A 56,406-nucleotide genomic window follows, 5' to 3' on the forward strand; every position below is an offset into this window, starting at 1 on the left:
ATCAAGCGGGTTGATCTCATTCTTTCGGAGCGGCGGTTTGCGGACCACGAGCTGGAAAAATTTGAGGAATCGTTACGAAGAAGGATTGCCAGGGAACCGTTGTCATATATTGTCCGGGAAAAAGAATTCTGGTCCCTGCCTTTCCGAGTGACCCCTTCGGTTCTGATTCCCAGACCGGAAACAGAACTGCTTGTTGAAGAGGTTCTTGCTCTGGTAGAAAATCACAACACCTATCAGGGCAGGATGCTCGATCTGGGGACCGGCAGCGGGGTCATCCCGGTTGTCCTTGCCCTTGAGCTGCCTTTGGCAAAAGTGTTTGCCAGCGACCTCTCTTTCAATGCGCTTGAAGTGGCCTGGGAGAATATGGTCAGGCATAATGTTGCCGACCGGGTTTTTCTGATGAATGGAAACTGGCTTTCTCATCTGCGCAGCGACTGTCCGTTTGCAATCATAATCTCCAATCCGCCATATGTGGCAGTTGATTCGCGGGCACAGCTGCAGCCTGAGCTGGACTTCGAGCCGGAGATGGCCCTGTATGGTGGCAGGGATGGTCTGGACGCATACCGGACAATGATCCCCGAAAGCAGGAGATGTTTGCAAAAAGGAGGCATGCTTGTTATGGAGATCGGATATGATCAGGAGGAGATGGTGCGAGATATCTTTTCCGAATCTCCCGGCATGGAACTGGTAAAGATCAGGAAGGATTACAGCGGTCAATCGAGGATCGCGGTCGGTAGAGCAATCTGAGAAATATTCCGACTGTCAACTCCGGGTGGATATGCAAAGTGCAGCGTATTGCCTGTCGCTCGCGAAGTCTGCCGCTGTTTGCTCTCTGCTGTGAGGAGCTTCAATTCTTAAATTTATAGTGAAGGAAAATCCTGATGGACAAGATTGTTATTGAAGGCGGCCCTGCGCTACATGGGGTGATTGAGATAAGCGGAGCAAAGAACGCGGCCCTGCCGCTGATGGCTGCAACCCTGCTGGCTCCCGGAGAACATGTCCTGCATAATGTTCCGGACCTGCGGGACACCAGGACCATGCTCTCCCTCCTGGAATCCTTTGGCGCCGTTTGGCATAGACGGGCAGAAGATAATGCCCTGCTGATCAGTACTGATACCATCACCAATATCGAGGCATCCTATGAGCTGGTGAAAACCATGCGGGCTTCGGTGCTGGTTCTCGGCCCGCTGCTGGCAAGACAGGGCCAGGCCAGGGTCTCTCTCCCGGGGGGGTGTGCCATAGGTGCGCGGCCGATAGATTTTCACATGCAGGGGCTTGCCCGGCTGGGAGTGGATCTGAGCCTCGAGCACGGTTATGTCGAGGGAAAGGTTGCCGGACGTCTTCAGGGGAGTACTATCCTCTTTGATATCCCTTCGGTGACGGGGACCGAGAACCTCCTCATGGCGGCAACTCTCGCCGAAGGGGTTACGATTATAAAAAATGCCGCCCGGGAGCCGGAGATAGGCAACCTGATCGACATGCTGGTCGGTATGGGGGCTTCGATCCAGGGCAGGGATTCTGATCGACTGGTGATTGAAGGGGTAAAAGAGCTGCGCCCCGCAGAAATCGCCATCATTCCCGATCGGATTGAAACCGGAACCTATCTGATCGCCGCCGGCGCTGCCGGAGGGGAACTGGAGCTCAGAAACTGTCGTCCTGCCCATCTGCCGGCCCTGCTTGAGAAATTAAGAGTCGTCGGTCTTGATATTGAGGAACAATCAGAAAGTATCAAGGTCGGCCGATCAGGAACATTGAAGAGCGTTGATATTAAAACCCAACCTTACCCCGGATTCCCGACCGACCTCCAGGCCCAGATGATGGCATTGATGAGTGTCAGTGAGGGGTTAAGCGTTATTGCTGAGACAATTTTCGAAAATCGTTTCATGCACGTCGCCGAGTTGCGACGAATGGGCGCCGATATCATGGTCGATGGCCACAGTGCCATAGTCAAAGGCGGCCGCAAACTTTTCGGTGCACCGGTTATGGCCACCGATCTCAGGGCCAGCGCTTCACTGGTGATTGCCGCTCTGGCCGCCGAGGGTGAGACCCACCTGTCCAGAGTGTATCACCTTGACCGTGGATATGATGATCTGGTTGGAAAACTCCTGGCCGTCGGCGCGCGAATCAAAAGGGTCCGGGAGTAGGAGTCAGGGTCCGGAAACGGGCAGGGTGATCGTGATGCAGGTTCCGGAACCGACCTCGCTTTGAATTTCCAGATTCCCTCCGAGTTCTTCAATGTTTTTCAACGCCAGTGACAGCCCGAGCCCAGTTCCATCCTTTCTCGTTGTAAAGTATGGGTCGGTCACATGGGCCATATCTTTCTCGGCAATGCCGCATCCGGTGTCTTGAACCTGTATTTTGTATTCGTCGGCACCACTTCCCCTGGCGAGTGAGACCGTAAGGGTGCCCCCGTCGGGCATTGCCTGGAGGCTGTTCAATACCAGGTTCAGGAGAATCTGCTTCAGGCGATCGGGGTCGGATGTGACAACCGGATGCGCAAGGGTGTTGCTGATGATAATTTCCACTCCTGACTCTCCGGCATCCGCATCCACCAGCTGCAGGGAATCTCTGACAAGATTTCCGATGTTTACTTCACAGAGATCGAGTTCGGCCGGCCTGGCGTAGTTCAGCAGGGCGGAGATTGATCTGTTGAGCCGTTCACTTTCACTGATCATTAACTGTGCGGTATGGTATTCCTCACTGTTTTCGGGGAATCGGGAACCGATCAGGGTTGCAAAACCTTTGATCGAACTTAAGGGATTTCGTACTTCGTGAGCCACGCCGGCAGCCATCTTGCCAAGGGCGATGAATCTTTCGTTGCGACTGATCTCGCTTTCGAGTTTTTTCAGCCGGGTGATGTCGTGCACCAGAAGAACCCTGCCGGTGAAGAGCCCGCTGTTATTGATGATCGGCACCGAGCTGACCAGCAGATTGAATTTCTGACCGTTCTGCCCGATATACAGGATGTCACGGTCAAGGACCTCTGCCTGTTCAGCCAGCCTGAAAAAAGGAACGATCTGTTCCGGAAGCGATTGAGTCGCGGTGCGTCCTATCAGTTCGCCGGGCTTCATTCCGGTGATCAGGGTCATGGTTTCGTTGAAGCTGATGACCCTGTTTTCACTGTCGGTGGCCACGATGCCGTCCGGAAGTTTGGAAACAAGCAGGGCCATGAAGGCCTGCATGTGCTCGAGGGTCTTCTGGGAAACTCTGTACCCCTGGGCGGTGAGAAGGGAAAGCCACCCGCCAAGACCCACCAGAAGCAGGACCATGGAAATAAACACGATGTTGACCCGGTGCCGGCTGATCAGCTTGTCCAGTTCTTCCATATCGAGGGCGATCTTGATGAGCAGGTTCTGCTCATCGATAAACTCCGGTCCGTTTTCCGTCGGTTGTCTGCACCACTCATTGATGGCTGTTGGATCCTGATTCCTGCGGGGCTGAGGCCTCCACAATTCGGGGTCTTTATTGCCGAATGAATTTCGGCGCATCATCCGGCCATGTCGAGGCCTGAAAGGGTTGAAATTGTGGAAGACTTCCAGGGCGCGTTTTCCGGACGGTTTTGCATCGACAACCCGAAAATTTCCTCCCGGGGTAGTTCTGCCGAACAGTTCAATGTCTTCATTGGCAATCTTGCCGACGAGATCGGGATTGCTATGGGCCAGGATTTTCCCGTCACCGTTAATGACTGAGATGCTGACTATTTCATCATCGTTTGCTGTCTGCTCTATCAGCTGCTGAATATGCGCCGATACGGGCGTGCCGCTCATTGTCGAGGCTCTTGCTCCGGCCCCGACAAAGCGGATCAGGTCCATGCCTTTCTGAAACTTTGCCTGGGTGAGCAGGGTTTTGCCCCGGTGCAGATTGGTGGCGGCAAAAATACTGATGATCAACAGGAGCAGTCCTACCGCCGTAGCCAGCAGCCACGGAGAGATAAAGGCGAGTCTGGTGGTATTGAGGAGTTTTCCGATTTTTTTCATGATTTCAAACTACAGTTTGCCCGACAAATCTTCAAATGAATTTCCGGGTATAAAGTTTTGAAACGGTTCCATAGTTTAGAAGTAGTGAAAGCAATTATTATGCCTGATCATTGAGGGTCCAGGTATCAGCGGGAAGGGGAGAAAATTTGGAACCTGAAATGACACCTGTATAAAAACTCTGGATACATTTTATCCAGGTCGGACTGAAGTGGGAAAAAAGTATCCAGTCGGCAGGGAGTCGAGAGAGGGGCGGCGGGGAAACGTTTCCAGAGAACAACCACGGTTTCGTGACCATGCACCGGGTGATGCCGAAACCGGTCAGGCAAGCATAAACATAGGAGAAAAATGGTTTAATGAATAAGTTTGCTGTTGGGCCAGCCTTTTTCCCGGGAGAGATTATTGCTGATTTCGCGGAGCATATAGTCTCTGACTGCCTCAATCTTGTCATAAGAGACATCGAGGAGCAGGGCGATATCATCGATTCCGTATCCTTCACCGAAATGTCGTTCTGCGATGAGGATTTTCAGGAAATCATCGACAATCTCGCTATGCAGATCGGTGTCGATCTCCCGGACAGACTTGCATGCCTGGGCGTATGTTTTGCCCTTGTCGACTTCTGTCCGCAACCGTCTGATGGTCTGCTCGTAGAATAGTTCTTCTTCGGGCGCTGGAATATAGTTGTCCAGATCATCCTTTTTATTTTGTGATGCCATTTTGCCCCCGGTGAGATAATGATAGCGATTACTTAAATTCACCTGTGCCCATAATTATCAGATGAAAAAAACTTTGCCAATAAATAATTTGTCCCCAAGCCAAAAATAAGAGGTGAAGCTGTGCGGCAGGGCGTGTTTAATCACTTCAGGGGTTCCATCAATGCGGTTCGAAGTTTCACGCTGTTCGTTATCTCTGCTAAGGGGCAGTTCATTTTTGGATATTTTTTTGGGTGAGAAAAAGCATGGATTTTCCTTTGATTAAATCTTTTGCGCGGCTTACTCCGGCACCGCGTGCTTTTCTTTTCTTTTCGCTCGTCAACCTTGCTTCATGGCAATGTGTTGTCGGCCAGGTGCTGATTCTCTTTGCCCGATCCCTGGAGATGCCGGCAGACCTTGTCGGCCTGCTGATTTCTTTTATTCCGGTTTCCATGCTCCTGGTGGTGATGAGTATTCCCGCGGTTGAATTGTTCGGTCCGAAAAAACTGCTGATTACGTGCTGGCTGCTGCGTAACCTTCTCATTTCAACGGTGTTTTTTATTCCTGCGGTCACTTTGCATTACGGACAGCAAGCGGCGTGGGTGGTGCTGTTGCTGGCAGTTCTTACCTTTTCCCTGGTCAGGGCTTTCGGCGTAGGTGCCTGGTATCCATGGCTTCACGAGATTGTTCCCCGGGAGAATTTTGCCGATTATTTCAACTCCGAAACGATCCTGGTGCAGGGTGCCAACATTCTGCTGGCGGTCCTGATCTCATGGATTCTGGCGCATTTCGGCGGAATCTCCTCTTTTTTCATGGTGTATGGGATCGGAGTTGCGACCGGCTTTGTCAGCGTCGGCATGCTTTTATTGATGCCCGGCGGTCGGCAGAGTCCGAAACTGGCCGGGGATGAACGGCGATATGATTCCTTCTACAAGGCGTTCGGTGACAAACCATACCGTCATTTTATCATCGTGATCTCCCTTGCCCTCTCTTCACTCATGTGGGTGGGAAGTTCTTCCGTCATGTACCTCCGGGATATCATGCTTTTTACCGACGGTACGATTATGCTGATCACGGCGCTTGGCGGCATTGCCGTCGCCCTGAGTGTCAGTTCCTGGTCCAGTCGGGCCGAAAGGAAAGGCGGTAACCGGGTCATGGCCGGAATGTTGCTCCTGCACGCGGTCGCAACCATCCTCTGGTTCTTTCTCATTCCCGGCAGCCGATTTGGTTTTATCCTTGCCGTGCTCGCCATGGTCGGCAGCATGGTTTTCAGTATCAGCCTGTCGACGGTGGCGGCCCGGACCATGCTCGGTCTGGTGAAAAATGAAGGCCGCACCGGTTACACCTCCCTGTGGATTTTAGGTGTTTCCCTGGCCAACGGCATTCCGCCGATTCTCGCGGGACAGCTGATTGATCATGCGGGCATCCTTGGCTTTCGCATCTGTTTTGCGATTTCCATTTTTCTGGGTGTTGCGGTCTCGCTCCTGCTGAATTATCTACCGGAAGAGGGACCTCTGCCGGATCTTCCCTATCCGGAGGCCCTGGCAAGACCCCTGCAACCGGTTCGCTGGATGGGCCGTCTGGCCTGGATTTCACTCGGCTTCGGCAATCGAAGTGAAGCGGAACACGGCAAAACGGCACAGAACGAAAATGTCAGAGAGTAACCTTTAACAGACTCCCATTGAGGGTTTGCGCATTATCCGACCGGAGAATTGCAGTATTTCAGGATTTTGATGATTGTTTCCCGATCATATTCCCCGAGGCGCCAGAGCTTTGCCAGAGCGAGAGCGTTTTCGGCTATCTGCGGCAGCTCTGATTCCGGGATATTGAGTTGAGCAAGGGTGACCGGGGAATCCACTTTGACGAACCAGTCGTGGAGAAGTTTGATGCCTTCATCGGCGGCTTTCCGGTCGTCTCGTTCGGTGATCCCGAAAACCCGCCGCCCGAACTGGGCGAATTTTGTCGGGAATCGCTCACTCCGCCACTTCATCCAGGCAGGCATGACCACTGAGAGGCCTGCTCCGTGGGGCACATTGTAGAGTGCACTTAAGGAATGTTCGATCATATGCATCGGGAAACCGACCATTCCGAGTCCGGCTGCCGTGATGCCGTTCAGGGCGAGGGTTGCACACCACAAGAGATTGCCCCGACCGTTGAAATCGTGCGGGTCGGCCAGTACCCGCTCGCAGCTGTCCATGATATTGATGACCAGCCCTTCCATCAGACGGTCCTGGACCGGGGCGGGTTCTTGGGTGGTAAAGTAGAATTCAAGGATATGGGCGATGGCGTCGACGGCGCCGTAGACCGTGTAGTCGGGAGGGACCGAAAAGGTTGCCGCCGGGTCGAGGATCGAAACTTCCGGTTTCAGGAGCTGACTGCCCACCCCGAATTTATGCTTTGTCTCCTCATTGGTCAGGACCATGCCGCCGTTCATTTCCGAGCCTGCGGCAGCAATGGTGAGGACGCAGAGCAGCGGAAGCTTTTCCTTTACGGATTTCTTGCCTTTGAAAAACTGCCAGACATCGTGCTCTGCTTTCATTCCGGCGCCAATCGCCTTGGCGCTGTCGATCACGCTGCCGCCGCCGACCGCGATCACCATGTCCACATCATTCTGCCTTGCCAGTGCGATACCATCCCGGACATGGCTCAGCACCGGGTTTGAGACAACTCCCGGGTGCTCGATGATTTCAATTCCTGCGGCTCGCAGGGAATCGGTTACCGTATCATAGATGCCGTTTTTCCTGATGCTGCCGCCGCCATAGACGAGCAGCGCTTTCCTGCCGTAAGATCGGCATTCATTCCCGATTTCCGAGATCTTGTTCCTGCCGAAGATGATCTTTGTTGTCAGTTGCAGTACAAAGTCTTTCATGTCTGAATCCGTAGGTCTGTATGTACCCTGGTTATGGTTTGGCCGGGATCGGCGCTTCACCGATGGCGTTTGCGAGATTGATGAAATCGGTAACCGTAAGGGTCTCCGGTCTGGCGGAAGGAGCAATCCTCGAAGCCTCGAACACCCGGGGAAGGTTTTCTTTTTCCGTCCCGACAATTCCCGAGGCCCGCAGGCTGTTGTGGAGAGTTTTGCGCCTCTGCTGGAAGGAGGCCTTGACCACTTTTTTCAACAGCGGGTATGAAAATGGCGGCAGGGATTTGATTCGCTCTGATTCGGGATGAAAAACAATCTTGACCACCACGGAATCAACCTTGGGGCGGGGATGGAACTGGCCGGGCCCGATCTGCATCAGGACGGCAGTTTCCGCGCAGGTGGCGGCCAGAACCGAGAGGACGCCATAATCTTTCCCGCCGGGGCCTGCGGCAAGCCTCTGCCCGACTTCTTTCTGGAGCATCAGGGTCGCCGATTCAACCACCTCCCGGTTTTCAATGAGTTTGAAGAGGAGCGGGTTTGAAACATTGTAGGGGAGGTTGGCGAGAATTTTCAGCCGGCAGCCGATATCACTGCTGATTTTATCGAAATCCGCCTTGAGGAGGTCCTGGTGGACCAGTTCCACATTTTCCGGAAGGGTTTTTTCATGTTCGTACCATTCCACAATGCCCCGGTCGAGTTCGATTCCGATCACCCGTCTAGCCGCACTGGCCAGGGGAAAGGTGAGCGACCCGAGACCTACCCCAAGCTCAAGGATGATGTCGTCTGGAGTCACCCCCGCTTTTCTGACAATGGCCTCGGAGGTCTGGGGGTTGACCAGAAAGTTCTGCCCCCGTTTCTTGCTCGGAGCAAGCTTGTGCTGCTTGAGTATTTTCTTGATGTCAGGAGAGCTGGTCACGAGAGTTCTGCCGGGCTCTTCGTTCGGCCCTTTTGGTTTCGATTTTTCTGAAGAATTGCAACGACAGGAAATACGAGACGATCGTAAAAGGGAGCGCCAGGATGCATCCGCCAAGAACAAGGACGCACACTGCAGCAACGCCAAGCTTGCCGAGGGCGGCCATTTCCGCTGTGAAACCCGCAAAAGAAGTGATTGCACCCATGACGACACTCATTTTTTCCCAGGTAATGACCCCAGGCAGCAGGGTGTTGCCGATATACCAGGAAAAATAATACTGGAAAAAAAAGGTAAATGGATTGCTGACCATGAAACTTGAGAGAAGGGAAGAGACTTTGCTTGCCCGCAACGGAAAAGAGAGAATGATGATCAGCGCGGTATGCAGGGGGATGGTCGGAGTTATGCCGATGAAGGTCCCCAGAGCGACACCCCTGGCGAGAGAAGCCGGGTCCCCCTTGAGGCGTTTGAGTTTCAGGTAATAGTATTGCAGTGTCCGGTTGATCTGGAGATTCATCGTTCAGGTCTGGAAAATGGTTGATCTGGAGTACACGTCGCTGTCGGGAGCTACCGAGGCGCGATCGGCAAAATTGAAATACCCGGCCAGGGCGATCATCGCCGCATTATCGGTACAGTATTCGATCGGTGTGAGATAAAGTCTGATATTTTCAGTAGCGCATCTGTCGGCAAGTGATTTGCGAAGTCGGTGGTTTGCGGCAACGCCTCCCGCCAGAACAAGATTTTCGCAACCGGTCTGTCGGCACGCCCGGATTGATTTTTCCGTGATCACCTCAACAATTGCCTCCTGGAACGAAGCGCAGATGTCATTGGTGTTGACGGGAAGATTTTTTTGGTTCCGGCTATTCAGATAGTTGGCCACCGATGTTTTGAGACCGCTGAAACTGAAATCAAGATTGTCCGGTCCGAGCAATGCCCTGGGAAACTCGATTGCGGAAGGGTCGCCTTCTTTGGCGATCCTGCTCACTACCGGACCTCCCGGATAGCCGAGATCAAGCAGTTTGGCGACTTTGTCGAAGGCTTCACCGGCGGCATCATCACGGGTCCGGCCGAGAAGTTTGAAGTCATGGTGATCATTGACCAGAAAAAGGCTTGAATGACCGCCGGAAGCGACCATCGCCACATAAGGAAACTCCGGGGGCTCAGGACCCAGGAAAACCGACAGCAGGTGGCCGTTCAGGTGATCGACCCCGACCATCGGTTTTTTCAAGGCCAGAGAGATTGCCTTGCAGAAGGTGTGACCGACCAGCAGACAGCCGACGAGCCCCGGGCCTTCGGTAACCGCAAGCCCGTCAATCTCCGGCAGGGTGACGCCTGCTTCAGAGAGAGCCTGCTGGACAACGAGATAAATATTCCTTATATGCTGGCGGGAAGCAAGCTCCGGCACCACTCCGCCATACCGGGCATGAATATCGATCTGCGAGTTGATCACGCTGGAAAGGAGCCGGCGGTTATCATCCAGCACCGCTGCTGCCGTTTCATCACATGAGCTTTCTATTCCCAGAATCAGCATCGAATCACATTGCTTGCCAGAATGAGGTTTAATTTCCGTAATCGTCAGGACCGGAGCAGTCGAAAATCAGGTTGCAGATCTGGGGTAAGAACCAAGCCACTCGAAATAGGAGCTGCTCTGCTTAAGTTCCGCACAGCCGTCCTTGATAAACTCATCTTCGATGTGGCCTTCCATGTCGAGAAAGAAGAGATATTTTCCGGGTTCGCTTTTTACCGGTCGGGATTCAATCCTGGTGAGGTTGATCTTTTTTTTGGCCAGTATTTTGAGCGAATCATACAGGGCGCCCGGCCGGTCGAGCAGGCCGACGAGAAGAGACGTCTTGTCGCGGCCGCTGCGGGCAGGTGAGCTGCGGCCGATCAGCAGGAACCGGGTGGTGTTGCCGCGGTAATCCTCGATGCCCTTCACCACCGTCTGCAACCGGTAGGTTTTGACTGCCAGGGAACTGGCAATCGCCGCAATGGAAGCATCTTCCGCAGCGGCTTTTGAGGCGACACCGGTGCTGAAAAGAGCCTGGGTCGGGATGTTCGGCAGGTTTTTTTTGAGCCACTGGCGGCATTGGGCAAGGGGCTGGGAGTGGGAGACCACCTTTTTGATGTCCCGGATATCTCCGGACTGGTTTACCAGATTGTGTTTGATTCCGAGGTTCAGTTCCCCGCAGATCTTGACGTTGCATTTCATGAAGGAATCAAGGGTGGAAGTAACCGAACCTTCGATCGAGTTTTCCACGGGGACGATGCCGTACAGGATTCTTTCTCTTTCGATCTCAAGAAAGATATCCTCAATCGTCTCCACGGGCCGGTAATCCGCACTCTGGCCGAAATATTCGACCCCTGCCAGATGAGAGAAGGTTGCTTCCGGTCCGAGGTAGGCCACATCGACCTTTTTCTGTGACAAGCGGCAGGTGGTGATGATTTCGCGGAACACCGCGTTTAATGATTGTTCCGGGAATACCCCCTGATTTTCAGCGTGGAGTCGCTCGAAAATCTGCCTTTCCCGTAACGGGTCCCATTTGGCGAGATTGTTCTTGCTTTTCAGTCTCCCGATTTCCTGCGCGCAGGCAAGACGTTCTTTGATCAGGTTCAGCAGATTGAGGTCGATTTCGTCGATTCTGTTCCGGACCTTGAGCAGAGTGTCGCTTTTTTCGGTTTTGTTTTTCTTTTTATGACTCTCGGGCATGTTCTGTTTCTCTGAAATGTTTTTTATAATGAAAGGGCGCATAATAAAAGGAAACAACAGTTTCAACAAGTTAAATGCCGATCGTTCCGAAAAAACCACATGGACTGTACCGGGCTTAGGTTTAAACCCCTCCTGATGATCCAAGTTTCAATCTTGCAATAATAGTGCTTTTGTTCTATGAAGAGACTCTCGCATCCGGCCATTTCACAGAGTGGAACTTCGGTCGATCGAGGCTCCTGGCCGGGGTGATTGTGGTTGCCGGGTTACCAGGCGAAAAATGAAGGTTTTTTCAATCAGGCAGAAATTCTATGAAAGTTAAAAACTGGATGCATCCCGACCCCGTGGTTGTTCAGAGAGACACCCTCCTTCAGGAAGCGGTAGCCCTTATGCAGGAGCATTCGATACGTCATCTCCCGGTTATGGAAGGGGACGAGCTGGTCGGTTTTATCACCATGAGCGATTTGCGGCAGTACTTCTTTCCATCGATGGTTGAGGATATTCCGGTTCATGAGGTCATGGTTTTAAACCCGCTGACCGTGAATGTGAATTCCAGCATTGAAAAGGCAGCCCGGCTGATCCACGATTTCAAGATCGGCGGCCTGCCGGTCATGGACAAGAAGAAGCTGGTGGGGGTGATCACCTCTTCGGATATCGTTTCCGGTTTTATTGAGGTGATGGGTTTGCTGAAATCTTCGACCAGGCTCGATGTGATCGTTGACAAGGACAGCGGGGTGGAGGATGTTACCCGGATCATCAAGAGCCATCATCTTGAGATCATGAGTGTGGCCACAGAAAGCCAGCCTTCCCGTCGTAAAGTCTATTTTTTCCGGCTCGGCAAGGGTGACATCGACCCTGTGGTCCGAGACCTTGAAAAGGCCGGGCACAAGGTGCTGTCGGTCATGGATTGAACACGCAAACGGAACATGATATGAGCACATTCAAGATCAATAAAACGATTGAAGAGATCAACAGCCGGATTCGTGGTGGCGAGGCGGTGGTGGTCACTGCCGAAGAGATGATCGCAATCGTCAGGGATAACGGATCCGTCGAGGCCGCAAGGCGGGTGGATGTGGTTACCACCGGCACCTTCTCCCCGATGTGTTCATCGGGAGCGTTTATCAATTTCGGTCACACCAACCCGACAACCAAGGCTTCAAAGGTCTGGCTCAACAACGTTCCCGCCTATGCGGGGCTTGCGGCGGTCGATATCTACATCGGCGCTACCGAGCCCCTGGAAGACGACCCCCTCAACAAGGTTTTCCCGGGTGAATTCCGCTATGGAGGCGGCCATGTCATTGAAGATCTGGTCGCCGGAAAAGAAGTACTGCTGAAGGCCACCGGCTACGGGACCGACTGCTATCCGAACCGGAAGGTTGAGAAGAGCGTGACCCTGAAAGATCTTCCGTATGCACTGCTTTGCAATCCAAGAAACTGCTACCAGAATTATAACTGTGCGATCAATCTCTCGGACAACACCATTTACACCTATATGGGAACGTTAAAACCCAAGGGGCGTAATGCCACCTATTGCAGCGCCGGTCAGTTGAGCCCGCTGATGAACGACCCGTATTACCGGACCATCGGTCTTGGGACCAGGATCTTTCTGGGCGGTGGCGAGGGTTTCGTCACCTGGCACGGAACGCAGCACAACCCGGGGGCACTGAGAAGCGAAAACGGAGTGCCCCGGCGCCCGTCCGGGACCATCATGGTTCAGGGAGACTTGAAAGCCATGTCTTCCCGCTGGTTGAAAGGAATCAGCATGCAGGGCTACGGGTCAACTCTTGCGGTGGGGATCGGGGTGCCGATTCCAGTGCTGAACGAGGAGATTGCCGGCTTCACCGGCATAGCAGATGAGGATATCTTTACCCAGGTCGTCGACTATTCCCACGATTACTCCCACGGGATTGCCAGAAACTATGGGGAAGTCAGCTATGCCGAGCTGAAGAGCGGAAAGATCGAGGTGAACGGCAAGGAAGTCCTGACGGCCCCATTATCGAGTGTGGTCAGGGCTCGCGAGATTGCCGAAACCCTTAAGAAATGGGTCGCGGAAGAGGGGTTTGTCCTCGGAATTCCGTTTAGAACCCTGCCCGATAAATGATGATCGGGGAAGTTCTTCTGTGCCCGAGGTTGATTGTCTTTTCAATCTCTATTCGGCTTTAATTCCCCGCAGCTTGCTGCGTTTATGCACGATAAATTCAATTGAATACCCCACTTTCGAGGAACGAGAAAGTTTTGCGTTCAGCAAAAGGGTTTGCCCTGGGGATTTTTATTTTATTCGTCTCTCTGGTCTAAGCTCCCGGATGTCATTTCCCGGTAAATATGAGCAGTTGCTCGCCATTGTCAACAGGTCTCCCGGTGCGGTCGCTTTTTCAGGAGGAGTTGACAGTTCCCTTGTGCTGAGGGCGGCGGTGGATGTGTTCGGGTCTGCGACCGTGGCTTTTTTTGCCGATTCCGTTCTGCAGCCTCCCGGCGAGATTGAAAATGTAAAAATGATTGCCGACCTGATCGGCTGCGAGCTGCGAATCATTCCCGCCGATCCACTCTCCTGGCCCGAGTTTGTAGCCAACCCGACCGAGCGCTGTTATCTCTGCAAGAAAAAGATTTATTCGCTCTTTCTTGATTCTTTGGCAGATACAGGCCGGGTCCTGATGGACGGCAGCAACCTTGATGATCTTGGTGATGATCGACCGGGCAGAAAGGCAGTGATGGAACTGGATGTTAAAACCCCCCTGATTGAAGCAGGAATCGGGAAAGATATGGTAAGACAGATCTGCAGGGACCTTGGCCTGCCGAACTGGAACAAGATCTCGGCATCGTGTCTGGCCACGAGATTTCCCGCAGGAATGACCATTACCGGGGAAAAGCTTGACCGGGTCGCCCTCTATGAGTCAGAAATGCACAAACTCGGGTTTCACGGATGCCGGGTGAGGCTGGTGGCTGGTTCCGGGAGAGAGGTCAGGGTGGAAGTGATGCATGATGATCTTGAGAAACTAGGCGCCCCGATTTTGAGAAAGAATATCTTGCAAAAATTATTGCGCATTGGTGCAGGTAAGGTGTGTTTTGATCCGAACGGCAGGTAAAGATCAGCTTTCAGTTAGCTAAAACACCGGAAATACAACGGGAAGTAATATCTGCCCAAATGACTTGCTGATAAAGAGTTTTGCCCTTTTCCGGAGCTGAAATTCTTTTTTTTTGAGATTGATATTTTTTTCCTTGAAATTTGACTTGGATTAGGCTGTACTGTCCTGTGAATACTGATTATCGGCTTTCTTTTTTTTATTTGACAATCAATATTCATTTGATTAAATCGGTTACAGACTGCTGTGACCCGACATAAGCATACACACCAAAAATTTACAGGAGGAAAGCGAGCATGAACAAAGGTGAACTGGTAGAAAATATGGCCAATGCTGCTAGCATCAGCAAAGCTGCTGCTGAAAGAGCACTTACCGGTCTTTTAGACGCCGTTTCCGGTGCACTGGCTAAAGGGGACAAAGTTACTCTGGTAGGTTTCGGTACTTTTTCTGTGACCAAAAGGTCTGCCCGTCAGGGTCGCAACCCTCAGACCGGCGCAGCCATTAAAATTCCTGCACGTAAAGTTGCTCGCTTTAAGCCCGGTAGCAAACTGGCCGACGCTGTTAAATAAATTGACAGGTCAGGTATATCCCGAGTTACCTATCAGGGGTTGGATTGGTTTCCGACCCCTGATTTTTTTATCCCGGCGGGTATGTCCGGGATGTCTCGCATCATAGTAGTAGTCTCCGGGTCGGGACGTGGCTCAGTCTGGTAGAGCACAGCGTTCGGGACGCTGGGGTCGGAGGTTCGAATCCTCTCGTCCCGACCATCATTTTGTTCATTCCAAAGTTTTTCACTTTTCCTGTATTGTTGCTTGCTGTTAGAAATTGTTCTGTGATAAGATCTCCGTTAGGTGCTGATTTTTAAGGGGAAGTTGCTTTTTGTCCTCAACATCAATACGTGCAACAGAGCAGCGGAAATGGAGCAGGAAAAAAAGGAATCATGTGGTGTGCTTGGCTGGATCGGCTGCCATGAAGACACCTTTCTCGGCTGCCTGCTGAGAAAATGCCTGGACACCAGCATTACCGGGAAACTGATGGGTCTTCTGACCGTCTCTCTTGCCGGTCTGGTGCTCTTGGTCAGTATCAATTCCTTTACCCTGCACAGCATCAAATCGCTGAATCGAAATATCGGCGCCGTCAGCATCCCTCAATATAAAATAAGCCAGTACATCCTTCGCAGCCTGAACGGGTTCAAAATATCTCTGCTTCATATCCTGAATGAAGAAAATCTCCGGAAAGATGATCTGAATGTCCTTTCAAATCAGGATCGGCTTGCTGAACTGGAGCGGATGATTCTGGCCCTGAAAAACGGTGGGAGTATCCTCGATGTTGCCAAAATCTCCAAAAAGACCATGGATGTATTCAATGTCCTTCCATCAGATGATACTGAGATCATCACGATGGTTGATGATATTCTGGTTGAATTCAGTGATCTTGACCAGTCTTTCAGCGAACTGGTTGAGATCAGGTTGAGTGGCGGCTCCGAGGAGGCACGGGATGAAGCTCTGGATTCCGTCCTTGAAATTCTGGATGATATTCACGAAATCGTCACCACTCTTGCGGTCAGGATAAATGACAGAAACAATGACGACTTGCAGGACATTTCGCGAATCATCACCAGGTCCCAGTACAAGACGATCATTATTGCTCTGGTTCTGGCTGTGATTCTGATCATCGGTTCCATTCTCTATATCAACCTGATTGTTTCTCCCCTGGCCAATATTTCACAGAAAATTGAGTTTATTGCCAGAGGGGAGAGTGATCAGGCTGAGAGGATCGGCGTGAGAACAAATGATGAGATCGGTAAACTTGCCTTTCATCTGAATAGACTGGTGGATAATATTTTCAGTCTGAATACGTTCAAGGCCGTGATCGAGGAAGAAGAGACGACCACCGAGGTGAATCAGCGGCTGGCCGCGTTGCTGCAGGAAAGGTATGGATTTGACAAACTGTTTATCTATGAAATGTCCGGCAACAAAAACAACATGTCCGTAGCGTTCTCTTCCGATTATAAAGATGTCTGCAGTACGGAAATTCTTGATGACTGCAATTTCTGTCGTGCCAAACGCACCGGCCACTCGGTTTCTTCTCTGCAGTATCCTGCGATCTGCAAGGTGTTTCCCCATGGCGAACGCATGGAGCATCATTGCGTGCCGATGCTCGCCAGCGGCAGAGTGGTGGGGATTGTTCAGTTCCTGTATGACAAGAACGTTCCCCAGTCAGAGCTGCGGGACTTTGAGGACAGGGTTAAAAGAGCCATCCGCTATATAAAAGAGGCGACGCCGGTTCTCGAAGCCAAACGCTTTGCCTCTGCTCTTCAGGAAAGCACCCTGAAGGACCCGATGACCGATCTTTACAATCGGCGTTTTCTCGAATCATATACCGACACTCTGGTGGCCAGCACCTTGAGAAGAGGGACCAAGGTCGGCGTTCTGATGTGTGATATGGATTTCTTCAAGGAAGTCAATGATACCCATGGCCATGAGACCGGTGACATTGTTCTGATTAAAACCGCAGAGGTTCTGCTTGGCTGTGTCAGGGCTTCGGATATGGTCATCCGCTATGGTGGTGAAGAATTTCTGGTCCTGTTGATTGATGTGAAGGGTCGTCAGGATATTGAGGATCTGGCCGAGAGAATCCGGACCACCATGGAGCGGACGGTGATCAACATTCCCGATGGTGCCCTAAAAAAGACGATCAGTATCGGCTACAGCGAATTTCCGGCCGACTCCGAAGGGTTCTGGGAGTCGATCAAATTTGCCGATATCGCTCTTTACAAGGCGAAAGAGCAGGGGCGTAATCAGGTGGTTGGTTTTGAGGAGAGCATGTGGACCCAGGACGGGTATTGAGCACACACTAGTCGCTTATCGGTTTTTCCCGGGGATCTGTTTCACTTACCCTGCTTCTGATCTTCCCTTTCTTGAGAATTGTTTCTATCTCGTCGCCAGCCTTCAGCTGGTTGCTGTTTTTGACGACTTTCCCGTCATCCATTTTTCTGGTGATCGAATAGCCTCGGCCCAGCACGGCAAGGGGGCTGACGGCATCGAGCGTGGCTCCGGATCTCCTGAATTCCTGGTATTTTCTGTCGAGGACAATCTTCACGGCAAATTTCAACCGTTTGTTTATTTCGCTCAACTTCATGGTGTTCAATGTCAGGATTCGGATCGGGTTCTGCTCCATCAGAAGTTCTGCAAGATCTCTCACGCTGTTGCCTGAATCGACCAGTTTGGTCTGCAGGGTGAAGTAAAGATTGTTGCCGGCGTTGGCCAGTTTCAGGGCGTGATTTTCCAGCATCAGAGAAGGGTCTCCGAGGAGTTTCTTGTGTGAATCCACCTGAAATTGCATCTGTTCAAGATATCTGGCAAAAATCCTGACCAGGGAATCAAGGGCCAGGGAGACTCTTTTTTCCAGTTGCTCCTTAGGTGGCACAACTGCTTCGGCGGCGGCAGTCGGTGTCGCAGCTCGGTAATCAGCGGTGAAGTCCGCGATGGTGAAGTCCGTCTCGTGTCCAACGGCGGAAATGATCGGGATGGATGAATTGAAAATCGCCCGGGCGACTATTTCCTCATTGAAGGCCCAGAGGTCTTCGATCGATCCGCCACCCCGGCAGAGAACGATCACTTTCGTTCTGTTGAGCCGGTTGATCTCTTGGATTGCCGAACTTATTTCGCCGGCGGCACTTTCTCCCTGGACCCTGACTGGAAAGATATCCACCGTCAGGCCGGGATGACGACTGTTCAGGGATTTCAAAAAATCATGAATTGCCGCACCCTCGGTTGAGGTGACGAGGGAGATATGCTCCGGCAGGAAGGGAAGGGGTCTTTTGTGGAAATCGTCAAACAATCCTTCAGCGGCAAGCCGCTGTTTCATTTCATCAAAAGCAATTTGCAGACGGCCTGCACCCAGAGGTTCTATCAGGTCCACGATGATCTGGTACTCGCCCCTGGGTTCATAGACCGAGATTCTTCCCCGGCACAGGACTTCCTGGCCGTTATCCGGGGTTGCCCGGAGGTACTTCTGCTGCGGTTTGAACATCACGGCCCTGATCTGGGCGAGTTGGTCTTTCAGGGTGAAATAGAAGTGGCCTGATCCGGGATTTCTGAGGTTCGATATCTCTCCGGAAACAGAAACAAAGGGCATTTCAGTTTCCAGCAGCCCTCTGATTGAACTGGTCAGTTCCGAAACCGACTGCACTCTTGATCTGAAATCCCGACTGTCCATGCAGACGTTATAAACCGGAAAAGAGATGCTATAAAGAGCAATTTCATCACTTTACCAATGATTTTTTTTGACTTTGAGGTATATTGGCATCTTCTCTTAATCAGGTGTCATTCGTTAACTATCTAATGTTTTGAGGAATACTGATGGCAGGTGGAAATGTTTTGGAAAAGGATAAACCGGAACTGATCGATATTGAAAGGAAGGACGGTCTTCTTGAAGAGCTTGATCTGCCTCCAAAACTGATCAAGGCCATTCGGGAAAATGCTACGGCCCTCCAGCTCGCAGCGGTCACCATTGTGATCTTGATATTTGCCTGGACCTATTACGACTATTATACCGCCAATAAAAAAAACGAGGCTTCCGCCAGCCTGCATCTGGCGGTTCAGGAAGTTGAGCCGGACAAACAGCTTGATCTGTATAGGCAGGTGGCAACTGATTTTCCGGGGACCGAAGCTGCCCTCTGGAGTGAAATGGAGCAGGGGCACCGAGCTTTTGAAAAGGGAGATTATCCTGCCGCATTGTCGAAATATAAAGCAGTTGAGAGTGATCTGGCAGGTGACAGCCCCCTCCGGCCACTCCTTTTTAGCAGTTTAGGCCTTGCCTATGAGAATAATAACGAACTTGAGCAGGCGATGATCTATTACCGCAAGCTTGACTCCTTCAAGGGGTTTCGGTTGAATGGGCTCCTGGCCAGCGGCAGGGTGCTTGAATTGCAGGGGAAAACAGATGAGGCGCTGCAGAAATATTCCGAGGCCTCTCTGGAAAAAGAGCTCCCCCCGGCCAGCAAAAGCATCTTGACCGAGAAGATGAATAACCTGAAGGCTCCAGTTTCCAAGGAGTAAATTGGGTTCAGAGACCCCCGCGTCATTCCGGGCTTTTTTCGGCAAACCGCCAGACAATGCAGATTATTTCCGATCCCGCCAAAATGAGTGAATGGGCCCTCCAGCAGATCCGGAAAGGGCAGGCCATAGCACTTGTTCCCACCATGGGTTTTTTTCATGAAGGACATCTTGCTCTGATGCGAACTGCTGCAGAGCATGGCGACAAAGTAGTGGTCAGCCTGTTTGTCAACCCGTTACAGTTTGCTCCCGGAGAGGACCTTGATGCCTACCCCAGGGATTTTGAACGTGATCGGGCAATGGCTGAAGAGGAAAGGGTTGATGTGCTGTTTGCCCCTGTCGCGACCGACATGTATGGGAGTGAATCCCGGACCAGGGTTTCTGTCGGCGGTTTGACGGAAGGTCTTTGCGGCAGAAGCCGTCCAGGTCATTTTGACGGGGTTTGTACCGTTGTCGCCAAACTGTTCAATCTCGTGATGCCGCAGGTTGCCGTCTTTGGCAGTAAGGATTTTCAGCAGCTGGCGGTTATCCGCAGGATGGTCAGGGATCTGGACTGGCAGATCAAGATCATTGACCTGCCGACGGTCCGTGAAAAAGACGGACTGGCCATGAGTTCGAGAAACAGTTATCTGACCCGTGAAGAAAGAGTCCGGGCGCTTTGTCTTTTCAAAGGGATTCAAATGGCCAGAGATCTCGCTGCGGCAGGAGTGCTTGACAGTCGCAAGATTCTGCGGGAAATTGAGAACCACATTGCATCCTCAGGCGTAGATGGAATTGAGTACCTGGAAATAGTCAACAGTGAAAATCTTCATCCGGTTTCATCGATTGATGAATCCTCGCTGTTGGCGATGGCGGTGAAGATCGGCAAAACCAGACTGATCGACAATGCCTTCCTTTTGCAGAATTGAAGAAGTTTTTTACGGATTGCCAAAAATAATCAGGTGAATGAATGCTGCACTATATGTTGAAGTCGAAACTCCATCGGGCACGGGTTACCGATGCCAATATCAATTACGAGGGTAGTCTGACCATCGACCGGGAGTTGATGGATGCGGTAGGCCTGATTCCGTTCGAGAAGGTGAAGATCTACAATATCAACAACGGCGAGCGCTTTGATACCTACGTTATCGAAGGACCTCCCGGATCCGGAACCATTGCCCTGAACGGAGCCGCAGCCAGGAAGGGGATGACCGATGACCTTGTTATTATTGTGAGCTATGCCCTGTATACGGCAGAGGATCTCAAGGCCTATAAACCTCTGATCGCAGTGCTTGACACTGATAACAGAATAAAAAAACGTTATGACTCCGAGCATCTGCCGCCGGTAAAATAAAGGTATTTCCCGGTCTCAGGCTATCTGCTCAGTTGAGTTCTGTTTCTTGTGGTCCCACGAGAGAGTAACGGCGGATGGTCGGTTGTGTCCCGTATTTCCTGATGTTCCCCACAGAGATAAAAAGTGACGCATGATTCTTCTTGTGGCTCCGACAAAAAATGAAATGTTTCCCGTTGAATCCGGCTTGAAAGGGATAGACAGTATTTCCTGTCTGGTTTGCGGGGTAGGGATCCTTGAGTCTGCCGTGACCCTCTGCCGTTATCTGTCCCGCACGGAGAATAAAATATCCGCTGTTGTTCTGACAGGCATTGCCGGGGCATACCGGGGCGGGGGGGCAAAGCTCCTTGACGTGTGTCTTGCCGGTAAAGAAGTGCTCGGTGATCTCGGAATATGTTATCCCGACCGGATCGATTCTCTCGATGCATCTTTTGCCCCGGAAACGGTTTTTCGTGTTGATCCGCGCCTGTTGGCCAAAGCTCGCGCTGTTCTAACTGATGCGGGAATTCTGTTTCATGAAGGGGGCTTTGTTACCGTCTCTTCAGTCAGCGCGACAGTAAAGCGTGGAGATTATCTGCAGGAAAAATTTTCTGCCATTTGTGAGAACATGGAAGGGGCGGCAATTGCGCGGATCTGCAATGAATTCAAGCTGCCGTATCTTGAAGTCCGCGGCATAAGTAATATGGTCGTTGATCGTGAGATGCAACGCTGGGACGTCGCCGGCGCAATTTCTCGATGCTCGGAAATAACCTGCCGAATTGTGGAGCGACTTGCCGGTGAATTCTGATAATCGTCTTCTTTCTCTCGGGTTTTCACCGTGTCCCAATGATACGTTGATTTTCAACGCCCTCGTCAAAGGCCTGGTGTGCCATTCCCGGCGGAATTTTTCCGAACCGGAACTGGCGGATGTCGAAACGCTCAATGAGTGGGCCATTGAAGGGAAACTTGATGTTACCAAAATTTCATTTCACGCCCTTGTCCATGTGCTTGATAAATATACCCTGCTCCGTTCCGGCAGCGCTCTGGGGCGTGGCTGTGGGCCGCTTCTGGTCGGCCGGAATAAATTCGCGCGGAAGGAAATTGCCGGAAAAAGAATTGCCATCCCAGGCAAATATACGACAGCGGCAATGTTGCTTAAGCTCTATGAACCTGCCTGCCGTAATCTGGTGGTGATGAGATTTGATCAGATCATGCCGGCAGTGGCCGCCGGGACGGTCGATGCCGGGTTGATCATTCATGAAAGCCGGTTTACCTTTCGCAACTTTGGTCTTGAGGAAGTCCTTGATCTCGGTGAGTGGTGGGAAGAGAAAACAGGTTTGCCGATACCTTTAGGAGCGATAGTTGCCCGCAGGACGATTGGCAGGGAGCGTATTTCATATATCGAATCCTGTATCAGGGAGAGTGTCAGGAGGGGGCTTGCCGAACCGGAAAGTGCGAAAGGCTATATTCGGATGCATGCCCAGGAAATGGATGACGAAGTTGTTTCTGAACACATCTCCCTTTATGTGAATGAGTTCACGGTGGAACTTGGTGATGAGGGCCTAGCGGCCGTTGAAACATTTATGGAGTTTGCCCGGGAGGCTGGTCTTTCTCCTCTTCCTGGAGGGTTGGAGTCTGTTTTTTTGTAGGGAATGGGGTTGCCCTGATCAGGTGCTCTCAACCGGCTGCGGGAAGAAAGAGTTTTTTTTCGCAGATACACATCTTTCGAGTTGCGGTTTTTCTCTCAATAAATAAATATTACGGATTCTGTCTTACATTGTCGTTATTTATGGTATTGATTTCTTTTCGGGTTACGGATATTCGGGCCCGGAAGGTGATGCCGTTTGATTGAAAAAATAAACCAAGGAAAAGTATCATGAAGATTACAGGCGCTGAAGCCGTAATGAAATGCCTGAAAGAGCAGGATGTTAAAGTCATCTTCGGGTTTCCCGGAGGGGCGGTCATCGATCTGTATGACGAAATATTAAAGAATAATGATCTTACCCATGTTCTGGTTCGCCATGAACAGGCTGCTGTCCACGCAGCTGATGCCTATGCCAGGGTTATCGGTGACGTGGGGGTGGCCCTGGTCACTTCAGGGCCGGGTGCAACCAATACCGTAACCGGTATTGCTTCGGCATATTGCGATTCAATTCCACTGGTCGTTTTTACCGGGCAGGTGCCCACCGCCCTGATCGGCAACGATGCCTTCCAGGAAGTTGATATTGTAGGCATTACCAGACCCTGCACGAAACACAATTATCTTGTCAAGGACCCCAAGGATCTGATCCCGACCATCAGGGAGGCATTTCATATCGCCCGGACCGGTCGCCCCGGCCCGGTCCTGATTGACCTGCCTAAGGATGTGGTTGCTGCCAAGGTCACATACAGCGAGCCGAAACCGGTAAAGATGAGGACCTACAAACCTACTTACGAACCTCATCCGGGCCAGATCGAAAAAGCGTGCAAGTCCATTCTGACCGCCAGTAAGCCTGTATTTTATATCGGGGGCGGGGTCATCGCTTCAAACGCCCATGATGAGGTGACCGAACTTGCCCGGAAGCTCTCGGCGCCGGTAACCATGACTCTTATGGGGCTTGGCGGGTTCCCGGGGACAGACCCTTTGTCGATGGGAATGCTCGGTATGCATGGAACATATTATTCCAACATGGCGGTTGCCAATTGTGATGTGCTGATTGCCATCGGCGCTCGGTTCGATGACCGGGTCACCGGCAGGATCGATGCCTTTGCCCCCAACGCAGAAATCATCCATATCGATATTGACCCGACTTCCATCAGCAAGAATGTGAGAGTCGATATTCCGATTGTCGCCGACTGCAAGCATGCTGTCTCCGCGATGAATTCCTGGCTCGACCGGAACAAGGACTTCAAGAAGAGTGAGGTCGCCAAAAAGCATGCTCCCTGGCTTGAGCAGATCGGTGAGTGGAAGAAGAAACACCCCCTCGGCTATGTTGAAGAGAAAGATGTGATCAAGCCGCAGTTTGTTGTCCAGAAACTTCATGAGCTGACCCATGGTGAGGCCATAATCACCACCGAAGTCGGCCAGAACCAGATGTGGGCGGCCCAGTTCTACCATTTCAACAAACCCCGTTCCTTCATGACCTCGGGAGGTCTCGGAGTTATGGGATATGGCTTTCCTGCCGCGATCGGCGCCCAGATGGCGGCACCCGGGAAAACCGTTATTGATATTGCCGGAGATGGCAGTATCCAGATGAATATTCAGGAACTGGCTACCGCAAGACAGTACAAATGCCCGGTCAAGATAGCAATTTTGAACAACAATTATCTTGGTATGGTAAGGCAGTGGCAGGAACTGTTTTATGACAAGCGGTATTCCGCCACCACCCTGGATACCGCTCCTGATTTTGTTAAACTGGCGGAAGCATACGGTGCTGTCGGTTTACGGGCGAGCAAGCCCAGCGAGGTTGAGCCGGTGATCAAGGAAGCTTTAAAAACCGACAATACAGTTATCATGGATTTTGTGATTTCCAGAGAGGAAGGTGTCTATCCCATGGTTCCAGCCGGGAAGGCAACGACGGAAATGCTTCTGGTCTGATCGCAGGCGAATAAAGCTGAAGTTGAGCAGCTTGTCTGCTCGTACGAAACTTATACCCCTCAAGGGGGTACTGAAGTGAGTCCCCGAAGGGTGAAATCAATCAAGGAACACTGTCCGTCGGTTTCAATGGTAAGCGATGGACAATGACTAAGTAAGGAAGATCGATGAAACACACAATATCAGTTTTGTTACAGAATAAACCGGGTGTCCTGTCACGGGTAACGGGCCTTTTCAGTGGACGGGGATTTAATATTGAGAGCCTTGCCGTCAATCAGACTATTGATCCTGATGTTTCCTGTTTGACATTAGTAACGGTCGGTGCGGATGCGATCATTGAACAGATCACCAAACAGTTGCATAAACTGATCGATGTCATCAAAGTCACGGATATGGCTGAAACCGACTATGTGGAACGGGAGATGGTTCTGATCAGGGTGAAAGCGGAGGCCGCAACAAGGGCTGAGGTGTTAAGAGTGATCGATATCTTTCGAGGAAAAGTTGTCGATGTCAGCCCCAAAAGCTACGCGGTCGAAGTGACCGGCACTGAAGACAAGATTCAGGCTGTTATAGATATCCTTAAACCCATCGGAATCCAGGAAATTGTGCGCACCGGGACCATTGCCATGACCAGGGCCAAGAAAACGGTTTAGCTGATCAAATCATTACACTTCCGGAAAACAGTAAATGAAAGAACCCTCTATCCCGGTGGCGCGTGAAGGCTACCCCTTTATTGCCTTTACGGCGTTGCTTGCCATTGTTTTTGCCATACTCGGGTATACTCTGGTTTCTTTCTCATTTCTGACCCTTACCGCCTTTGTCCTTTATTTTTTCAGAGACCCGGAAAGGGTTACATCGGATGAAGAGGATTCGATCATTTCCCCTGCAGATGGCAAAATCATCCTGATAGAAAAAGTTTTTGACGATAACTTCGTTAAAGAGCATGTGTATAAAATCAGCATCTTCATGAATGTCTTCAATGTTCATGTAAACCGGACTCCCTTTTCCGGGAAGGTGAAGAGGATTGTCTATTCGCCGGGTACATTTTACTCTGCCAGCAGTGAAAGAAGCTCTCTCGAAAATGAGTCCTGCGCGGTTATCCTGGAGACTGAAAGCGGAAAAAATCTAGCCTTTGTCCAGATCGCCGGCCTGATTGCTCGTAGGATTGTCTGCTGGGCCGAGAAAGGGGATGAGCTTGTAAAGGGAGAAAGATTCGGGATGATCCGGTTTGGTTCAAGGGTTGACCTGTATCTGCCGCAACAAACCCAGCTTGAGGTTGTCAAGGGTCAGAAGGTTGTTGCCGGTGAAACCGTATTAGGCTATCTTCCCTGACTATTTGTTGCAACTTTTTACTCTTCGGCCATCCGTCCGGTCATCTTCACCGGATAGTGTTCAATTTGGAAAAATTCCCGACGCGGTATTCTGCTTCTTCGTAACTAACATCCTGTGTTTCTTGATAAAATCTCGTACATGAATTATAAGGTCATAATTATAATTGAATTCTCTGGCTCGACAGAGTGAGGGTATGGTTTCTGCTATGGAAAATCACACAAACATTGACAAAACAGACGGCCCGCGAGGGACCATCTGTCTTTTGCCGAGTCTTCTGACAACCATCAGTTTGTTCAGTGGTTTTTATTCAATAATATCAGCTATTAATGGCTTGTTTATTCATGCCGCGGTTGCGCTCATTATTTCTGCGGTGTTTGATGGGCTCGACGGACGTGTTGCCAGAATGACCGGAACCGCGAGTCTCTTTGGCAAAGAGTATGATTCATTGTGTGATCTTGTAGCGTTTGGTGTTGCCCCGGCAATTGTCGCCTATCTGTGGACTCTGGAGTCTTTCGGGAGATATGGCTGGCTGGCTGCATTTCTCTATGTTGCAACAACGGCGCTTCGTCTTGCCAGGTTCAATGTTCAGGACAGCAGTTGCGGGAATATGTTTACAGGGCTGCCTTGCCCGGCTGCCGCCGGGACAATTGCGACCACGGTGCTTTTTGGCCGTTTCACCGGAATCAGTTCGGAGGCCATGGGTCTTGCCATGCTCGCCATGGTCTATGGGCTTTCCTATCTGATGGTGAGCTCTGTTCAGTATTGGAGTTTCAAAAATCCCGAAACGACCAAAGCCAAGAGATTTCAGGCGATGGTGTTTATGGTTCTGCTCATCACGGTAGTCGCAACGGAGCCCCAGGTCACCCTTTTTGTCCTGGCCATTCTCTATGTCATCTCCGGACCGTTCGGGGCTCTTTCCCGGCTATTGACGCGAAGCAAAGTTGAAGTGCCTGATGAGCATGAGGAATCTTTTTATCGCTAGTCTGCCATCTTGATCCCATTTTCAAGAGAAAGGACTTTCTCCCTGTTTATCAGTAAAAGGTTGTCCCGGATTTATGAAATATATGGTCGCCGCTTATGATTTCTGCGGGCCGTTAACCGGCTGTTAACAGCCGTATCAGGAGATTGAAAGAATGTCTGCTAAAGCTGAGTTGAGCAGTTTGTCTGCTCATACGAAACTTATACCCGAAGGGTGCAAAGACAACATCATCATATTTGATACAACCCTCAGGGATGGCGAACAATCCCCCGGGGCCAGCATGAACATGCAGGAAAAATTCCGGATCGCCCAGAATCTTGTGAAGCTTCAGATTGATGTGATCGAGGCAGGATTTCCCGTAGCCTCCAAGGGTGATTTTGATTGCGTGAAGAACATCGCCGACAACATTCGCGGCGCGCAGATCGCCGGGCTGTCACGAAGCAACCGGAAAGACATTGACGTTGCCTGGAATGCCCTGAAAGGTGGGGAGAATCCCCGGATCCATATCTTTCTCGCCACATCCGATATTCACATGAAGTACAAGCTGAAGATGTCGAGAGAACAGGTGCTTGAGCTCGCTGTCGAGTCTGTCCGATATGCTTCTCAGTACACATCCAATATCGAATTTTCCGCAGAAGACGCTTCACGAAGCGACCTTGATTTTGTCTGCAAGGTATTCGAGGGGGTAATCGGGGCCGGCGCAACCACTCTTAATTTCCCCGACACCACAGGGTATGTTCTGCCCGATGAGCATGGCCGGCAGATCCGTTATCTGATCGACCATATCCCGAGTATTGACAAGGCGGTGTTAAGTGTGCACTGCCATAATGATCTCGGCCTTGCGGTGGCAAATTCTCTTGCCGCAATCAGTAACGGCGCACGACAGGTCGAGTGTACCATCAACGGTCTGGGGGAGCGGGCGGGAAATACCGCCATGGAAGAAGTGGTTATGGCGATCCGGACCAGGGCAGACCAGATGGACGTGGGGACGAGGATTGTTACCGAACATATCTATCCGACCAGTCGGCTGGTCAGCACCATTACCGGGATGCCGGTACAGCCGAACAAGGCGATTGTCGGGGCCAACGCCTTTGCCCACGAGTCCGGAATCCATCAGGATGGAATCCTGAAGGAAAGAACTACTTATGAGATCATGAACCCTGCGGACATCGGCCTCTCCAAGGGAAATCTGGTCCTCGGCAAGCATTCAGGCCGTCATGCCCTGAAGGACCGGATTGAAACAATGGGCTACACTCTTGGTGAAGAGGAGTTGAATCGGGTTTTCAGCCGTTTCAAAGAGCTTGCCGATGTGAAAAAGGAGATGTTTGACGAAGATCTCGAAGCGATCCTGATGGATGAGGTGCTGCGGATCTCTGAACAGTATGAACTGTTGACCCTTGGGGTGATGAGCGGCAGCAGGGTGATGCCGACGGCCGGAGTCCGGCTCAAGGTTGATGGTAAAGAGGTGGAGAAAGCCGCAATCGGAATCGGTCCGATTGATGCGACATTCAGGTCCATTGCAGAGCTTACGGGCACCAGAAGTAAACTTCTTTACTTTTCGGTCAATTCCATAACCGGCGGCACCGATGCCCAGGGTGAAGTGATGGTGCGCATTGAAGAGGACGGCTATGTGGTAATAGGTCAGGGGGCGGATCCGGATATCATTACTGCTGCTGCCAAGGCCTACCTGAATGCCCTGAATCGATTGGTTTTTTTGAAAAAATCATCTTCGAAAGCACCACGGAAAGCGTGATATCTTTGAGGAAATATAGCTGAGTCGGGCAGCTTTTCTGCCCGTACCGAAATAAATATTAATTATCATGATTTATTAAGGGAAAAAGTGATGAGTAACGAGAATCGGAAATTTAATGTTGCTGTTGCAGGGGCTACCGGCGCTGTCGGCGGGGCCATGCTGAAAGTGCTGGAAAGAAGAAATTTTCCTGTGAAAGAGTTGCGTCTGCTCGCTTCGGAGCGGTCGATTGGTAAGAAGCTGCGATTCAGGGACCAGGATATCGAGGTGAGGCTCCTTGACAAGAACGCCTTTACCGGAATCGATATTGCGCTTTTCTCGGCGGGCGCTGCCAGATCGCTTGATTTCGCACCGGCGGCTGCAGCAGCTGGTGCGGTAGTAGTGGATAACTCCAGCGCCTTCAGGATGGACCCGGAAATTCCTCTGGTGGTCCCGGAGGTCAACCCGCACGCGATTGATCAGTACAAGGGGAGAAGGATTATCGCCAACCCGAACTGCTCGACCATCCAGATGCTCGTTGCCCTGAAACCGATCCACGACAAGGTGCGGATCAAGAGGATCGTTGTCTCCACCTATCAGGCGGTTTCCGGGACGGGAGCGGCCGCGATCGCCGAACTGAAACAGCAGGTTCTTGATTATGCCGCCGGCAGGGAAATGTTGAATAAGGTGTATCCGCATCGGATCGCCTTCAACTGTTTGCCGCAGATCGATTCATTTCTTGCCAATGGGTATACCAAGGAAGAGATGAAGATGGTCAATGAGACGAGAAAGATATTTGAAGACCGGACTATCGGGGTCACGGCAACCACGGTCAGGGTGCCGGTTTTTTATGGCCATTCGGAAGCGGTCAACATTGAGACCGCTGAAAAAATTACCGCTGATCAGGTCAGGGAACTTCTGCGTCAGGCACCCGGGGTAAAAGTTGTGGACGATCCTGCTACCCTTTCCTACCCGATGGCCATTGACTGTGAAGATGAATTTGATACCCTGGTCGGCAGAATCAGGGAAGATGAGTCAATCGCCAATGGTATTAATCTGTGGGTGGTTTCAGACAATATCCTGAAAGGGGCTGCCCTGAATGCGGTGCAGATTGCCGAGGAGTTGATAAAAAACCACATTTAAACAAGATGATCTGCTGCTGAAACGCTCCGGCAGGTGAATCTGAGGGCTCTTTGTTTGCGTATAATATCCGGCGCCGCGAAAGGGCGGAAACTTTACACCCCTGGCAACAGAAGTAAAAAGGGCTCAATCCGGCCGACTTCCGACAAGGTTCGGGAATCAATTTTCAATATTCTTGGTTCGAGGTCTGTTACGGGCAACGTTCTTGATCTGTATGCCGGTACCGGCGCCTTGGGTCTTGAGGCCTTGAGTCGTGGTGCATATTTCGGGGCTTTTGTTGATCATGACCGCAAAGCGTTTGAATTGATCAATAGAAACCTCGATCTTTGCGGGTTTTCAGAGGTCGGGATTGTCTATCAGCGAGATCTTAAGAGAGGGCTTGGTTTTCTCGAGAAGGCAGAGCCGCGGGTCTATGACCTGGTATTCATCGACCCGCCCTATCATACAGGAGCAACCGTGACATCTCTTCAGGAACTCAATGATCGGGGGCTGCTCGGTAAAGATGGTCTGGTCATTGTTGAAGATGCCAGTGGTGTCGATTTGCCGGAAGGAATCGGGAGTCTTGAGCGGGTCGATTTTCGCAGATACGGAGACACCTCGGTCTGGATATATCAGAACATGGGAGTGAATTGAGAAAAATGAGCCATTCTGGAAATCCAGTTCGTCAGGCCTCCCGAGGAACCGTGGCCGTTTATCCCGGAACGTTTGATCCGATCACCATGGGTCACCTGGATATTGTGAACAGGAGTCTTGAGCTTTTCGACAAGGTCATCATCGCCATTGCCAAAAATATTGCCAAGAAACCCCTGTTCTCGATCGATGAGCGATTGGTGATGATCAGGGAGTGTTTTCCTGACTCCGGAGGGCGGATAGAAGTTGACACGGTTGACGGGTTGCTGGTTGATTATGCATACAGCAAGGGGGCGAAGGCGATTATTCGCGGGCTTCGGGCTGTCTCTGATTTTGACTATGAATTCCAGCTGGCGTTGATGAATCGCCGGATCGAAAGGGAAGTGGAGACGGTGTTTCTGATGACCGGTTTTCGCTGGATATTCATCAGTTCCTCGATTATCAAGGATGCAGCACAGTACGGGGGTGATGTCAGCGGTCTGGTGCCTGATCACGTTTGTGAAAAATTGCGGGAAAAGTATCTGCAAAGCTCAAAGCCGCGGTAACCTCCTCTCTTTGCATTGCCCCTCCATGTTTCAACTTGCGTTTCACCCGGTGGAATGAATTCTTTTTATCTTGCATGAGAACAGATATGGATAAAATCATGCCTGAAAGGTGTTGCACGGCTGAAAGACGTTCTTTGCTCATTTCAGGCTGGACGTTTATCAAACTCTGGGCTGTCGGGCTTGTTTTGTTGCCGGTGATTCGTTTCATAAATTTCAGAGTCCCTGCTCAGCCACGTATTTTTTCGGTCAAGAAAGGTCTGAAAAAGGATGGGTTTATCCTGGAGCCGGATTTCATTATTTTTTCTGAAGAAACGGGGCCGGTCGCAATTTCGCGAAAATGTACTCATCTCGGGTGTCGTCTCAACTATCATGAAACAGAAAAAATTCTGATCTGCCCATGTCACCAGAGCAAATTTACCAGGAAGGGCAAGAGAATCGCCGGTCCGGCCGAGAGAGATTTGCCGGTGTATGATGTTGAGACAATCGTTGAGGAAAACGGCAATTCTTATCTGGTCACCGTGATCTGATTTTTATCCGGGAAATATTTGATGAAATGGGTTCTGGGCATACGTTGGGGCGCTAAAAGTCTTGTTTCTCTCTACATATCCGTAATTTCCGGAATTGTCATCGCATTGCAGTATGACCCTGCAACCCCGTTCTACTCGACCGGTTCTTTGGAGGCCCTGATTCCGTTCGGCCAATTCTGGCGGTCTCTACACTATTATTCCAGCCAGTTGTTTTTTGTTTTTCTTTTGGTGCATCTAGTGATCGTTTTGATCGATAAACGGTTGTCGGAGGCAGGGAATAATGACAAACGAGCGGATAAGGAATTTACCAAAAAAACCGAACCCGGTTCAGGCAATCGGCGGATGGTCAGAAACAGGATGCAATGGGTGCTGCTGACCCTGTCAATGCCGGTCGCAGCCCTCGTCCTGTTTACCGGCTATATCCTGAGATTTGACAGTACCGGGGAGGCCGCCGGATATATCGCGGAAAATATCACGAGATCGGTGCCGTTTATCGGAACCTGGCTGAATGCATTTCTTTTTAATGTTACTACAGCAGGGCTGAAGGTGGTTTATGCCAACCATGTTATTGGATTGGGATGTCTCTGGGGGTATCTCGCCTGGGACCATTTGCGGAAATACCGGGTCCGTCTCCTGGACCATTCAGCACTGGCGGCTGCCATCCTGATTTTCAGTTTTATAGTTCCTGCTCCTCTTGAGCCACCCTGGCCGGGCAGTATTCAGGTTCTTGGTCCCTGGTTTTTCATCGGTCTGCAGGAACTCCTGAAATACATCCAGCCATTCTGGGCCGGAATTTTTTTTCCAGTAACGGGTATGATCTTTCTCTGTCTAGCGGTTCTTGACCAGGGCAGGGCGAGGTGGTCATTGATCGGGACGATCATCTGGTGTGTTTCCTATTTCATTCTCACGGTTGTCGGCTGGAACAGTTGAGAGGGGTGCTACGAGGGAAGAGGGAAAAAGACCTTGAAAACGGTTTGTTCATCAGGAACAGAGGTGACTTCAATCCGGCCATTATGACTCTCGACAATCTGTTTGACAATGGAAAGACCAAGACCGGTGCCGTTCTCGCTGGTGGTGAAAAAAGGATCATAAATCTTTCCGAGAACCTCTTCCTTTATCCCCGGGCCGCAGTCGCTCACCTTTAAAACGGCATACTCCTTGCCGGTCTGATCTGTTTCTTCGGTTGCCTCGACCGTGATATCTCCTCCCTTTTCTCCAAGGGCATGACAGGCATTGGAGATGAGATTGACAAGCACCTGCTGGACCTGTTTCGAATCGGCCCAGAAATCAAGGTCATCTGAGACGAGGGTTACGGTTCGGCATGAACGTGATTTCCATCTTGCTCCCTGCTGGAGGAGTTGGACGGTTTCGTTGATCAGGTTACGGATGGAAAACCAGTTCATGATGGGTTCGGCAGGTTTGGAAAACTGCAGGAACTCATCAATGGTCTTTTCGAGTCGGTCGCTTTCCCGAATCACGATATCCAGCAGCTTGTGGCTGGAAAGCTCCTGAGCTGTTTCCTGCTGCAAAACCTGAGTGGCGCCGGAGATGGCGGCCAGCGGATTTCGGAATTCATGGGCAATGCCTGCGGCCATCTCACCGATCGTTGCCATTTTTTCTGCCTGTTTGACCTGTTTCTCCATGTCCCGGATCCGGCTCAGATCCTGCATGGTGTAGACACGACCATTCCCTTGTCCACCGGGGATTTTGAGTTTTGACCAGGAGTAGCCGATGGGGATCCGGGTTGAGTCTTTCTTGGTTAGTTCCGTGACCTGCCTGAGGCTGCTTTCTATTTCATGTTTGAGGTCGGGGAGCAGGTCGGAAATGGCTTTGTTCAGTACCTCCTCTCTTCTAAACCCGGAGATGATCTCCGAGGCGTTGTTGAATGAGGTTATCCTGTCCTCCTCATCGGTCGTGATAATCCCGGTGGTAATATCATCAAAGACCTGCCGGTAGAGAATTTCAAGGCGGTCGTAGTTCAACGTGGATTCGGTGAGGGCCTTTTCCGTTTTCCACATCCGTTCGAAAATAACGATGCTCAGACCGCTGATCAGAAAGAATACAATGCCGTGCACCGCAAAGAAGTGCATGGCAACGATAATGTTTTCCACCGGATTATCAATACCGGTCCACAGCCAGGGCTGGTAGAGAAGCTCGACGAGGATTATGAATCCGTAATTGATGGTGCAGACCGCCGCCATCAGAAGGCCGCCCAGCCGCAGAAGGAGATAGCCGCCGGCAAGGATCGGGAAAAGATACAGCAGGGTGAATATCGACTGGCTGCCACCGGTGGCAAAAACGATACAACTTAAGAGAAGGGCATCGGAAACGAGTTGCAGCAAGGCAAAGCCGCGATAGTTGTTGATCCCTTTGAGGATAAGAGCAGAGAGAATGGTGTACAGATAAACACCTGCAATAAAAAGAGCAATAACGTTGATTGAAGGAATGATAAGGTCATGGGTTTTGGTCTGCAGCAACACACTGATGCCAAGGAGGATCGTCAGGATCAGAACTCGCAGGAACAGAAGCCACTGGATGTGGTTTTTCAGCAGATCCTTCGGGGGAGTGGCGATATTCCTGGAGAAGAATATATGACCATTGCCATCAAGCATGATTCAAGCCTGGAGGGGATTAAAGTTTGTACTTCTGGATCTTGTAGCGCAGTGAACGAAAGCTTATCTTGAGCAGATCGGCCGCCCGCATTTTGGAGTTGTTTGCCCGCCTGAGGGCATCTTCGATGAAGCTTTTTTCAGTCTGCTCCATGACCTTTTCCAGGCCGGACTCATAAACATTGTCCATGTCGATGGGATCGGGAATTGGCGGCGGCGCCCCGACTTTTTCCTTTCCATACAGGGACAGGGTGAGGCTTTCGGGAAGGATGATGTTGGAGCTTTCAAGAGCGACTCCTCTTTCGATAATGTTTTCAAGTTCCCGAACATTACCTCGATAATCATAATTCATCAGAACTTCCATGACATATGACGAGAGCGCCTTGACTTCTTTGTTGAAGATCCGGGAGTATTTCTCCAGGAAATGGTCGACCAGCAAAGGAATGTCTTCCCTTCTTTCCCGGAGGGGGGGGATTCTGATGGGCACAACGGCCAGGCGATAAAAAAGGTCTTCCCGGAAGCGAGACGCCAGCACTTCTTCTTCGAGGTCCCGGTTGGTAGCGGAGATTATCCTGACATTGATCTTGACCGTATCGGCTCCGCCAACCCTTTTAAATTCTCGTTCCTGCAAGACCCGCAAAAGTTTGGTCTGGATGAAGGGGGTCAGTTCGCCAATTTCATCGAGAAATGCGCTGCCGTGATTGGCCTGTTCAAAAAGACCCATTTTATTTGTAATTGCTCCGGTGAATGATCCCTTGACGTGACCGAAAAGCTCGCTCTCGATGATGGATTCTGGAATGGCGCTGCAGGTAATCGGAACAAAAGGGTTTTCTGAAACATTGCTGAGATTGTGAATAGCTTGCGCGACAAGTTCCTTGCCGGTCCCCGATTCGCCATAAATCATAATGTTGGCATGGGTCGGAGCGACCCGCTGGATCATGTCGTAGATCTTCCGCATTTCCTGGCTTTTGCCGATGATCCCTTCGAATTCGGTCAGCGGCTTGTGGGTAAGGGCTTTAACGACCGAACTGCTGGAAAGAGCCGTTGAAATAATATTCTTTATCTCGTCGACTTTGAACGGTTTTGTGATGTAGTCGAAGGCGCCGTTCTTCATTGCCATCACCGCGTCTTCCGGGGAAGCATAGGCGGTGATCATGATCACCGGCAGGGAAGACTCTGTTTTTTTTATTTCAGCCAGTAACTCCAGGCCACCCATGCCCGGCATACGAATATCGGTAATTACCAGATCAACATCCGCTCGTCTGATGATATCAAGGGCAGCCATGCCATTTTCGGCTGAAAAGGTTTCAAAACCATCCTTTTCGAGAAGAATGGTAAGAAACTCTCTCATACTCAGTTCGTCATCAACGATCAGAACAGTTGCCATTATCTTCCTTAAGAACCAAGAGTATGGAGGATCAAGAATAAAAGTGTTGCATTTATAGTTTAACATGCTGCCATAAAAATTCACTGTTGAAAATTCATTGTAATTTAAAATAAAGGCTTTAATAAATAGCAAACCTCCCATGTTTTTAGTATGTTGTGTTGCTCTTGAAAAATTTTGTCTTGATTGTTCGAAATTAACCCCGACACTATCTGGCTGTAAAAATGAATATTGAAAAAGTATTAGTAACTGGTGCTGCAGGATTTATCGGTTTTCATCTTTCAAAAAGGCTCCTTGCCTCCGGAAAAAGTGTTGTCGGGTTGGACAACCTTAATGATTATTATGACCCGGATTTGAAAAAAGATCGTCTTCGGCAGCTCTCGCCTGATAATAATTTTACTCATGTTGATATTGATCTTGCCGACAGAAGGGCGATGGCTTCGCTTTTTCAGGAACACCGCTTCAATGCGGTGGTGAATCTGGCTGCTCAGGCCGGTGTTCGTTACTCTCTTGAGAACCCGCATTCTTATGTTGACACAAATCTGGTCGGTTTCGTAAATGTTCTCGAAGGATGCAGGCATTCCGGTGTAGACCATTTGGTGTTTGCTTCCTCAAGTTCGGTCTATGGGGCTAACACCAAAATGCCTTTTTCTGTACATGATAACGTCGATCACCCGTTATCGTTGTATGCAGCATCAAAGAAGGCGAATGAGCTCATGGCTCATACATACAGCCATTTGTTTGGGGTGAAGTGTACCGGGCTCAGATTTTTTACGGTATATGGTCCGTGGGGGAGACCTGACATGGCTTATTTCCTTTTTACAAAGGCTATTTTGAACAATGAGCCAATCAATATATTTAATAACGGTATGATGGGGCGTGATTTTACGTATATTGATGATATCGTGGAGGGGGTGTGTCGCGTGATTCATAAAAAGCCGAGCGCCAATCCAGAATGGAATGGCGACAATCCAGACCCATGTTCAAGTTTTAATCCTTACAGAATCTACAATATCGGTAATAATAAAAAGGAATCCCTGATGCATTTTATAGAGATTCTTGAAGATGCTCTTGGGAAAAAGGCGAAGAAAAATTATCTTCCCATGCAACCTGGGGATGTGCCGGCCACTTATGCAAATATTGATGATCTTGTGCGTGATGTTGGTTTCAAACCCAGTACTCCCATTAAGATGGGGATAAGAAACTTTGTCGATTGGTATCGAGAATACTATAAAATTTAAAGAGATTGGTGCATGAATATCACTATAATTGGTGCGGGGTATGTCGGTCTCGTGACTGGTGCATGCCTTTCCGAGTTCGGTCATCAGGTCTGTTGTCTGGACCTTGACAAACGAAGGATTGAATGTCTTAACAAAAAGGAAATTCCGATTTATGAACCAGGTCTTGATTCTCTTGTCGCAAAAAATATTAGCGACCGACGGCTGATTTTTACCGCCGACTTGAAAAAATCCATGGAGCAGGTTGATGCAGTCTTTATCGCAGTAGGAACCCCTTCCCATCGTCGGGGAGATGGTTACGCCGATCTGACTTATATCTATCAAGCTGCAAAAGACATTGCTATACATATCAAATCTTACACGGTTGTAATTGACAAAAGCACGGTCCCTGTGGGTACTGCACGCCAAGTTGCAAGGCTCATCAGGGAAGTGAATCCCGAAGCAGATTTTGATGTGGTTTCCAATCCGGAATTTTTAAGGGAAGGTGCCGCAATTAATGATTTTATGCGTCCAGACAGAGTAGTAATCGGATCGGATTCGGATCGAGCGACAAATATCCTAAAAGAAATTTATAACCCCTTATATTTAATATCTACCCCTTTTGTTATAACAACACCGGAAACTGCTGAACTTGTTAAATATGCAGCCAATGCTTTTCTTGCAATCAAGATCAGTTTTATCAATGAAATGGCCAATATTTGTGAATCTGTTGGAGCAGATGTTAAAGACCTCGCCAAAGGCGTTGGGCTGGATGGAAGAATTGGTAGTAAATTCCTGCATCCCGGACCAGGGTATGGAGGGTCATGCTTTCCGAAAGATACTAAAGCGTTGTTGAGAACGGCGCAAGAATTTGGTGAGACGGCCAGATTGGTTGAAGCAGCTATCGAAATTAATTCTGCACAGAAAGCCAGGATGGTTAAAAAGATCAAGGATGCTCTTGGCGGTGATGTTGCGGGGAAGACAATAGGCGTGCTTGGCTTGACATTTAAACCTGAGACTGATGATTTACGTGAATCTCCGGCATTGACAATCATGTCCGCACTCGTTGAGAAGGGAGCCAGAATCATCGCTTTTGATCCACAAGGGATGAAAGAGGCCAGCAGGTTATTTCCTGAATTTCACTATGCGAAAAATGCCTATGATGTTTGTAAAAAAGCTGATGCGGTGGTACTTATGACTGAATGGAACCAGTTTCGGGCCCTTGATCTTGGTCGGATAAAAAGCCTCATGAAATCCCCGATCTTTGTTGATCTGAGGAATGTTTATGAACCAGGAAAGATGCGTAGCCTTGGGTTTAAATATTCGTCGGTGGGGAGATAGCTTGGACCACATGTTTCGCTATCAAAAGTATTGTGAACGTGTTAGGTCAATATGTCAATTCAACTGATGTCATATTGTCCGATACAAATAATCACTCATATAATTTTATATGCCAGGTTCATCGGTTTTATGATTATGTTTTTCGAGTGTTTTCACCGGTCAATCAATTTGATGGAGTGACAATATATGATTCAAGGATCACAATTTAAAGAAGCTCAGCACCCAAACAAAGAAGAACCAAGTCAGCGCGCAGAAGATGAAATTAATCTTATTGAGATTTCTCTGATAATTTTTCGTCATTGGAAATGGTTGTTCGGAGTCACTTTGGTTTTTGTGTCTGGTGTAGTCAGTTATGCATATCTGTCTCCTCCATCATACAGGGTTGACGCAATTCTTTTGCCTCCCCCAGCGCCTCAGATTATGGTTGGATTTAACCAGTTATTGTGCGATATGCCTGTTGATAATAACAGGGTTGAAGCGAATGTTTCCCCAATCTCAAATTATCAGAAATTACCGGGAGGGGGGGAACTGTTATTGTGTGCTTTGACGGCCGATAATATTTTCAAACAGACCGTTCTGAACCTTAATAGTTTCGCGGTACAAGACGAATTTATTAAAAATAATCCGAGTTTTTTCGGGAAGTTTGACATCTCTTTACGCGTAGAAAATAATCCGGCAGAAGGTGTTATCGTCGCTTTGGAAGGCAATGAGCGGGGAAAGCTCACTGAAGATATGAATGAATATTTATCCTATATTTCCGATATCACTGCAACTCAACTTATTGAAGGAACGAAGGCAAGGTTTGTAGCGAAAATCAATGAACTGGAAGACGTTATTGATATTTTGAGAATACGAGCAAAAATGGACCGTCAGGACAGGGTAATTGTTCTTCGGGAAGCACTGGAAATTGCCAGAAGAATTGGGATTACAGATATGGTCATCAATCCGGCTGATGCCCCATTATACCTCCGTGGTATAACGGCTCTCACAGCAGAAATCGAGGTCCTGGAGAACTGGGACGAAGATAAGTGGCCAATTAAAGGACTCCACGATTTTCAAAACGATATAAATCGCCTTTCATCGTTAAATGTAGGTAGTATCTCGATTCAACCATTTCAGATTGGTCGAACTGTGAAGGTACCATCGGAACCTTTCCGTCCAAACCGCCTTTTAATTATATTTTTGGGAATATTTGCAGGGTTGCTTTCCGGCATTATTTCATGCTTTGCTGTGAATGCGATAAAAACGATGACTTTTCATCGTGAAGCTGAATTTTAAAGCAAATAAATTTGAAAATTGTTTATGAGCTTTCTGTAGTGGAATTTAACAACCTGCTAAAGGTGATGTCCCGTGGAATTAATGAAAGTCTGATATAAACTCTTGAAAAATATGGGGACCATCGGTTGGTTGACTCCTGAACATATTATATTTGGACTCAGATTTTAATCTCTCTCACTGGGTTTAATTCCCCGCTGATTGCTGCGTTTATGCCAGATAAACACAATTGAATACCCGCTTTCGAAGAGCGAAAAATTAGGTTCATTCGCTTTTAAGTTGAAAGCCGTGGATTAAGTAATCCACAGTGTTGATGGATTTTGAGGAGGAAATAGGCAACGTCTTTGTAGCCGTAGGCCATCCTCTTTAACCGTTTGATCTTGTTGTTGATTCCCTCGGAGATGGCCGAGGTGATCCGCATCCTGAAGAAGTTCAGGATGAAATGCCGCTTGCGGAAGAATTTCTGTGCCAGCTCCATAAAGGCCGGGATTTTGGATGCGAATGCCGCTCCGATCCATTGCCTGAGTCCAGCTTGGGCGGTTTTGCGCGAGTCGGATCGGTAGATTTCGAGGAACTGTTCCTTGAGCAGCATGGCTCGATAGACTGTGTCGTTCAGCTTGGCCAATTGCTCCAGAACATCACGCTGTCGTTTTGATGAGTTTCCTTGCATCAGGATGAACTTTTTGCGGCAGTGAAGCAGATCGGCCAGATCAGTAGCTTTGTCGTGCCTGGCCTTGCGGAGTTCCTCTTTGCGGACCGTGTCCATGGCGTCGTTGAGATAGCTTTTGACATGGAAGTGGTCGAGAACGGTCAGGGCATTTTTCGCATGGTGCTTGATTGACGATAGAAAGCCACGGGCACCGTCACAGGCGACGGCGTCAATCTTCGACGATTTCTCCTGGCCCAAGGCCGAGAAGAAGGCATCCAGAGTGCTTTTGCCGCGACCGTCATGATTCCAGATGACCTTGCGCCGCTCAATGTCGACTACATTGGTCACGTACTTGTGCCACTTTTGCCAGGCCACTTCGTCAACGCTCATGATGGAGGGCGCCGGTACCGGGGAGAGCTTCTCCAGGGCAAGCTCCTCAAGTATGCCGCGGTCAATGCGGTAGACGGTTTCGTCGTCGAGCTTGAGAAACCAACCTGCCTCGGCGTTAGTGGTGATGGAAGTCAGACGATAGACCTGCTCGGCAAAGCGCCTCGTAAAGCGGCCGCGTAACACGCCAAATTGCTCAACCCTGATTTTGCCGTCAATCGGGCAGCGGGCTTTGCGTTTGGGAATATAAAGAAAAGTTCGCTTGCCGGCTATGGGCATGTCCTCCACCATAATCCAGCCAGTGCTGTGGACGGGAGCGTGGTGGACGACCCCACAGGCGGAACAGACCGGCGCCACCGGCTCCACCAGATCGACATAAAGGTGAATGCTGGTTTCGTTCTGCTCAAGCACACTGGCAACCTGAAAGTTTGGCAAAGCAAGCAGTTCCGTGATAGTTTTGAGGTGCATCGGATTTCTCCTCTCTGTCATGGTTCTGTCTGGAAACAAAACCTTAACAAAGATGGTTAAATCCGATGCTTTTTCTTGTTCATGCAGTTACTGGCATTGGTTGATTTTCAACTTTTTTACGAATGAACCAAAAATTATGCTTTTAGCAAAAGAGCATGTCCCGGGGATCTTTATTGAATATTTTGTTGAAAAAGGGCTGAGGCTGTTTTGAAAGTATGTAAAGGTGTTTTTCAGGGTACACCTGACAAATCAAGTCTTCCATGGCTTGTTTTTAAACTGTGGGGGCATTTCAACAGGCGTCGGAAATACCAATTTATAGTTTTGGTAATTCTGATGTTTGCCGCTGCAATCTCAGAGATGATCAGTCTTAGTGCTGTTTTTCCTTTTCTTAGTGTTCTTACATCACCAGATCGTGTTTTGAAGTATCCTGTTGCCAAAGATTTCGCTCTAAGATTTGGAATAGTGACGCCTGAACAGTTAGTACTTGTTTTTACTGTGATTTTTGCAACTGCAGCATTTTTGGCCGGTAGTGTTCGCCTTTTGCAATTGTGGGTTAATACCAGATTTGCTTTTGCAGTAGGTCATGACTTGAGTGCTGAAGTCTATCGCCGAACACTATATCAGCCCTACCATGTGCATTTAGCACGCAACAGCAGCGAAGTGATCAGCGGTGTTGACAAGGTGACTACTGCAACAGAAATTCTGTTTCAAATGTTAAGCATGTTTAGTTCATTATTTGTCGCCTCATGCCTTGTTTTTACTATGGAGATTGTCGATCCTTTTGGTGCAACTTTGGCTTTTCTTGGTTTTGGAAGTATTTATGGATTAATCACTTGGTTGATACGTGGACGTTTGCTTCATAACAGCAAGAGAGTTGCCAGAGAACAGGTCATGCGATTGAAGGCAATGCAGGAAGGGCTTGGCGGAATTCGTGATATTTTACTGGGGGGTCATCAGTCAAAGTATTGCAAGCTTTATGGACGAGCCGACCTGCCTATGCGGACCGCCCAGGGGAACAATCGATTTTTCAGCATGAGCCCTCGTTATGCTATAGAAGCTTTAGGAATGGTATTGATTGCTTTTCTGGCTTATGGACTTGCTAGGAAAACTAATGAGATGCATACAATATTACCTACTTTGGGAGGGTTGGTTTTTGGAGCGCAACGTCTGCTGCCAGCACTGCAACAAATTTATGGTGGCTGGGCAAATATTACTGGCAATAAAGCTTCTTTGATTGATGTTTTAATGCTGCTAGACCAGCCTTTTCCGGAAGAACTTTTGTTGTCTCATCCTCTTCCTCTTAATTTTCGGCGAGAGATCCGTTTTGAATCCGTGGATTTTCACTATCGTCATGACGGGCCTTGGGTTCTTAAAGATCTCGATTTGGTTATCCCTTATGGGGCCCGAGTCGGTTTCGTTGGCGGAACTGGTAGTGGCAAAAGTACCACATTGGATTTGCTTATGGGGTTACTCCAACCGACTACAGGTAATATTCTGGTTGACGGGACTCCTTTAACAACCAGTACGCATCGTTCGTGGCAACGCATTATCTCTCATGTTCCACAGAGTATTTATCTGGCCGATACGACTCTGGCAGAAAATATTGCTTTTGGTGAAAATCCAGAAAATATAGATATGGATAGGGTTAAGCTGGCAGCCAGGCATGCACAGATTAAAGATTTTATTGAAAATACTCCTGATGGTTATGAAACCATGGTTGGTGAGAGAGGGGTTCGTCTTTCTGGAGGACAGCGTCAAAGGATCGGTATTGCTAGAGCTCTTTATGGTCAGGCAAAAATTCTTGTTTTTGATGAAGCTACAAGTGCCCTCGATAATATGACTGAACGGATGGTAATGGATGCTATTAAAGATTTGGATAGTGACTTGACTATATTAATAGTAGCTCATCGACTTTCTACGGTTTGTCGTTGCCAGATTATTTTTGAAATGGATAAAGGGCGTGTTGTGTCCCAAGGAACTTATGAACAGTTGCTAAAAAGTAGTGCTAGTTTTAAAGAAATGGCAGAAATCGGAAATAATAATTGAATACTGAAGAGTATTTAGATTTGAAATCCCAAAACAATTTATTGATTGAGGCCTATGTTTAACGATAAATCTATTCTTATAACTGGTGGCACAGGATCCTTTGGTAAACAATACACACGCACGATTCTTAGCCAATATCAACCTAAAAAACTGATCATATATTCTCGCGACGAACTTAAGCAATTTGAAATGGAGCAGGACTTTAATAAGGACTGCATGCGGTATTTTATTGGTGATGTTCGAGATAAAGAAAGGCTTGTGCAGGCAATGCAGGGGGTTGATTTTGTTATCCATGCCGCTGCACTTAAGCAGGTGCCTGCTGCAGAATACAACCCCATGGAATGTATTAAGACCAACATTCATGGTGCTGAGAATGTTATTCAGGCAGCTCTTACAACTGAAGTCAACAAAGTAATAGCGCTTTCGACTGATAAGGCAGCCAATCCCATCAATTTATATGGTGCGACAAAACTTGCCTCTGACAAGCTTTTCGTAGCTGCCAATAATATTGCAGGTGGACATCGTACACGTTTTGCCGTTGTACGCTATGGTAATGTTGTTGGGTCTCGTGGTTCTGTTGTGCCATTTTTTCGAAAACTCGTTGGCGAGAAAGCCTCTTCTCTACCAATCACAGATGAGCGTATGACCCGTTTCTGGATTACACTTCAGCAAGGTGTTGATTTTGTATTGAAAAATTTTTCCCGTATGCGGGGAGGGGAGATTTTTGTCCCGAAGATCCCGTCAGTGCGCATTATTGATCTAGCCAAGGCTATGGCCCCTGATATTCCAATCAGGATTATTGGTATTCGACCAGGGGAGAAGATACACGAGGTGATGTGCCCATCAGACGATTCTCATCTTACCCTGGAATTTAGTGATCACTTCGTATTACGTCCATCAATTACATTCACAGATCACAATAATAACTATTCACCAAATAAACTTGGAGAAGAAGGTCAGCCGGTGGAACAAGGGTTTGAGTATAACTCGGGGAAAAACGAACATTTTTTAAGCGAAGTTGAGATTCAGGAAGTTAACCATCTTGCAGGAATAGATTGATCCCTTACGGTCACCAAGATATCTCTGAAACCGACATCCAAAATGTCGTTGAGGTTCTACGCTCAGACTTCCTCACTCAAGGACCGGTTATCCCAGTATTTGAAAAAGCTGTGGCAGCATATTGCGGCTCTCGGCATGCCGTTGCGGTGAATAGCGCCACAAGTGCTCTACATATTGCATGTCTCGCATTAGGGGTCGGAAGAGGGGATTCTGTCTGGACTACTCCTATCACTTTTGTAGCAACCGCAAACTGCGCCTTGTATTGTGGGGCGGATGTCGATTTTGTTGATATTAACCCGCATACTAATAATATGAGCGTCGAATGTTTGTCGAAAAAGTTGGAGGAGGCTGAAGTAACTGGTCGTTTACCGAAAGTAGTTATTCCGGTGCATTTTTGTGGCCAGTCGTGTGAAATGGAGGCGATAGCCTCACTAGGTAAACGCTACGGGTTCAATATTGTTGAGGATGCATCACATGCCATTGGTGGGCGTTATCGTGATGAGCCCATTGGGAGCTGCTGCTACAGCGATATTACGGTATTTAGTTTTCATCCGGTAAAGATCATTACTACGGGTGAGGGAGGGATGTTGCTCTGCAACAACGATGATCTTGCTAGGCGGATGCAGTTGTTGCGAAGTCATGGGATTACCCGTGATCCTTCGGAAATGACGCATTTTCCTGATGGCCCATGGTACTACCAGCAGATCGTATTGGGTTTTAATTACCGGATGACAGATATACAGGCGGCTCTTGGTATGAGCCAATTGCAACGCTTGGATGAGTTTGTTTTGAAAAGACATGACATCGCTAAATGTTATAATGAATTATTTGCAGAGTTGCCCCTGATGATTCCGGCATGCCTGCCTGACAGCTTTTCTTCGATGCACTTGTATGTGGTCAGACTTCAGTTGGCTGAAATTGTAAAGAGCCAACAAGAAGTTTTTGACGCATTGCATTCTGCAGGTATTGGCGTAAATTTGCATTATATTCCGGTTTATCGGCAACCATATTATAAGAGTTTGGGTTTTACTGCCGGTTATTGTCCTGAGGCGGAACGATACTACATGGAAGCAATAAGTTTGCCTATCTACTCTTCGATGAATCGTCAACAACTTGATTTTGTTCTTTTTACCGTGAAGCAATTATTTGAAACAATCATAAAAAAATGAGCCAGAACCTATGATGCAACCTTCAAAGCATATACGATTAGGGGAAAAACAGATTGGAGAAGGATTTCCGGTTTTTATCGTTTTTGAGGCCGGACCGACCCATGATGGAATAGATACGGCAAAAAAACTAGTCGAAGAGGCCGCAAAAGCTGGTGCTGATGCTGTAAAATTTCAGTTGGTTGACCCTGTTCGCTTAGTGCCTGACAGGAAACAGCTTTTTTCCTACCAGATTCTTGAGGAAAGAGGCGGGGAAGCAATGCGAACAGTTACGGAACCTCTTTACGATATCCTCTCCCGGCGAACACTCACTCGTGAACAGTGGGCCGATGTCAAAGCCTACTGTGACAGTTTGGGTATAGTGTTTTTTTCCACTGCTACATTTAAGGATGAGGTTGAATTTCTGGCAGAACTTGGTTGTGAGTCCATTAAAATCTGTTCAGGTGATGTTGATTATCTTCAGTTTATTGATTATTGCGCCAGGAAAAATGTCAGCCTGCAATTTGATACCGGGAATGCCACTTTGGGAGATGTTGAGCGTGCTGTTGATGTGGCATTAGCCGCCGGTAATGATAAGCTTATCGTCCACAACTGTCCTTCCGGTTATCCTGCAAGGCTTGAAAGCATCAACCTTCGAATGATTCTCACATTAAAAACCATGTTTGACTGTCCGGTGGCTTTTTCTGACCATACTCCTGGATGGGAAATGGACATTGCTGCTGTCGCTTTAGGAGCAAACCTTGTAGAAAAGACAATTACCTTAGATCGTTCCACTCCTAGCGTTGAGCATCTTTTTTCAATTGAACCCAAGGAGATGCAGCAATTTGTATCTCATATAAGGGATTTGGAGGTCGCTCTTGGCCATCCGCGGAGAATCATGTCTGATGAGGAGAGAAAAAAAGCTTCAGCAGTTCGGAGGAGCATGATCGTATCGCATGATCTCAATCCAGGTGATGTGATAACTGAAGAGTGTATTGATTTTGCCCGGCCTGGTTTTGGGATCAGGCCGGAAATGAGTCATCTGATTTTGGGGAGAAGGTTGAAAAAAGAAATAAAGGCTGGTTCGTTTGTTGGCCTTGATGATATCGATTGAACATTTAAAGGAGAGTTTTTATGAAGCGATGTTCCAATTGCTGTCTTCCCGAGACACAGGACAGTATACGTTTTGATGAAAATGGTGTGTGTACCGTCTGCAACCAGATAAAAGTCAAAAAAGAAAAAATTGATTGGGATCAGCGTAAAGAGTGGCTGTTGAAACTATGTGAACGCTTTAGAGGGAAGCATGGTTATGACTGCATTGTGCCATTTTCCGGAGGAAAGGACAGCACATACACTCTCTGGTACCTGGTAACTCAGCTAAAACTCAAGCCGCTTGTTATTTCCTTTGATCATGGTTTTTATCGTCCCCAACATCTGGAAAATCGTGAACGGACTTTGAAGAAGCTACATTGTGATTTTGTCAGTTTCAAAGCGAGTTGGAAGATTGTGCGCGAACTGATGCTTGAATCTCTCCGGCGTAAGGGGGATTTCTGCTGGCATTGTCATTGTGGAGTATATGCTGGTTCAATGAGAATGGCTGTTGAAAAAAAGATTCCTTTGATTTTTTGGGGACAACCTGACGCTGAGTATGGAAGCTATGGGTATAGTTACGAGGAAATTCAGGAAGTTAATGAAAGACAATTTAACAGGTTTGTAAATCTAGGGATTACTGCAGAAGATATGGTTGGCATGCTCCCCGAATGGGTTGAACTCAGGGATCTCGAGATGTTTCGGTACCCGAAACTTGAGGAAATCCAGAAACTCGGAATCGTATCTGTCCATCTCGGGAGCTTCATCCCCTGGGATCCTCGGAAGATGGGGGGGGTCATTCGCGATGAACTCGGTTGGAAGTGGAATACAGTTGAAGGAATCCCCGAAGAATATGGCTGGGAAAAAGTTGAGTGCATGTTTACGGGAATTCGTGATTACCTCAAATATATCAAACGTGGTTTCGGGCGCACCACCCATCTGGTTTCGATTGATATTCGGGAAGGACGAAAAAATCGTGAAGAGGCAATGGAACTTATAGACGAATTTGACGGAAAGAGACCTGCAAGTCTTGATCTTTTTCTTGAACTGACCGGTATTAATGAAAACGAGTTCATGGAAATAGCAATGTCCCATGAGGTTGTACCTTATAAACATGACCCGACCAAAAAATTACCTGCTGAGCCATTAGGTGATCAACATCTATGGCGAAACCTTTTAGGCATTGATAGGCAATCGGCTTGAAAGTTTATCAGGGTAGGGTTTTATGATAACTGTATTAGATACCGGTCTGGGAAATTTATTATCTGTCACCAAAGCACTGGAGAAAGTGTCTTGTGGTCGGAAGGTGTTGGTGTCTGATCGGGCGGCGGACTTGGAAGATTCTTCACATATCGTGTTGCCGGGTGTTGGTAATTTCCGTGTTGGAATGCATAATCTCCGTGAAATGGGGCTAATTGAGCCGCTTCGAAAACAGGTTCAGGAAATCAAAAAACCATTTCTTGGGATTTGCCTCGGTATGCAACTGCTGGTAGAAACAGGAGAAGAATCTGGTGAGTGTGAGGGCTTAGGGTTTATTGAAGGGAAGGCGCGTCGGCTTGAAAGTAATGGGCTGCCTCTGCCACATCTAGGGTGGCATGATTTGGAAATTTCAGAACATAAAACTCTTTTTAACGGTGTTTTGTCAGGCCAGGATTATTATTTTGTCCATAGCTTTGTTTTGGATTGTCCTGAAAAATATGTTTCAGCATATTGTACATATGGAGAAAAGTTTGTTGCCGCCGTTCATCATGAAAACATTTTTGGAGTCCAGTTTCATCCTGAGAAGAGTCGTCAGGCGGGACTGGATCTATTTTCCAATTTTCTACGGGAAGAGGAATGCTCAAAATCCGTGTGGTTCCTGTCCTCTTGTTAAAAGATGGACGGATGATAAAGACAAAAAAATTCCAGTTTTATCGTGATACAGGCGACCCTAATCTGACTGTTCGTGTTTATGATGCTCAGGGAGCAGATGAATTGCTGTTCCTGGATATTTCCGCAACGGTTGAAGGTAGAGGCCAACTATACAGCCTTGTTTCACAGAGTGCGAAACAATGTTTTATTCCGATAACAGTCGGCGGGGGTATCAGAAGCGTCGAAGATGCTCGAAGAACTTTTTCTGTTGGAGCAGATCGGATCAGCATTTCTACTGAAGCCGTTGTTCGACCGGAATTTGTTAATGAGCTAGCTGAGACATTTGGTTGCGCGAATATTGTAGTCTGTATCGATGCTAAACTTGATCATGATGGTAGGTACCTTGTTTCATCTCATTGTGGTACTAGGTTGTCAAATAGGGATCCGGTTACTTGGGCAGGTGAAATGGCGGAGCGTGGAGCAGGTGAGATATTACTGCATTTTGTGGACCGTGATGGCATGATGAACGGATATGATTTGGAGTTATTGGAACAAATTACTAGGGTTTCCAGAATACCGGTTATGGCATTGGGGGGAGTTGGCACCTTGCAGGATTTTCTGGACGGAGTCAAAATAGGTAAAGCATCTGCAGTGTCAGCCGCAAGTATTTTTCATTTCACGGACCAGAGCCCTATTAAAGCACACAGTTATTTATATGACCGAGGAATACCGGTTTGCCTGGCATGACGAATAATGAGTTTTTACATATTTCCGGGTCTGGCATGCAGTTGGTGTCTTTGACGACTAGACATGTTAGCAAGTCATACGTCAGCTGGTTAAATGATCAGGACGTTAACAAGTTTTTAGAAACCCGCCATTCAGTCCAGAATTACGAAACCATTTGTAAATACATAATGAGAATGGCTTCGATGCCTGATGTCTATTTTTTCGCCATTTTTTTAAATGGTAATCAATTTCACATCGGCAATATAAAGTTGGAAGTGAATCCGATCCATAAACGTGGTGAGATCTCTTTGGTCATCGGGGAGAAAAGTTGCTGGGGAAAGGGTTTCGGTACCGAGGCAATAACGCTGATCAGGAATTTCGGATTGCATGACCTGCAGTTAAACAAACTTACCGCCGGCTGTTATTCCAACAATCTCGGTTCTGCCAAGGCATTTGAGAAAGCTGGATTTAAACGCGAAGCAGTGTTGTCAGATCATTATTGGACAGGCGATCAATGGGTTGACAGATGGTGTTATGCCTTTTGGGCAAATAATTCTCTCGCTGAGAACATATGAAAAAACAATCAGAGTCAAATATAGCTTTCATCCCAGCTCGTGGTGGATCAAAGCGTTTGCCAAAAAAAAATGTGATTGATTTTATGGGCCGACCAATGTTCGTCTACACCGTTGAATCAGCTCTTGAATCTGATCTTTTTGGAAAGGTTGTTGTTTCTTCTGATGATGATGAAATTCTGTCAATTTCAGAAGCAGCTGGCGCAGAGATCTCTGTGCGACCTCCTCATTTGGCAACTGATGAAGCTTCTGTTGTTGAGGTTTGCCTTGATCTGTTGGAAAACGAACGTGTTTCCGGAAGATTATGGAATGTAATGACCTGCCTTTACGCAACTGCGCCTTTAAGGGGGAGTGAAGATATAAGGAAAGTAGTAGAACTCATTGTTCCGGGAGAGTGTGAATTTGCAATGGCCGTGAGTCGTTATCATTTTCCGCCACAACAGGCTCTTACACGGGACAAGAAAGGGTTTCTTGTTCCGATGTGGCCAGACCTGGTAGCGAAACGTAGCCAGGATATCCCCTCGCTGGTAGTAGATAATGGTAGTACATATGCTACACTTGCCAAGGCATTTTTGCAGGAGAAAACTTTCTACGGGACAACACTTAAAGGAGTTGAGATGTCATGGGATAAGTCTGTAGATATCGATACACTAGCTGATTTGGAACTGGCATTATATTATGCATCAAAAGGAATAAGATGAAGATCCTGGTAGTAGGATGTGGTTCAATAGGTCGTAGACATGCTGTCAACGCCCGAAACTTCGCCGATGTTTCCCTAACGGATATTGACTCAAACACACTGGGAAAGGCTTCAAATGATTTGGGTATTAGAGGGTTCAAAACTCTTGAAGATGCTCTTTCTAATCATCCGGACGCTGTTGTTGTGGCGACCCCGCACCATAATCATCTCGAAGTTTCTTCGGCTGCAATAAATGCCGGATCACACGTGTTGATAGAAAAGCCCATATCGAACTCTCTCGATGGTGTTGAAAACCTCCTTACTCTCGCAAAAAAACAGGATCGACGAGTGCATGTAGTATGTAACATGCGATTTCATCCCGGAGTATCTGCCATTAGGGACCACCTTGCGGACGTTGGTCATGTCTATTTTGCCCGTGCACAATACGGTAACTGGCTCCCTTCGATGCGCCCAGGAGCTGACTATTCTCAACTTTATTGTGCCCGTAAAGAAACTGGGGGAGGGGTTATACTCGATGCCATTCATGAAATTGATTATCTGCAATGGCTTTTGGGGCCTGCAGATTCTACGATGTGTCATGCAGACAAGCTTTCCAATCTGGATGTCGATGTCGAAGACTATGCCGCTATCGTATTGGTCCACACAGGAGGTGCCAAGAGTGAAATTCATCTTGACTATTTGCAAAAGATAAAAATGCGAGGTTGTGTGATTGCTGGTGAGCACGGGACCTTGATCTGGCAGAGTGAAGGGAAAAAACCTGAAAAATGCACGGTCCGTTTTTATAAAGAATCAACAGCACAGTTTACGACTCTGGTTGATTTGGATGATGTCGATCTGAATGAACCCTATCGGAAGATGATGGAGAGTTTTGTTGCTTCTGTCTCGGGAAAAGATATCCCGGACCTGTTGGGAGGAAAAGAGGCATTGATTGACTTGAAAGTTGCTCTTGCTGCGAAACTTTTTTCTGAAAAACACAGAACTATGAAGATTGACAATTTTGGTGAAAATAGATGAGTTTGAGCTTAGGCTTATCAAAGCGTTATGAAAAAAGTGAAGCTCTTTTGAAAAGAGCCGAACGTTGTATTCCTCTTGGAACACAGACTTTCTCCAAGAGCTATCTTCAGTCTCCTAGGGGCGTGTCGCCACAGTTTTTAACAAAAGGCAAAGGTGCCCGGGTCTGGGATGTCGACGGCAACGAGTATGTTGACATGGTTTGTGGATTACTGCCAGTTATTCTTGGTTATTCGGATCCGGATGTCGACCAAGCAATTCGGGATCAGCTTGCAAGAGGCATCTCCTTCAGTTTGGCGACAGAGCTTGAGATTCAACTCGCCGAAAAACTTACAGAGATACTTCCATGTGCCGAGATGGTTCGTTTCGGTAAAAATGGTTCTGATGCAACCTCTGCAGCAGTTCGATTGGCACGTGCAGTGACTGGCCGTGACAGGATTGCCTGTTGTGGATATCATGGATGGCAGGATTGGTATATTGGAACTACTGTCAGGAATAAAGGGATTCCTGATGCTGTATGCAAGTTGACTCATCGCTTCCCATACAACGACCTAGATGCTCTTGAACGACTGCTTGTCTCTCATCCCAAGCAATTTGCCGCCGTTATCATGGAGCCCATGAATGTTGATTGGCCAGCTGAAAGTTACCTTCCTGGAGTGCGGGAACTGGCCCATAAACATGGAGCGCTTTTTGTTCTTGATGAAATTATTTCTGGTTTTCGTTTTGCAATGGGGGGAGCGCAGGAATTATTTGGTGTAATCCCGGATCTGGCTGCTTTCGGAAAATCAATGGGTAACGGCATGCCAATTTCCGTTATTGCTGGGAAAGCGGAATACATGCGTGTTATGGAGGATATTTTCTTTTCGTTTACCTTTGGCGGCGAGGCTCTTTCTCTGGCAGCAGCACTTGCCGTTATCGATAAACTTGAAAGAGAAGATGGAATTGCCCGTTTACGCATGAAAGGCGAACGTTTGAATGATGGAGTCCGTGATCTGATTCAGGAAGTGAAAATGCAAGACTATATTCAACTTAAAGGGCATCCCTCGTGGACGATAATTGAGTTTTCAGACCATCCTCTTGCAAGCAAGGAAGCAATGAAGACGTTGTTCATTTTGGAAATGCAGAAACAGGGGGTGCTGATTCGTAGTAGTCATAATATCTGTCTGGCTTTAACGGAAGAAGACGAGACGCATGTTGTTTCCGCATGGGAAAAATTTTTACTGGTTCTTGCTGAGGAGCTGGATAAAAAACATGATATACCCCTGGAAAACAGACTTGGTTGCGACCTGGTTCGTCCTGTTTTTTCTGTTAGATAGATAATTTGAGTTAGAGGAATATCTTGATGGGTAAAATAGCTATTATTGACTACGGATTGGCGAATATTATGTCCGTTTATAATGCGATTACATGTTTCGGTGTTGATCTTTTTGTGGCGGAAAGAGGAGACCAGCTTCACGAAGCTGAAAAAATCATTTTGCCGGGAGTTGGTTCTTTCGATGCCGGTATACAGGGGCTCAAAAATCGAGGACACCATGAAGCACTGATGAAGTTGGTACGTGAGGAAGGACGACCATTTCTAGGAATATGTCTTGGCTTGCAGTTTCTGTTTGAAGGAAGCGCCGAGGGGGGGGGAGAAGGTTTATGCTGGTTTCCCGGACGATGTGAGCGATTTCCTTCTGGGGAGAGCAAACCAAAAGTCCCTCATATCGGATGGAGCGATGTCGAGATTGTCCAGAAAAAAAGTCGCCTGTTTGCAGAATTGTTGCCCCCGGCGACCTTCTATTTTGTTCACAGTTATTATGCACCTTTTAATGAAACTGTTCGTAATATCGCTGCTGCTACTTGTGAGCATGGAATCAGGTTCACGGCGGCTATAGAGCATGAAAATATTTTTGCGACACAATTTCATCCGGAAAAATCTCAGCTGGCAGGTATGAAGCTTCTTGAAACCTTTGTGGAGGGGATATGACCAAGCATCGTCTGATCGCCACTCTCCTTGTTAACAACGGTAACGTCGTACAAACTCGTAAATTCAAACGAACTAATATGGTGGGCAGTGCTTTTACCGCGGTTGATTTTTTTAATGGGTGGACAGTTGACGAAATCGTAGTTCTAGAGATATCCAACTCTCTTTCTTTTACCTCACGATTTATCGATATAGTCCATAATCTTTCACGCCGGTGTTTTGTTCCGCTCACTGTTGGCGGAAAAATTGTCGACCTGGAAATAGTCAGGATTTACACCCGGGCAGGGGCCGACAAGGTTGTTATCAATACCGGAGCCGTGCAGAACCCTAATTTGATTACGGAAGTAGCCGAGAATTTTGGAAGCCAATGTGCGGTTGTGTCCATTGACGGGATGAGAAATCCTGCCATGCAATCCGGCTATGAAGTGTATATCGATAACGGGCGAAAGCCGACCGGTTTGGATCTTCTCACCTGGGCACGAAAGGCGACTGAACTCGGGGCAGGGGAACTTATGGTAAACTCTGTTGAGTTTGATGGTGACAAACGTGGTTATGATCTTGATCTGGTTCGACAAGTTTCAGGGGCGGTGAACGTACCGGTGATTGCTATGGGAGGGGTGGGACGTTGGCAGGATCTGGTGGATGGGATCAAGCAAGGGAATGCCGATGCGGTCTCTGCCGGGAACATTTTTCATTACACAGAACACAGCACGAAAAAAGCTAAGGAATTCATGGCAGATGCAGGTGTTTCGGTACGATATAGCGCTTTTTACAAGATCAATATGCCTCGACGTCCAGCCTATGAGCCATATTTGCATCACAACAGTAATCTTTAGGAGAATTAATAATGGAATATTGTAAAAGATGTGTTTATCCGGCTAATGCTCGTCCGGGAATTGTTTTTGATGACGAGGGGGTTTGTTCCGGTTGTAGGCTGATCGAAAGCCGTCCCGAAATAGATTGGACATCGAGAGAGAAAATTTTGCATGATATACTTACAGAGTACAAAATGAAGCAACGAGAAAAAGGCAATCCATACGATTGCATCATCCCTGTTTCCGGTGGAAAGGATTCAACTTTTCAAGTATGGCTTCTACGGACCAAATATCAGATGAATCCATTGCTTGTTACGTATAACCATACTTTTAATACACCTCTGGGTCTGCGCAATCTGACAAACCTTGTTGAAAAAATGGATTGCAATCTTCTGCGGTATACAACAGCTCCAGGTTCAGCCAGACGTTTGGCGCGATACATGTTGGAAAAAGTTGGAGATATCACTTGGCACTATCATGCAGGAATCATGACGTTTCCTAGTCAGGTCGCAGTTAAATATGACATCCCATTGGTTGTTTGGGGAGAAGAAGGTTTTAGTGAGCTTGTTGGCATGCACAACCAGGATGATTTTGTCGAATTCACAAAGAAAAAACGTCAAGAGCATTCCATGCGTGGTTTCGAGCCTGAAGACCTGTTGCATGAAGCTGGCAGCCCCTTGACAACCTACGATTTGGCGCCGTTCTATTATCCTAGTGAAGAAGATTTGGAAAGGGTTGCTGTGCGTGGGATTTACCTTTCCAACTTCATTTCCTGGAACGCTCGGCAACAAACAGAATTCATTATCAAAGAACTTGATTTTGAAACTGCTCAGACCCGAGAGAGGACTTTTAACCTCTATGACAAGCTTGATGATCTCCATGCCAATGGTCTCCACGACTATCTCAAGTTTTTGAAATTTGGCTATGGTCGGGCTACAGACGACGCTGCTACGGAAATCCGGCATGGTCGGATGACCCGTGAGGAGGGAATTGCCATGGTGTTGAAGTATGACCATGTACGACCAAGCGATACTGATGTGTTTTTGAAAGCTGTAGATATGACAGATGAAGAGATCTTTAAGATTATCGAACCGATGCGAGATCCGTCGATTTGGTCACGCGGGGACGATGGCACTTGGATTCGTAAAGATAATATCGGTAATCATGTCACAGATTCTGGCGTTGATAAGGTTCGACGCCCACTGAAGGAAGACAGTCATCCATTTATTAATTCACCGGAAAAAGTGAGTGCTCATTGTCAGCCTTCAGGCCAACAAAAAGAGTATGTGCTGATGTGAGATGGAAAAACTGATTGTATTTAGGGTCGATGCAACACCGTCTCTTGGAGTTGGTCATGTCAGACGATGTATGGCAGTTGCAGACAGTATGCAAACTGAAGGGCCGATTCTTTTTCTTTGTCGTTGGGTTACGCCAGCAATAAGAGAGGAGCTGACGAATTCAGGCTATGTTGTCTTGCAAATTGAGGGTAGTGGGAAATCCCAAGACAAGTTGCTTGACGATGAGATTGGCTGGGTAAGAATTAATTGGTACGACGATGTTAAGCAATGCAAAAAAATGTTGGCGGGTTGGGGGAAGGCAGACTTGCTAGTGGTTGACCATTACGGTTTGGATGCTCGATGGGAAAGAGCAATGAAAAACTCTGCTGACCTTGTGTTGGCAATCGATGATCTTGCAGATCGTCGGCATGACACACAAATGCTTTTAGATCAGACCCCAAAGAGAAGTATTACTGATTATGTCAATTTAGTGCCCGAAGAATGCCTTGTTTTGTGTGGTGTAGAGTATGCCTTGGTAAACAATCGAATCTATCGCCTCCGGACCCTGGCTGAAAACCGTCGGAACAAAATAAAATCTCCAAGAAACCTTCTGGTGTCGCTAGGAGGAACTGATCCCACAAATCTGAATAGTGTTGTGCTTGACGCAATTTCCAAATTGCCTTTTAGAAGTGAATTGAAAGTAAACGTTGCTTTGACATCTAGCGCACCTAAACTGGAAAAACTTAGAGAAACTGTCGTTCGGCTAGATTATGACGTTAAGCTTTGTGTTGACGTTGTTGATATGGGTGCCTTGATGTTGAATGCTGATTTGGCAATTGGTGCATGTGGAGGTTCAATATGGGAAAGAGCGGTACTTGGATTGCCAACAATTTCCCTTGTGAGTGCGACTAATCAATATAAAATAGCTGAAATAGTGCAGAATTCGGGCGCAGTAATGTTATTAAACACAACGACAACACCTGTCACGCCGTCGATGATTGGAGAAGCAATTTCCTCGATCTGGGAGGACCCGAGTATCCTTTACAAAATGAGCTTGGCGGCTTTTAGGCTTTGTGATGGTCTTGGAACACTGCGGCTGGTTGAAGAGATGGCTGCTCGTGAATGTCGCAAAAGAGCAGAAAAAGATTTTCTGGAAATTCAAGTCCGAAATGCCATTGGATCAGATGAGTTTAATGTCTATATGTGGCAAGGTGGCGTAGGGTCGCGTCTTTTTGCCAGAAATACAAATGTACCAATGTTACAGGAACACAAAGAGTGGTTTCGAAATACTTTGTGCGACCCAAATCGAAGGTTAAATATCATCGAGTATGAAGGCGTTCCGGCGGGAATTATTCGTTTAGATAGTATGAACAATAAATCCGTTTTTGAAGTATCGATTTTGGTGTCCAAACCCTTTCAGAAGCTTGGCTTGGGCCGACATGCTTTGAATTTGACAAAACAGATAAAAGATGTACAAGAACTCCGTGCCTATGTAAAACAAGACAACTGTGCTTCACGAAAACTTTTTGTTGGGGCCGGATTTGTGAGGGAAAGTGATGATTGGTATGTTTGGCGCAGAAGGTCAATATCTACGATGAGTATCTCTTGATTGAGTGCTAAGCCGATTTTCAATAACTCAACTTTCCGGGTTGACTCAACATGCTGGATTTTCGGCCATTGTTAAGGATAAAGTGCTGCTTGTTTGGATGAACTCTATGGCAGCACCCATGATTGCATCAAGCATGGCAACAATTACATCTTCTGCAAATTC

At 48.3% G+C, this 56,406-nt stretch carries 52 protein-coding genes and 1 tRNA gene (1 of these 53 cut by a window edge); 42 read left to right on the plus strand and 11 right to left on the minus strand.

Annotation, left to right across the window (positions count from 1 at the left end):
* Together prmC and murA are read left to right on the plus strand one after the other, a co-directional pair.
* Positions 1-747, plus strand: the 3' portion of a protein-coding gene (gene prmC, locus KKG35_11395) for a peptide chain release factor N(5)-glutamine methyltransferase (GenBank protein MBU1738731.1). It extends 105 nt beyond the left edge of the window; the window shows 747 of its 852 coding nt (coding positions 106-852); its start codon lies off the left edge, out of view; the stop codon is at positions 745-747.
* A gap of 134 nt (positions 748-881) precedes the next feature.
* Complete coding sequence (gene murA, locus KKG35_11400) at positions 882-2,144, plus strand: UDP-N-acetylglucosamine 1-carboxyvinyltransferase (GenBank protein ID MBU1738732.1); 1,263 nt, start codon at positions 882-884, stop codon at positions 2,142-2,144.
* Between the two features lie 3 nt (positions 2,145-2,147).
* Here murA and KKG35_11405 read toward each other — a convergent pair whose 3' ends face one another.
* The gene (locus tag KKG35_11405; protein ID MBU1738733.1) at positions 2,148-3,977 is read right to left on the minus strand and encodes a PAS domain-containing protein; all 1,830 of its coding nucleotides are present in this window, start codon (positions 3,975-3,977) and stop codon (positions 2,148-2,150) included.
* A 350-nt stretch (positions 3,978-4,327) separates the two neighbouring features.
* Positions 4,328-4,690, minus strand: coding sequence for a hypothetical protein (locus KKG35_11410; protein ID MBU1738734.1), 363 nt, complete (start codon positions 4,688-4,690; stop codon positions 4,328-4,330).
* Positions 4,691-4,944: 254 nt separating this feature from the next.
* Between KKG35_11410 and KKG35_11415 the strand changes: the two genes are divergently transcribed.
* Positions 4,945-6,330 carry a hypothetical protein gene (locus KKG35_11415; GenBank protein ID MBU1738735.1) on the plus strand — a complete coding sequence of 462 codons (1,386 nt, stop codon included), beginning with the start codon at positions 4,945-4,947 and terminating at the stop codon, positions 6,328-6,330.
* A gap of 32 nt (positions 6,331-6,362) precedes the next feature.
* Here the strand turns inward: KKG35_11415 and KKG35_11420 are convergent, their stop codons facing one another.
* The 5 genes from KKG35_11420 to pheA all read right to left on the minus strand — a co-directional run bounded on the left by KKG35_11420 (position 6,363) and on the right by pheA (position 11,146).
* Positions 6,363-7,535 carry an iron-containing alcohol dehydrogenase gene (locus KKG35_11420; GenBank protein MBU1738736.1) on the minus strand — a complete coding sequence of 391 codons (1,173 nt, stop codon included), beginning with the start codon at positions 7,533-7,535 and terminating at the stop codon, positions 6,363-6,365.
* 31 nt (positions 7,536-7,566) lie between these two features.
* Entirely contained in the window at positions 7,567-8,445 is an 879-nt protein-coding gene (rsmA, locus tag KKG35_11425; protein MBU1738737.1) for a ribosomal RNA small subunit methyltransferase A, read from the minus strand.
* Positions 8,429-8,956, minus strand: a complete 528-nt coding sequence (locus KKG35_11430; GenBank protein MBU1738738.1) for a DUF2062 domain-containing protein — start codon at positions 8,954-8,956, stop codon at positions 8,429-8,431. The genes rsmA and KKG35_11430 overlap by 17 nt, the downstream gene beginning before the upstream one ends.
* Before the next feature lie 3 nt (positions 8,957-8,959).
* Positions 8,960-9,970 carry a tRNA (adenosine(37)-N6)-threonylcarbamoyltransferase complex transferase subunit TsaD gene (gene tsaD, locus KKG35_11435; GenBank protein ID MBU1738739.1) on the minus strand — a complete coding sequence of 337 codons (1,011 nt, stop codon included), beginning with the start codon at positions 9,968-9,970 and terminating at the stop codon, positions 8,960-8,962.
* Positions 9,971-10,036: 66 nt separating this feature from the next.
* Positions 10,037-11,146: a prephenate dehydratase gene (gene pheA / locus KKG35_11440; GenBank protein MBU1738740.1), complete on the minus strand. Its 1,110-nt coding sequence runs from the start codon at positions 11,144-11,146 to the stop codon at positions 10,037-10,039.
* A gap of 308 nt (positions 11,147-11,454) precedes the next feature.
* Between pheA and KKG35_11445 the strand changes: the two genes are divergently transcribed.
* From KKG35_11445 to KKG35_11470, 6 genes are all read left to right on the plus strand, one after another.
* Positions 11,455-12,054, plus strand: a complete 600-nt coding sequence (locus tag KKG35_11445) for a CBS and ACT domain-containing protein (protein ID MBU1738741.1) — start codon at positions 11,455-11,457, stop codon at positions 12,052-12,054.
* A gap of 20 nt (positions 12,055-12,074) precedes the next feature.
* Positions 12,075-13,244, plus strand: a complete 1,170-nt coding sequence (locus KKG35_11450; protein MBU1738742.1) for a homocysteine biosynthesis protein — start codon at positions 12,075-12,077, stop codon at positions 13,242-13,244.
* Positions 13,245-13,446: 202 nt separating this feature from the next.
* Positions 13,447-14,226 carry an ATP-dependent sacrificial sulfur transferase LarE gene (gene larE / locus KKG35_11455; GenBank protein MBU1738743.1) on the plus strand — a complete coding sequence of 260 codons (780 nt, stop codon included), beginning with the start codon at positions 13,447-13,449 and terminating at the stop codon, positions 14,224-14,226.
* Positions 14,227-14,519: 293 nt separating this feature from the next.
* Positions 14,520-14,792, plus strand: a complete 273-nt coding sequence (locus tag KKG35_11460; protein ID MBU1738744.1) for an HU family DNA-binding protein — start codon at positions 14,520-14,522, stop codon at positions 14,790-14,792.
* Positions 14,793-14,913: 121 nt separating this feature from the next.
* Positions 14,914-14,990 (plus strand) — tRNA-Pro (locus KKG35_11465).
* 150 nt (positions 14,991-15,140) lie between these two features.
* Positions 15,141-17,072 carry a diguanylate cyclase gene (locus KKG35_11470; protein MBU1738745.1) on the plus strand — a complete coding sequence of 644 codons (1,932 nt, stop codon included), beginning with the start codon at positions 15,141-15,143 and terminating at the stop codon, positions 17,070-17,072.
* 7 nt (positions 17,073-17,079) lie between these two features.
* Here the strand turns inward: KKG35_11470 and KKG35_11475 are convergent, their stop codons facing one another.
* Positions 17,080-18,444 (minus strand): exodeoxyribonuclease VII large subunit, encoded by a 1,365-nt coding sequence (locus tag KKG35_11475; GenBank protein MBU1738746.1) that lies wholly within the window; start codon positions 18,442-18,444, stop codon positions 17,080-17,082.
* A gap of 143 nt (positions 18,445-18,587) precedes the next feature.
* Here KKG35_11475 and KKG35_11480 point away from each other — a divergent pair, with 143 nt between their 5' ends.
* The 15 genes from KKG35_11480 to KKG35_11550 all read left to right on the plus strand — a co-directional run bounded on the left by KKG35_11480 (position 18,588) and on the right by KKG35_11550 (position 31,978).
* Positions 18,588-19,286: a tetratricopeptide repeat protein gene (locus KKG35_11480; GenBank protein ID MBU1738747.1), complete on the plus strand. Its 699-nt coding sequence runs from the start codon at positions 18,588-18,590 to the stop codon at positions 19,284-19,286.
* A 56-nt stretch (positions 19,287-19,342) separates the two neighbouring features.
* Positions 19,343-20,191, plus strand: coding sequence for a pantoate--beta-alanine ligase (gene panC / locus KKG35_11485; protein MBU1738748.1), 849 nt, complete (start codon positions 19,343-19,345; stop codon positions 20,189-20,191).
* A 41-nt stretch (positions 20,192-20,232) separates the two neighbouring features.
* Complete coding sequence (locus tag KKG35_11490; protein ID MBU1738749.1) at positions 20,233-20,616, plus strand: aspartate 1-decarboxylase; 384 nt, start codon at positions 20,233-20,235, stop codon at positions 20,614-20,616.
* A 142-nt stretch (positions 20,617-20,758) separates the two neighbouring features.
* Complete coding sequence (mqnB, locus tag KKG35_11495) at positions 20,759-21,400, plus strand: futalosine hydrolase (protein ID MBU1738750.1); 642 nt, start codon at positions 20,759-20,761, stop codon at positions 21,398-21,400.
* Complete coding sequence (locus KKG35_11500) at positions 21,390-22,241, plus strand: 1,4-dihydroxy-6-naphthoate synthase (protein ID MBU1738751.1); 852 nt, start codon at positions 21,390-21,392, stop codon at positions 22,239-22,241. The genes mqnB and KKG35_11500 overlap by 11 nt, the downstream gene beginning before the upstream one ends.
* Positions 22,242-22,468: 227 nt before the next feature.
* Positions 22,469-24,169: a biosynthetic-type acetolactate synthase large subunit gene (ilvB, locus tag KKG35_11505; protein MBU1738752.1), complete on the plus strand. Its 1,701-nt coding sequence runs from the start codon at positions 22,469-22,471 to the stop codon at positions 24,167-24,169.
* Between the two features lie 164 nt (positions 24,170-24,333).
* Positions 24,334-24,819: an acetolactate synthase small subunit gene (gene ilvN / locus KKG35_11510; protein ID MBU1738753.1), complete on the plus strand. Its 486-nt coding sequence runs from the start codon at positions 24,334-24,336 to the stop codon at positions 24,817-24,819.
* Positions 24,820-24,853: 34 nt separating this feature from the next.
* Complete coding sequence (locus tag KKG35_11515) at positions 24,854-25,498, plus strand: phosphatidylserine decarboxylase family protein (protein MBU1738754.1); 645 nt, start codon at positions 24,854-24,856, stop codon at positions 25,496-25,498.
* Positions 25,499-25,703: 205 nt separating this feature from the next.
* Positions 25,704-26,480 (plus strand): CDP-diacylglycerol--serine O-phosphatidyltransferase, encoded by a 777-nt coding sequence (gene pssA, locus KKG35_11520; GenBank protein MBU1738755.1) that lies wholly within the window; start codon positions 25,704-25,706, stop codon positions 26,478-26,480.
* Positions 26,481-26,631: 151 nt separating this feature from the next.
* Complete coding sequence (locus tag KKG35_11525; protein ID MBU1738756.1) at positions 26,632-28,230, plus strand: 2-isopropylmalate synthase; 1,599 nt, start codon at positions 26,632-26,634, stop codon at positions 28,228-28,230.
* A gap of 90 nt (positions 28,231-28,320) precedes the next feature.
* Positions 28,321-29,349 carry an aspartate-semialdehyde dehydrogenase gene (locus tag KKG35_11530; protein ID MBU1738757.1) on the plus strand — a complete coding sequence of 343 codons (1,029 nt, stop codon included), beginning with the start codon at positions 28,321-28,323 and terminating at the stop codon, positions 29,347-29,349.
* 54 nt (positions 29,350-29,403) lie between these two features.
* Positions 29,404-29,979 (plus strand): 16S rRNA (guanine(966)-N(2))-methyltransferase RsmD, encoded by a 576-nt coding sequence (gene rsmD, locus KKG35_11535; GenBank protein MBU1738758.1) that lies wholly within the window; start codon positions 29,404-29,406, stop codon positions 29,977-29,979.
* Between the two features lie 5 nt (positions 29,980-29,984).
* Positions 29,985-30,521: a pantetheine-phosphate adenylyltransferase gene (gene coaD / locus KKG35_11540; protein MBU1738759.1), complete on the plus strand. Its 537-nt coding sequence runs from the start codon at positions 29,985-29,987 to the stop codon at positions 30,519-30,521.
* 74 nt (positions 30,522-30,595) lie between these two features.
* On the plus strand, positions 30,596-31,048 hold the full coding sequence (locus KKG35_11545; GenBank protein MBU1738760.1) for a Rieske (2Fe-2S) protein: 453 nt from the start codon (positions 30,596-30,598) through the stop codon (positions 31,046-31,048).
* Between the two features lie 21 nt (positions 31,049-31,069).
* On the plus strand, positions 31,070-31,978 hold the full coding sequence (locus KKG35_11550; protein ID MBU1738761.1) for a cytochrome b N-terminal domain-containing protein: 909 nt from the start codon (positions 31,070-31,072) through the stop codon (positions 31,976-31,978).
* 8 nt (positions 31,979-31,986) lie between these two features.
* On the opposite strand, the gene KKG35_11555 is transcribed toward KKG35_11550, so the two are convergent.
* Together KKG35_11555 and KKG35_11560 are read right to left on the minus strand one after the other, a co-directional pair.
* Positions 31,987-33,660: a PAS domain S-box protein gene (locus tag KKG35_11555; protein ID MBU1738762.1), complete on the minus strand. Its 1,674-nt coding sequence runs from the start codon at positions 33,658-33,660 to the stop codon at positions 31,987-31,989.
* A gap of 19 nt (positions 33,661-33,679) precedes the next feature.
* On the minus strand, positions 33,680-35,044 hold the full coding sequence (locus tag KKG35_11560; protein MBU1738763.1) for a sigma-54 dependent transcriptional regulator: 1,365 nt from the start codon (positions 35,042-35,044) through the stop codon (positions 33,680-33,682).
* 221 nt (positions 35,045-35,265) lie between these two features.
* On the opposite strand from KKG35_11560, the gene KKG35_11565 reads away from it, so the two are divergent.
* The 3 genes from KKG35_11565 to KKG35_11575 all read left to right on the plus strand — a co-directional run bounded on the left by KKG35_11565 (position 35,266) and on the right by KKG35_11575 (position 38,877).
* Positions 35,266-36,282 carry an NAD-dependent epimerase gene (locus tag KKG35_11565; protein ID MBU1738764.1) on the plus strand — a complete coding sequence of 339 codons (1,017 nt, stop codon included), beginning with the start codon at positions 35,266-35,268 and terminating at the stop codon, positions 36,280-36,282.
* Positions 36,283-36,294: 12 nt separating this feature from the next.
* A complete protein-coding gene (locus KKG35_11570) occupies positions 36,295-37,599 on the plus strand; it encodes a UDP-glucose/GDP-mannose dehydrogenase family protein (GenBank protein MBU1738765.1) in 1,305 nt (434 codons plus the stop codon).
* 186 nt (positions 37,600-37,785) lie between these two features.
* Positions 37,786-38,877, plus strand: coding sequence for a hypothetical protein (locus KKG35_11575; GenBank protein ID MBU1738766.1), 1,092 nt, complete (start codon positions 37,786-37,788; stop codon positions 38,875-38,877).
* A gap of 271 nt (positions 38,878-39,148) precedes the next feature.
* On the opposite strand, the gene KKG35_11580 is transcribed toward KKG35_11575, so the two are convergent.
* Complete coding sequence (locus KKG35_11580; protein MBU1738767.1) at positions 39,149-40,378, minus strand: ISL3 family transposase; 1,230 nt, start codon at positions 40,376-40,378, stop codon at positions 39,149-39,151.
* 333 nt (positions 40,379-40,711) lie between these two features.
* On the opposite strand from KKG35_11580, the gene KKG35_11585 reads away from it, so the two are divergent.
* From KKG35_11585 to pseG, 15 genes are read left to right on the plus strand one after another with little or no spacing between them, the layout of a single operon-like run.
* Positions 40,712-42,424 carry an ABC transporter ATP-binding protein/permease gene (locus KKG35_11585; GenBank protein MBU1738768.1) on the plus strand — a complete coding sequence of 571 codons (1,713 nt, stop codon included), beginning with the start codon at positions 40,712-40,714 and terminating at the stop codon, positions 42,422-42,424.
* 54 nt (positions 42,425-42,478) lie between these two features.
* Positions 42,479-43,483 carry a UDP-N-acetylglucosamine 4,6-dehydratase (inverting) gene (gene pseB, locus KKG35_11590; GenBank protein MBU1738769.1) on the plus strand — a complete coding sequence of 335 codons (1,005 nt, stop codon included), beginning with the start codon at positions 42,479-42,481 and terminating at the stop codon, positions 43,481-43,483.
* On the plus strand, positions 43,480-44,652 hold the full coding sequence (gene pseC, locus KKG35_11595; GenBank protein MBU1738770.1) for a UDP-4-amino-4,6-dideoxy-N-acetyl-beta-L-altrosamine transaminase: 1,173 nt from the start codon (positions 43,480-43,482) through the stop codon (positions 44,650-44,652). Before pseB ends, pseC begins: the two co-directional genes overlap by 4 nt.
* Positions 44,653-44,665: 13 nt before the next feature.
* On the plus strand, positions 44,666-45,742 hold the full coding sequence (locus tag KKG35_11600; GenBank protein MBU1738771.1) for an N-acetylneuraminate synthase family protein: 1,077 nt from the start codon (positions 44,666-44,668) through the stop codon (positions 45,740-45,742).
* Positions 45,743-45,762: 20 nt separating this feature from the next.
* Entirely contained in the window at positions 45,763-46,920 is a 1,158-nt protein-coding gene (locus KKG35_11605; protein MBU1738772.1) for an N-acetyl sugar amidotransferase, read from the plus strand.
* A gap of 22 nt (positions 46,921-46,942) precedes the next feature.
* A complete protein-coding gene (hisH, locus tag KKG35_11610; protein MBU1738773.1) occupies positions 46,943-47,590 on the plus strand; it encodes an imidazole glycerol phosphate synthase subunit HisH in 648 nt (215 codons plus the stop codon).
* Positions 47,554-48,315, plus strand: a complete 762-nt coding sequence (locus KKG35_11615; protein MBU1738774.1) for an imidazole glycerol phosphate synthase cyclase subunit — start codon at positions 47,554-47,556, stop codon at positions 48,313-48,315. The genes hisH (KKG35_11610) and KKG35_11615 overlap by 37 nt, the downstream gene beginning before the upstream one ends.
* Entirely contained in the window at positions 48,312-48,869 is a 558-nt protein-coding gene (locus tag KKG35_11620) for a GNAT family N-acetyltransferase (protein MBU1738775.1), read from the plus strand. The genes KKG35_11615 and KKG35_11620 overlap by 4 nt, the downstream gene beginning before the upstream one ends.
* Positions 48,866-49,567, plus strand: coding sequence for an acylneuraminate cytidylyltransferase family protein (locus KKG35_11625; GenBank protein MBU1738776.1), 702 nt, complete (start codon positions 48,866-48,868; stop codon positions 49,565-49,567). Before KKG35_11620 ends, KKG35_11625 begins: the two co-directional genes overlap by 4 nt.
* Positions 49,564-50,580 carry a Gfo/Idh/MocA family oxidoreductase gene (locus KKG35_11630; protein ID MBU1738777.1) on the plus strand — a complete coding sequence of 339 codons (1,017 nt, stop codon included), beginning with the start codon at positions 49,564-49,566 and terminating at the stop codon, positions 50,578-50,580. The genes KKG35_11625 and KKG35_11630 overlap by 4 nt, the downstream gene beginning before the upstream one ends.
* Positions 50,577-51,893 (plus strand): aminotransferase class III-fold pyridoxal phosphate-dependent enzyme, encoded by a 1,317-nt coding sequence (locus KKG35_11635; GenBank protein MBU1738778.1) that lies wholly within the window; start codon positions 50,577-50,579, stop codon positions 51,891-51,893. The genes KKG35_11630 and KKG35_11635 overlap by 4 nt, the downstream gene beginning before the upstream one ends.
* A 26-nt stretch (positions 51,894-51,919) precedes the next feature.
* Positions 51,920-52,546 (plus strand): imidazole glycerol phosphate synthase subunit HisH, encoded by a 627-nt coding sequence (hisH, locus tag KKG35_11640; protein MBU1738779.1) that lies wholly within the window; start codon positions 51,920-51,922, stop codon positions 52,544-52,546.
* Entirely contained in the window at positions 52,543-53,379 is an 837-nt protein-coding gene (locus KKG35_11645) for an imidazole glycerol phosphate synthase cyclase subunit (protein ID MBU1738780.1), read from the plus strand. Before hisH (KKG35_11640) ends, KKG35_11645 begins: the two co-directional genes overlap by 4 nt.
* Positions 53,380-53,390: 11 nt before the next feature.
* Complete coding sequence (locus tag KKG35_11650) at positions 53,391-54,656, plus strand: N-acetyl sugar amidotransferase (GenBank protein ID MBU1738781.1); 1,266 nt, start codon at positions 53,391-53,393, stop codon at positions 54,654-54,656.
* 1 nt (position 54,657) lies between these two features.
* Positions 54,658-56,244: a UDP-2,4-diacetamido-2,4,6-trideoxy-beta-L-altropyranose hydrolase gene (gene pseG / locus KKG35_11655; protein ID MBU1738782.1), complete on the plus strand. Its 1,587-nt coding sequence runs from the start codon at positions 54,658-54,660 to the stop codon at positions 56,242-56,244.
* Positions 56,245-56,406: the final 162 nt, after the last annotated feature.

The organism is Pseudomonadota bacterium (genome assembly GCA_018823285.1).
Taxonomy (GTDB): Bacteria; Desulfobacterota; Desulfobulbia; order Desulfobulbales; family JAGXFP01; genus JAHJIQ01.

Bases quoted from the DNA above. Each gene is read 5' to 3' on its own strand.
- murA (MBU1738732.1), top strand. From the start codon at position 882: ATGGACAAGATTGTTATTGAAGGCGGCCCTGCGCTACATGGGGTGATT.
- KKG35_11405 (MBU1738733.1), bottom strand. From the start codon at position 3,977: ATGAAAAAAATCGGAAAACTCCTCAATACCACCAGACTCGCCTTTATC.
- KKG35_11410 (MBU1738734.1), bottom strand. From the start codon at position 4,690: ATGGCATCACAAAATAAAAAGGATGATCTGGACAACTATATTCCAGCG.
- KKG35_11420 (MBU1738736.1), bottom strand. From the start codon at position 7,535: ATGAAAGACTTTGTACTGCAACTGACAACAAAGATCATCTTCGGCAGG.
- KKG35_11430 (MBU1738738.1), bottom strand. From the start codon at position 8,956: ATGAATCTCCAGATCAACCGGACACTGCAATACTATTACCTGAAACTC.
- tsaD (MBU1738739.1), bottom strand. From the start codon at position 9,970: ATGCTGATTCTGGGAATAGAAAGCTCATGTGATGAAACGGCAGCAGCG.
- pheA (MBU1738740.1), bottom strand. From the start codon at position 11,146: ATGCCCGAGAGTCATAAAAAGAAAAACAAAACCGAAAAAAGCGACACT.
- KKG35_11445 (MBU1738741.1), top strand. From the start codon at position 11,455: ATGAAAGTTAAAAACTGGATGCATCCCGACCCCGTGGTTGTTCAGAGA.
- KKG35_11450 (MBU1738742.1), top strand. From the start codon at position 12,075: ATGAGCACATTCAAGATCAATAAAACGATTGAAGAGATCAACAGCCGG.
- larE (MBU1738743.1), top strand. From the start codon at position 13,447: ATGTCATTTCCCGGTAAATATGAGCAGTTGCTCGCCATTGTCAACAGG.
- KKG35_11460 (MBU1738744.1), top strand. From the start codon at position 14,520: ATGAACAAAGGTGAACTGGTAGAAAATATGGCCAATGCTGCTAGCATC.
- KKG35_11470 (MBU1738745.1), top strand. From the start codon at position 15,141: ATGGAGCAGGAAAAAAAGGAATCATGTGGTGTGCTTGGCTGGATCGGC.
- KKG35_11475 (MBU1738746.1), bottom strand. From the start codon at position 18,444: ATGGACAGTCGGGATTTCAGATCAAGAGTGCAGTCGGTTTCGGAACTG.
- KKG35_11480 (MBU1738747.1), top strand. From the start codon at position 18,588: ATGGCAGGTGGAAATGTTTTGGAAAAGGATAAACCGGAACTGATCGAT.
- panC (MBU1738748.1), top strand. From the start codon at position 19,343: ATGCAGATTATTTCCGATCCCGCCAAAATGAGTGAATGGGCCCTCCAG.
- KKG35_11490 (MBU1738749.1), top strand. From the start codon at position 20,233: ATGCTGCACTATATGTTGAAGTCGAAACTCCATCGGGCACGGGTTACC.
- ilvB (MBU1738752.1), top strand. From the start codon at position 22,469: ATGAAGATTACAGGCGCTGAAGCCGTAATGAAATGCCTGAAAGAGCAG.
- ilvN (MBU1738753.1), top strand. From the start codon at position 24,334: ATGAAACACACAATATCAGTTTTGTTACAGAATAAACCGGGTGTCCTG.
- KKG35_11515 (MBU1738754.1), top strand. From the start codon at position 24,854: ATGAAAGAACCCTCTATCCCGGTGGCGCGTGAAGGCTACCCCTTTATT.
- pssA (MBU1738755.1), top strand. From the start codon at position 25,704: ATGGAAAATCACACAAACATTGACAAAACAGACGGCCCGCGAGGGACC.
- KKG35_11525 (MBU1738756.1), top strand. From the start codon at position 26,632: ATGTCTGCTAAAGCTGAGTTGAGCAGTTTGTCTGCTCATACGAAACTT.
- KKG35_11530 (MBU1738757.1), top strand. From the start codon at position 28,321: ATGAGTAACGAGAATCGGAAATTTAATGTTGCTGTTGCAGGGGCTACC.
- coaD (MBU1738759.1), top strand. From the start codon at position 29,985: ATGAGCCATTCTGGAAATCCAGTTCGTCAGGCCTCCCGAGGAACCGTG.
- KKG35_11545 (MBU1738760.1), top strand. From the start codon at position 30,596: ATGAGAACAGATATGGATAAAATCATGCCTGAAAGGTGTTGCACGGCT.
- KKG35_11550 (MBU1738761.1), top strand. From the start codon at position 31,070: ATGAAATGGGTTCTGGGCATACGTTGGGGCGCTAAAAGTCTTGTTTCT.
- KKG35_11555 (MBU1738762.1), bottom strand. From the start codon at position 33,660: ATGCTTGATGGCAATGGTCATATATTCTTCTCCAGGAATATCGCCACT.
- KKG35_11560 (MBU1738763.1), bottom strand. From the start codon at position 35,044: ATGGCAACTGTTCTGATCGTTGATGACGAACTGAGTATGAGAGAGTTT.
- KKG35_11565 (MBU1738764.1), top strand. From the start codon at position 35,266: ATGAATATTGAAAAAGTATTAGTAACTGGTGCTGCAGGATTTATCGGT.
- KKG35_11570 (MBU1738765.1), top strand. From the start codon at position 36,295: ATGAATATCACTATAATTGGTGCGGGGTATGTCGGTCTCGTGACTGGT.
- KKG35_11575 (MBU1738766.1), top strand. From the start codon at position 37,786: ATGATTCAAGGATCACAATTTAAAGAAGCTCAGCACCCAAACAAAGAA.
- KKG35_11580 (MBU1738767.1), bottom strand. From the start codon at position 40,378: ATGCACCTCAAAACTATCACGGAACTGCTTGCTTTGCCAAACTTTCAG.
- KKG35_11585 (MBU1738768.1), top strand. From the start codon at position 40,712: ATGTTTGCCGCTGCAATCTCAGAGATGATCAGTCTTAGTGCTGTTTTT.
- pseB (MBU1738769.1), top strand. From the start codon at position 42,479: ATGTTTAACGATAAATCTATTCTTATAACTGGTGGCACAGGATCCTTT.
- KKG35_11600 (MBU1738771.1), top strand. From the start codon at position 44,666: ATGCAACCTTCAAAGCATATACGATTAGGGGAAAAACAGATTGGAGAA.
- KKG35_11605 (MBU1738772.1), top strand. From the start codon at position 45,763: ATGAAGCGATGTTCCAATTGCTGTCTTCCCGAGACACAGGACAGTATA.
- hisH (MBU1738773.1), top strand. From the start codon at position 46,943: ATGATAACTGTATTAGATACCGGTCTGGGAAATTTATTATCTGTCACC.
- KKG35_11615 (MBU1738774.1), top strand. From the start codon at position 47,554: ATGCTCAAAATCCGTGTGGTTCCTGTCCTCTTGTTAAAAGATGGACGG.
- KKG35_11620 (MBU1738775.1), top strand. From the start codon at position 48,312: ATGACGAATAATGAGTTTTTACATATTTCCGGGTCTGGCATGCAGTTG.
- KKG35_11625 (MBU1738776.1), top strand. From the start codon at position 48,866: ATGAAAAAACAATCAGAGTCAAATATAGCTTTCATCCCAGCTCGTGGT.
- KKG35_11630 (MBU1738777.1), top strand. From the start codon at position 49,564: ATGAAGATCCTGGTAGTAGGATGTGGTTCAATAGGTCGTAGACATGCT.
- KKG35_11635 (MBU1738778.1), top strand. From the start codon at position 50,577: ATGAGTTTGAGCTTAGGCTTATCAAAGCGTTATGAAAAAAGTGAAGCT.
- hisH (MBU1738779.1), top strand. From the start codon at position 51,920: ATGGGTAAAATAGCTATTATTGACTACGGATTGGCGAATATTATGTCC.
- KKG35_11645 (MBU1738780.1), top strand. From the start codon at position 52,543: ATGACCAAGCATCGTCTGATCGCCACTCTCCTTGTTAACAACGGTAAC.
- KKG35_11650 (MBU1738781.1), top strand. From the start codon at position 53,391: ATGGAATATTGTAAAAGATGTGTTTATCCGGCTAATGCTCGTCCGGGA.
- pseG (MBU1738782.1), top strand. From the start codon at position 54,658: ATGGAAAAACTGATTGTATTTAGGGTCGATGCAACACCGTCTCTTGGA.